Here is a 57671-nt window from a genome sequence, read left to right as displayed (position 1 = left end):
GATGCGTGTGGAAACGTGACGGAGTGGTCGAAGAAGTTGAATTTTATCGCGCCTAAGTAATGAAGAGGAGGGGAGACTTTCAAAATCGGTGTTGTATAGAGGCGGAAATATCCAAAAAATAGTAATTTCGCAGCATGAAATGGATTGGAAGCCGTATAAGCGTTGTTGATACAAAAGATAAAACAACGATTGTTATATATCCTGAACGGAAAGCATTCATTAATGCATTAATGGGGGCGTGGATTTTTATGTGGTACAGCATCGGATTTACAGTTGTCTGGTCGTATTTTATGTTGAAATTGACGCAACAGGAAAAACTGATCCTGGTGATCTTTATGTCGTTCTGGTTGTATTATGCTGTTCGGGTAACGCGTTCTTTTCTTTGGTTGTTCAAAGGAAGCGAAAACCTGAAAATTGATCAGATCGGATTGACGATTAAAAATGCCACGGGACGCATTGGACGTGCAACGCCGTATTACCTGGAGAATATAAAAAAGATTCGTCTGGAAATTCCTAAACAGCGCTCCTTGCAGACGGCATGGGAATCATCTCCCTGGGTTCGCGGAGGAGAACGCATTGAATTTGATTACATGGGGAAAGTTGTTCGACTGGGAAGAAAGCTCAATGAAAAAGATGCTACATTACTGTTTAATCTCATTACAAAACGAATCGAAGAGCACATCCGCCACAAAACAAAACGGGAAAAAACAGGGGAGAAGTAAACGATTGGTTTAATTGATTCGGTACTTCTTAAAAAAGGCATCCCAATTCCAGATGAAACTGGATACCACTTCATCCATTCGTTTTAAAAACAATGGATTCGGCGCTTGCATGCGCTTGAAATATTCATCCTGGAAGTCGTTCAGCCGGTATTTGTGAAAAATTGCTTTAGACATTCCGTAAATCATATTTTTGGAAGGATGATTCACACGTTGAATGAACGATTGATAATCACGGATTAGTTTTTTGAAATCAGCGGTCGGCAGTTCATAAATGGCTGCTAACTTTTCAAAGATGATTTCTTCAACTCTTCCCGCTTGCTCCGGTTCAAATGTGCTTTCCAGAAAGGAAAGATTTCCCACAATCGTGATCAATGCAAATTCGCCATCATTTTTAGCGTCCAGATTAGGTGACCGGACAAAAGCCACATCGTCATTGATGAGCTGTGCGACTTCAGGAAATCCGTTATCAACCGTTTCAAACAACGCGTTGATAAAGATATTTGCTACCTGATTGTCAGTCAATTTCTTTTTTATTAAAGTCCCCAACATGAATATGCAATTTTATAATACAAATTTACGAGGTTGCTCTTCCGTTCTAACAGGTGTAAATGGCTCTTTATTAACGAAGTTATTAACAATAAGGTAGTACAGGGCTAACATCTATTGTTGATAACAACCAGGTAAAACGAAAAAAGCATCCCGTTCAGGATGCTTTTCTATCAGTTGAATTGATTGAATCAATTAATCTTCATCATCTTCCCATTCCTCGTCGTCTTCCCATTCTTCATCTTCATCCCACTCTTCATCATCGTCACTGTTGACAAGGTATTGGCTGTAATCGTCATCGACTTCTTCATCTTCTTCTCTTCCGAACAGATCAAATTCTTCATCCAGATCTTCATCATCAATGTACAGCGCATCTTTCCCGCTTTTTTTGTAAGCGTTCATTTTCTGTTTTTTGTTCTTTCCGTCGGCAGTGTCGTCGTATGGTCTTGGTTTTTCTCCTTCTTTTTTCTTCTTAACGATTGGTGTTTTCCCCGGAATGATTGCGGGAGTATCGTTGTCTTCATCCGGCATCGGAACCTTGAAGTCATCCGTGCGTTTTGGTTTTTCTGAAGTGTTTTTTTGAAACGGTTTCTGTTCCCGTGGCGGAGCGTTGTCAAATTTTGGTTTGTGCCCTCCGCCTCCTTCACGGTTGTCGCGTTGAAAACGTTGTTCTCCTCCCTTGTTGTTCGGACGCTCATCGGCTTCTTTTATAACGCATCTTCTTCCGTTGAAACTATATCCGTCCAATGCCGAAATTGCACTTTTTGCTTGTTCGTCATTGGGCATTTCAACAAATGCAAACCCGCGGGATTTGTTCGTTTCCTTGTCCTTCGCAATTGTAACTTTTGCAACAGTCCCGTATTGTTGAAACAATGTCAACAATTCATTCTCAGTAACGCCAAAATCCAATTTGGCAACAAAAATGGTAATCATTTTATCTGGTACAACACTAATTTAGTAGGTTCGAAGATAGAACAAATCTTTTTTTATTTGCAAAAAATAAAAAAAAAAATAAAAAAGCAGCGTCGAAAACGACACTGCTCCGCTATAAAAATGTGGTTAAATGGCTATTGTTTCTTTAACAAATCGCGAATTTCTGTCAACAATTCCTGGTCTTTTGTAGGTGCAGGTGCTGCTGGTGCTTCAACAGTCTCTTCTTTCTTTCTCATGTTTTGAAGTCGGTTCATCATTTTGACAACAATAAAGAGAACAAAAGCAACAACAAGGAAATTGATCACAGTTGCAATGAATTTTCCATACAATGCGCCATTCCATGCCAATCCGTCCAGTTTTTCTGCTCCTGCTGCTTTCATCGCAGGATTGAGAATCAACGGTGTGATAATGTCTGCTACCAGGGAAGAAACAATTGCGTTGAAAGCTGCTCCGATTACCACAGCCACTGCCAGATCAATTACATTACCGCGCAGGATAAATGCTTTAAATTCTTTTAACATATGTTTAGTTTTTAAAATTTTATACGAATCTATCGAAAGTCATGTGAATAAACAAACATTTTTTTGTCTATTATCCTTGAATTTTAAACGGTTGCCTGTTTAAAATGGATCTGCCAAGTGTCAGTTCATCGGCGTACTGAAGTTCGGAACCAATTGCTACACCTCTCGACAGGGAGGTGATTTGTACCGGAAAGGAATTGATTTTTTTAAACAGGTAATAATTGGTTGTATCCCCCTCCATGGTTGCGCTCAATGCAAAAATAATTTCATTCACATTCCCGGATGCCGCTTTTTCAATCAGCGGATCAATATTCAGATCGTTGGGGCCGATACCGTCCATGGGGGAAATGATCGCTCCGAGTACGTGATACACCCCTTTATAGGATTCTGTCGCTTCAATGGCCAGGATATCCCGGATGTCTTCTACCACGCAGACCGTGGAATGATCCCGTGAGGGATTGGAGCAAATCGAGCAGACAGGAGTGTCTGAAACATTTCCGCATCCCGAGCATTTTTGTACATACTGTTTCATTTCCAGGAATGAATGTGCAAATGTGCTGACCTCCTCTTTTGAACGATTGAGCAGGTTCAAGGCGAGTCGAAGCGCCGTTCTCTTCCCGATTCCCGGAAGGGAGGACAGCTGCTCAACGACGTTTTCAATATGTTTTGACGGGATTTTCACGGGGTAAAAATAGCGATAATTTGTGAGGATAATACGGGAGAACTCATGGACTTATTTCCAGTCTAATACTCTGAAATGGTCTTTCCTTTGTGTATTGTAGTGTCCCTGGATGATACGCAATAGAGCATCGACACTTTCTTTTTTTGACAGTTTTGTGGGAACGATTCCGATGATTTGTCGTGCGGGATATTCTTTGGTGACCGGATCATAAATACGTTTCAAATAAGGTGTGTTCAATTGATAATATTCAGGTACAAGTGTATATCCCCCGTTCAGATCAACCATTTTGATCAGGATGTCCATGTTTCCGCCGCTGTAATTCCATTTATTTTCCAACTCGTCTTTTTCCAATTTGCAGAAATTAACCATTTGCGTGCGCAGGCAATTTCCTTTGCTCAATAACCACGGCTGCTCTTCTTCCAGCTCTTCGGGAGCAATTACCGGATGAGCAGCATTTGGATAATAAATCTTTATTTCTTCCTGAAACAACGGAATTGTTCGCATCCGCCTGCTGGTTTGAGGTCCTGCCATAATGCCGATATCATACTGATTGTCTTCCATCGCTTCAAGTAACTCTTCTGATTTTAATTCGTGAATGGACAGTTGAAGAAAAGGCATCTGCTGTTGCACTGTTTCAAAAATATCGGAGATAAGATAAGCACTGACCGTCGGGATGATAGCCATCCGAATGAGTTCTGTATGATTCCCGTTTAACTTCTGTACAAGGGTGGAAATCCGGCTGTATTCAACCTGTACATCCTTCAGAATTTCAATCAATTGTTCACCTTCTCTGGTTGGCTCCAACGGGATGCGGGAACGTTCAAAAATCACAAACCCCAGCAAATCTTCCACTTTTTTGATTTGCATAGACAAGGTTGGTTGGGTAACGAAGCATTTTTCACTCGCTCGTTGAAAGTTCCGTTCATTGTTCAACTCCAGGATATAATTAATTTGTTGAGGAGTTATGTTATAATAATTATCGATCATTTTATAAAATTAATCAATATAAACTATATGAGCAAACTGATTATTTTTGTATCATTGGTTAAACGATAAAAACAAACAACATGGAAAAGGATATGAATTACGAGAAAGAATTGAACAAATTACTGGCAGACTACCAGTTACATTATCAAAATCTACGGTCCCTGCACTGGAATATAAAAGGAGAGAATTTTTTTGAGTTGCACGTGAAGTATGAAGAATGGTATACACGGGCGTTGGAAATTGTGGATGAATTGGCAGAACGGTTATTGACCTTGGGCTTACAGCCGATCTCTTCTTTTTCCGGGTACCTGGCTGAAAGTGAAATCAAGGAAAATCCGATTATCAATGACGGGAAAACAGGAGTGCAGTACATCCTGGAAGCACAGCAGACGCTGTTGAAACAAGAACGGTTGATTCTTACACTGGCTGCAGATAAAGCGGATGAAGGAACAAGCGCGTTTATGAGTGATCTGATTCGTGAAAAAGAAAAAGAAAACTGGATGCTGCGTGCCTGGTTGAACAAATAGATTACACATACAGACATAAACCGAATGTGCCCACCGTTGCTGGTGGGCATATTTTGTTTCAACTACTTTTGTTCCGTTGATGGGATCAGTTGTAGATTCTCAATTCTGAATTGCCATCAAAAACAGTAACATACATCCGCAGACCAAAGTCTGACCCGGAAAGCGGAGAACCGTCATACAATGAGAATGTCGCGCCGGTGCACAAATCGTCCAGTTGCAGGAAATTATCATCATTGGTTACAAGCGGATCCTCACAGGTGCCGTCATTGGCAGGGGAATGCCGGTCAAATGCAACAAATTCATAAGTACTTCTCCGGTAAACGACAACGCCTTTTGAACCCCCTTGCACATAGGCATATCCGCCAACTCCGGTTAAATTACTATAAGAAGGAAGATTGATGTTAATACTGATGTCGAATGGGATACTTGGTACGGGATGCCGTCTGTTTTTATTGCAGGAGGAGGTGCTTGTCAGAAAAATAAGAACCAGACTAAAAATAATTGATAACTTCATTGCGTTTTTAGTAATTAAAACAAAAGTATGAAATATATGAATCTGCACGTTAGAACGATCATGTTTCCTCTTTTAGTATGTGGAACGCTCTTTTTTATGGATTCATGTGCCAGCTCAAAAGTTGGAAAAACTCCTGAGACCGTTGCGGAATCAGAAGAATTATTGGCTAAAAAACGTAAAAAAGAAGCCAAGGCAGCAAAAAAAGAAAACAAGGCGGCACACAAACGTCATTGGGATATGCAGTCGAAAGCAGCAAAAAAATCGGTGAAAGAAAATAAGAAACGCCTGAAGAAAAATCAGAAGAAAAAAGGACGTATGATTCCGTGAAAAATCTGCTATATATGAAAAACCAGCTCATAAGATTACTCCTTATTCCTGTTCTTACCATTTCTTTTACTGCAAAGGCACAGCCATATCTCGGAGTACAGGTACTGACCGGAACAGAATTGTATACACATTACAAAACACCAGTCTTGCATGAGGCAGGAAAACAAATCCGTTCCGGGACCCCGGTTCTGAATCCGTCAATTGGTCTTTCAGGTATCTGGGCATTTGCTGATGATGAGGATGTTATGCCGTATGTTAAGTTGAATAGTTTTGTTACCTACAGCCCGTTTTCCATCCCATACGGATCAGAGCGGACACAGGGAGCGGCTAATTTTGCTTTTTTGTTCGGTCCTGGAGTTTACCTGGAAAGCGGACTTGTTCAAATCCAGGTGCTGTACGGTTACCAGTTCAACAAGATTGATCTCTACAAGACGAATTCCGGATTGTCGAACGGAGACAGGTGGTTTGAAACACATGTTATTGAAATAGCGGGCGGTTTCGGATTGGCGGATTGGTATACGGTGGCTCCTTTTTTTAAAGTCGGATTTAATAAATACGAAGCACGCACCTTTCATTTTGGTGTAAGGTTTGGAGTTGGTCTCTGGAATGGGGAGGCTGCTTTCTGATTTCATTTTTTATTCCTAAATTTGTGCTTTAAAATCAGAGGATTATGGGCAAGTCAACCTGCATGCTACTTATCAGTTTACTTTCATTTGGAAGTACTTTCTCGCAAACAACCGAATTGTTTGAAACCAGTGGAAACAAAATTATCGATCCATGTGGAAATGAATTCATTATGCGCGGTGTGAATTACTCATTGGCGGATGACTGGAATTTTCCGGGAAATCTGAACAACGGGAAAGAGCTTTCAACACAGATTATCCAGGCAAATCCAAATACAGTGCGCGTTCAGTGGTATGTAGATTACGGACAACCGGCACGGCCACAATTGACATTGACGGGATTAGATAGTGTGATATCCCGTTTTGCGGCTGCAGACATAGCAACCGTTCTCGAAATTCACGATTTTACACACATCCACACGGATACAACCTTGTTCAATGCGCAGGTAGTCGGGTGGTGGACGAGTCAGCCGGTGCTGGAACTGATTGAAAAACATCAATCACACCTGTTTGTCAATGTGGCTAATGAATATGGCCCCGCCATGTACCCTGCGCCAAATTATACGTTGAACCCGAACTACGCAGCAGAAATTACAACATGGGTGACACATTACAAAAACGTCATTATGCGGTTGCGAAATGCAGGAATTGATGTGCCGATCATGATTGACGCACCGAATTATGGAATGGATTACCAAACCGTAATCAACCATGCGGTAGCATTTAACAATCACGATCCCTTGAATCGGATTATCATGAGTTGTCATGCATACTGGAACGAAACAGCAGGGGGAATGGAATCAATTGTCAACCAATTAGCGGGATTAACTGTTCCTGTGGTGTTCGGGGAGGTTGGAAATGTTGATTTTTCCTGCAATGCCATTCAGATGAACAGTTTGCTGGCGAAAGCACAGGAACGACAAATGGGCTGGTTGGCATGGACCTGGAACCGGGATGAATGTGCAGTGCGGAATATGACAGCCAATGAACCGGGGAATCCTGCTTCCGCAACTGACGGACAGTTTTCAACGTTGACAGCATACGGACAAACGATTGTCAATAACCCGACATTCGGATTGACAGCACATGCGCAAAAAGCAGATTTCTCCTGTTTGCTGGGACTTCCGGCAATCGAACATACGATCGCGGTTTATCCGAACCCGGTGCAGGATGGGATAACAATTTCCATTGAACAACCATTTTACAATATCGAAATCACCCTGGTTGACGTGAACGGAAAAATTCGTAAAACGCATACCGGAACATACCTCGAAACGAGTGGTCTGCAACAGGGAATCTATTTTCTGCACATCTCAGTTGATGGAAGCAGTTATGTATTGAAACTGGTAAAATAAGGTTTTAAAACGCAGGAGTCCCGATCGTTTTATACTGTTCCTTTTTCTTCCCGGATTTTCCTTTTGAGGATTTATCTTTCTTCTTTGTTTTTTTCTCTTTGTCCTTTTCCGGTGCGAGTTGGATTGGACTTTGCTCGGTAGCAGGATGCGAATTTTGCCCGTAAACAGGTTTCACATTAAATCCGAGAAACGATAAAAACACAAGGCAATAGAATGCTGCTTGTCTGAATGCGGACATTTTTTGCTGTCCGGTCAATTGATAGCGGTAAAAAATGCCACACGTGTTTTCATCAATAGAAGAACAGATTTCCGCAGTTGTTTTATCGCGGAAGTCAATGATTGTTTTCGAACACGACCGGCAGTAGTAACCATCGTCATTTTTTTTCATTCGCTCCAAAAGAAAGGGGCATGGGTTGTCCACCCGTAATTGTCGGTTTGTTTTCATAACTGTCCTGATAGTTGAGTATCAAATATAAGGAATTTGACGATCGTGTCAATCAAATGATTAAATTTACTTCCTTGCTTTATTTTAATCCAGATAATATGTCATCTAACTCATTATTCCAGGTTGATCTGAACGGTGTTTTAAAAGTCCTTTCCGATAGTTTATACAGCAGTTACCAGGTATTTATGCGGGAATTATTACAGAATGCCGTAGATGCGATCAATGCCAGAAAACACCTCGGAGATACCTTTACACCCGCCGTTACGGTCAATTTTATGGTGTCAGGGGGCATACGGACGATCAGCGTAGAAGATAACGGAGTTGGGTTGACACTGGCGGAAGTAGACGAATTTTTGTCGCGGATTGGTTCCAGTTCAAAGTCAAACCGGCAGGACCGGGAAAGTTTCATCGGCCAGTTCGGAATTGGGTTGTTGTCGTGTTTTATGATCAGCGATGAAGTCATTGTAATCAGTAAATCCGCTAAAAATGAAGAAGCGGTAAAATGGATCGGAAACATCAACGGAACCTATCAGAAAATGAACATCGAAGAGCAAATTCCGGTTGGTACAAGTGTATATTTGCGGGTAAAGGATGCGATCAAACTCGATGAAGATTTATTGCAGTCGCTGCTTGGACGCTATGGAACATATTTGAATCTCCCGATTCGGTGTCTCGTGAATGATGAAGTGAAAAATAATTTTCAGCGTGATTTCCCATGGAAGGTCTCGGCAGAAGAAGTGATTGCTGTCGGACGAAGAACATTCAAAGAAGAATTCCAGCGGTACATTCCCTTGAAGGACCGAAGCGGAAAAACAACCGGAGTTGCATATATCATTCCCCGGACAACACATGCGATTACCAATAATGCACACACGGTCTACATCAAAAATATGTTCATTACGGATCATTGTACCACGATTTTACCGGAATGGGCATTCTTTGTGCGAGCAATGATTAATTCCGGAAATATCAGTCCGACAGCCTCGCGGGAAGAAATTTATAAAAATCAGGTATTGGAGGATGTGCGGGAAGATTTGGGAGAATGTATCAAACAATTTTTGGTGCGGTTGAGTGAAACAGACCCGGTATTCCTGCATCACCTTATCGGAACACACGGAACCGCGCTGAAATCTCTCGCTCTGAATGATGAGAAATTCTTTCACTTCATTTCAAAATGGTTCCGTTTTCCCACTTCCGAAGGACTGCTTACATTGGAAGAAATCAAACAGCAGACAAAAATGATTTTATATGTTCCTGACCTCGATCAGTTCAAACAACTGTTGCCGGTTGCCAGAGGAAACGGGCAGTTAATTATCAACTCCGGTTACATCTACGATACGGAAATTTTTAACCGCCTGAATGAACAGGATAAGACAGCCATTTACCAGGCCATTGACGTCGAATTTTTCGGAAATATATTGAAAGATGTTTCCTTGGAAGAGACCGACCGGTATAGAGACCGTCTGAAACAACTGCAATACCACCTGGATTATTTCAACTGTGAATTGGAAATCAAACAATTTTCGCCGGATTCACTGCCCATGATTTTCTACATGTCGCAACAAAGCTTGATTGAACGGGATGTAGCAAATATTCAGCAGGAGAGTGATGATCTATGGGCAGGTATCACGGGAGCCGTGTTCTCGTTTGAACAAGCCTATCATTCCAAACTGTTTCTCAATCTGAACAATCCGACCATTCAGAAACTATTGAATCAAACAACGGGAGCCAGCGATGAGTTGTTTATGGAAACGATGTACATCAACTCAATGCTGTTGGGACATTATCCGCTCAACAAAAAGGAAATGGACATTATGAACAACAACATGGAGCAATTGCTGAATAAAATTTTGTAAGCATGAAGCAGCTTCCGATTACAACAGCAGAAGAACTGAAACAGGCGATCGTTCATTTTGAAGAGCATGCAGACTATGTTTCCGGATACCAGGAGAAAATAGCAGAAAAATTGCTATGGAAAGCGCAGGAATTGAAAAACATAGATCTTGAGTTTGAAGTAAGAGCGATGCTCATTTCGTATTATAACAACCGGCATAAAGATGATCAGATGCTTGCTACCTTTCCCTGGCTGTTGCAGCGATGTGATGAAGACCGGGAGCGATTCAACTACAAGTATATACTCCGGTTGTATCGTTTGATAATAACGATCGGACAACAATACAGTGCTATTCCGAAAACAAGAGTGATTGAATTATTTGATGACTTTGAACGGCGTTACCGGGAAATGGGAGTCGGTGAAAAAATGATTAGCCATTACAAGTTTTACCTGTATTCTGAAATGGGAGAAATCGAACGGGCTGAAAAAGAATACGCTGTTTGGCAGGCGGCATCGTATGCTGTTTTTTTTCCGTGTAAAAAATGTGATGAAGTATTCCTGGATGCTTACCTTGCAGCGGAAGGAAGATATGAAGAATTACTGGAGCTGCTTCAGCCTGTACTGGATGGAAGGATTACGTGCCATGGGAACGAACTCTTCGGTCTTCATCAGGCCATGCTCGCCTGTATGATGCTCGGACGCTGGGAAGAAGCCACGATGTATGAAGTCAGAAGCCGAAAACACCTGGACCCGGATGTCGGTTATTTATATGCGTTTTCTTCTCACCTATTGTATTATGGAATCACCGGAGCATTCGAAAAAGGAAGAATTCTTTTTGAAAAACAGTTGCCACATGCCCGGGAGTCAGTTCCCGATCTGCCACGCTTGAAATTTTTTACCGCATCACAGGAGTTTTTCAGCCGATTACATAGAAGTGGCCGTACATTCGTTCATTTAAAACTTCCGGGGTTTACAGCAGTACAGGCGGGAGAAAACGGATATGAAGTCGATGCGTTGGTGAGCTACTGCCGGGATGAAATGAACCGGTTGACGGAAGCGCTCGACCGACGCAATGAAAATGATTATTATAGAAAACAAACTGCGTCGTTAGTGGAACGATATGCAACTACTGAAAAATAACAGGTATGGGAATGAATATTGCGCTGAATACACGTGAAGGGCTTTTGGAAGCGATTTCATACATTGAAGATGAAAAGAGGAATTCGACAAACGAATTGGAAAAACTGGCATTTAATTGCCTGAAAAAGACACAGGAATTCAACGATATTGATCTTGAGTACCGGGTTCGGATCGCATTGATTGTGATTCATAATGATCTACATAAAACCGATCTGGTCGTTTCCATGTTTCCCTGGTTGCTCAATACCTGTGATAATAACAAAGGCCGTTATGATTACAAACAGATTTTATGGTATTACCGCTGGATCATTACCGCAGCCAAACATTACAGTTCCATTCCTAAAAGCAAACTATTTGAACTGACGGAAGATTTCGAACGACGTTGCCGTGAAGTCGGAATCGGTGAAAAAACCATTCACGATTATAAGTTTTATTTTTATTCGGAAATGGGAGAGTTGGAGCTGGCAGAAAAAGAATATGTATTGTGGCAATCAACATCATACAACATCTTTCATGAATGTGAAAAATGTGACAAACTTTTTTTAAACTGTTACCTGGCAGACAGAGGAAGGTACGAGGAATTACTGGAAGTGATTCAACCTGTGCTCCGGGGAGAAATTACGTGTCATTCGAACGAACGATATAACTTCCATTTGGGAATGCTGGGGTACATGATGTTGGGAAAATGGGAAGAGGCCGAGTTTTTTGCAGCTAAAAGTATGAAGCAGTTGAATCCGAATGTTGCATTCCTATATCCGTTTTCGTCGCACATGGTCTATTATGGAATCACCGGACAGTTTGAAAAAGGCCGGAAAATTTTTGAAAAACAGTTTCGATACTTGTTGGGTGCATTGCCGGATGTGCCAAGGCTGGAATTTTTAGTAGGTGCGTTGGAGTTTTTTAAACGCTTGTATAAAAGCAACCAGCAGTTAATTCGGTTAAACCTTCCAAAGCAGGAAATTCTGGTGGCAGGAGAAGAGGGGTATGCAGTGGAGGAAGTACTGAATTACATTCAATCCGAAGTTGACCGGTTGGCGCGTGCACTGGATCAGCGAAATGAAAATAATCACTACAAACAGTTCGTGGTGTCGTTGGCAGAACGATACGCACGTGTTGAAGCACCGAAAACAGACAATTGATGTATTCGCTTGAAACACCGGAAGAGCTCGAAAAAGCAGTTGGCTATATTGAACAAGAGCGGCCACATACCAATGAAATTGAACGCCTGGCGTTGCGTTGTTTGCAAAAAACACAGGAACGAAAAGACCTGGATATGGAATACCGTGTCAGACTTGCATTGATTTCTATTCACAATGGACTCCACCGCCCTGACCTGGTTATTTCCATGTTTCCGTGGTTGCTGAAAATAAGTGAAGAAAACAGGAGTCGGTTTGATTACCTGCAAATTCTGTGGTATTACCGCTGGATCATCATCTTTGCAAAACAGTATACTTCCATCCCGAAGTCTAAATTAACAGAACTACTGACCGACTTCGAAAATCGTTGCAGGGAAGAAGGTGTAGGTGCGAAAATTGTCCATCAAAGTAAGTTTGGATTTTATACCGAAACAGGAGAATTGGAACTGGCAGAAAAAGAACTGGAATACTATGAAACAACCGATTTTTTAATATTAACCGGCTGCAGGGACTGCCGCAAATTGTTCACAAAAACACACCTCATCAACCTCGGAAAATATGAAGAAGTATTGGAGCTATTGGATCCTGTACTCCGCCAACAGGTAACCTGTCATCTGAATGAACGCTACGGATATCACATTGCAATGCTGGCTACCATGATGCTGGGAAGGTGGGAAGAAGCAGAAATCTATGCTGTGAAAAGCAGTCGTGAAATAGATCTGACAATCGGAATGTTGTATGTGGCATCCTCTCATTTGATTTACTACGGAATTACAGCGCAATTTTCGATTGGAAGGGAGGTGTTTGAGAAACAATTCCCGTTTGTACTGAAGCCTGTTTCGGATCTGCCGAAGCTGGAGTTTTTGATCGGTGCACAGGTGTACTTCAAACGACTGCAACGATCCGGTCGGACAACCATTCAGCTTTCTGTTCCGGAACATCCGGAGTTACACCCGGAGAATGAAGTCTACCAGGTGGCAGAATTACTGAATTTTATAAAAAAAGAAATCGATCGGATTGCAACAGCATTTGATCACCGGAATGAGAATAACTATTACAAAGAATTTGTTGCAGAAATGGCACGTCGCTATGAGCAGGTGGAACAACCACAGAATTGATGTTGTCTTTTTTGAACCACATAAAATATAGATTAATTCACTTACTGTATCGGGCCATTTTTTACATACAACAGCTGTAATAAATTAGCTCATGTAATGAACTACTATGTGTCACTATAGTTAAAGCACAGATTCACCTATGTATCTATGTGCACTATGTGGTTAATAATTATTTCTTCTTTCAACCATCTGCAGGGACTAAAAATGAAAATCCCCGACCTTGCGACCGGGGATGTATCAAAAAGTATCTTATTACGCTTCGATCTTTACTTTTCTTGGTTGGAAGTTCGGATCTTTCACTTTCTCTCTTGCTTCTGCCAGTTCCTTTGCACGTTGCGCTTCTTTCAATTTGCGCTCCTCAATTTTCGGATCAGGAATCGTCATTGGTTTCTCTCCCTTCTGGAACGGTTGTGTCGGAATCAATCCCAGGATGTCAAACATTTCCTTGTCTTCGTTGAACTCAGGATTCGGAGTCGTCAATAATTTGTCTCCTGCGAAAATAGAACCTGCTCCTGCCATAAAGCACAATGCCTGTGCCTCCATGTTCATTTTAGTTCTTCCTGCGGATAAACGCACTACTGCTTCCGGGAACACGATGCGTGTTGTCGCCACCATGCGAATCAATTCCCACTGTTCAATCGGCTTTTGTTCCGCCATCGGCGTTCCTTCCACGGCAACCAACGCGTTGATCGGAATCGATTCCGGTGGTGTTTCCATTGCCATGTAGCTCAACAGCATCCCCATCCGGTCTTCCACCGCTTCACCCATCCCGATGATTCCTCCTGAACAAACAGAAATACCTGCTTTTCGGGCGTTATCAATCGTATTCAAACGGTCTTCATAATCACGAGTGGAAATAACATCTCCGTAATATTCAGGCGATGTATCCAGGTTGTGGTTGTATGCAAATAAACCTGCGTTTTTCAACCGACGTGCCTGTTCTTCATTCATCATTCCCAATGTACAGCAAACTTCCATGTCCAGGTCGTTTACCGCCTGTACCATTTCAATCACATTGTCAAAATCTTTGTTATCACGTACCTCGCGCCATGCAGCTCCCATACACAAACGGGATGATCCGTTTGCTTTTGCGTTTTTCGCCTGTTCGATTACTGAGTCGACAGTCATCAACTTATGGGCGTCAACATCTGTGTGGTAACGTGCAGCCTGCGGACAGTAACCACAATCTTCGGGGCAACCGCCTGTTTTGATACTCAGCAAAGAAGACATTTGTACTTCTCTCGGGTTGTGGTATTGTCTGTGGATTGTTGCTGCTTCAAAAACCAATTCCAGTAAAGGTTTGTTATAAAGTGCTACCAATTCTTCCCTGGTAGCATATGCCGGATTTACTTTCATAAATGTTGAATTGTTTCAAACAAAGATAATCATTCCTTTGAATTGAGAATATATTAACACCGGTTGGTCTCCAAACATCCTCTCTCCGTTGGCTGTGCGTTCTGTCCTTTTTAATGCTATAAAAGACACTTTATTCTTGCATTCCTATGACGATTTGACTTGTTATAATTTAAGGAATATTTAGCAAAATTTAGCTACACGACCCCATCCGCTAATTCCGAAACGGCTACCTTTGTGCCATGAAAATTTCAACAATTCACCGTCAGCAGACAGGCTTTTTTTCGCAACAGCAACTGGACATGTCGTATAACCAGGCTGTATATGCCGATTTTCTTACAAAACCATTTTCTCCAGAAGCATTTGAAACACAGATTCAGCGTAAAAAAGAAGTGTTTTCCAGTGAGAAAAGAGACCAATTGGTTCAGGTTCTCAAGAAGCAATATGCAGGAGTTGAAACAAATGCCGCAGTTGCCGCAAATATTGAATTGCTGGCAAATCAGAATACATTTACGGTTGTAACAGGACATCAAATGGTGGCAATGACAGGGCCGCTGTATTTTATTTACAAGATAGCGCATGTGATCCGTTCGGCACAAGAACTGAAAAAGAGGTACCCGCAATACAATTTTGTTCCTGTGTTCTGGATGGCATCCGAAGACCACGACTACGACGAGGTTAAATCGTTTCATTTGTTCAACCGCACCATTACCTGGGAAACAGCACAAACGGGACCTGTCGGACGATTTGAAATGAAGGACTGGGAACCGGTCATCGAACAATTGACGGAATTGTTTAAAAATCATCCGGACAGTGAACTGATGGAATTGTTATCTGTTTTTACCGGAAACCAGTACACAGAAGCATTCAGAAAGTTGGTGAACCACCTGGTAGGACGTTATGGTGTTGTGATCATTGACGGCGATGATGCTGTTTTAAAACGTTCGTTCCTGCCGTATATGAAAAAAGACGTACAGGAGCAGTTTTCGTTTAATGCAATTACCCAAACAACAGATCAGTTGATACAGCGGGGAGGAAAGCAGCAAATTGTCCCGCGGGAAATCAATTTATTTTACATTGAAAAGGGTGTTCGCGAGCGATTGGTTGCCGTTGGAGGACACGTGGAAATTGCGGGGAAAGGGACGTATTTAATCCCTGAGATACTGGACTGGATGGAACGTGCTCCGGAGGAATTTTCACCGAATGTTTCATTGCGTCCGCTATACCAGGAGGTCATTCTCCCCAACTTGTGTTACGTTGGTGGTGCAGGTGAAATCAATTATTGGTTGCAGTTAAAATCAGTATTTGACCGGGCTGATGTTTTGTTTCCGTTGTTGCAAACGCGAAATTCCATGGTATGGATCGATAAAAATACTTCCGAGAAAATGGAAAAATTACACCTTGAACCAGCGGATATGTTCAAGGAGTTACACCTTCTCAACAAAGAGTACCTGGAAGCCAATGCATCCGATGAGGTTGATTTCAGCGAACTGGATAAGCAAATGGAAGTACTGAAACGTGTATTGAATGAAACGACATTGAGCATTGATCCGTCTTTGGAAGCCTATGCAGCGGCGGAAAGTGTACGTATGGAAAAACAACTGACACAGGTAAAAGACCGCTTGTACAAAACCGTGAAGGGGAAACATGATAAGGATTTGAAAACGTTGCAGCAAATCAAAGAGAAATTGTTCCCGGGTAATGGATTACAGGAACGTTACACCAATTTTTTTCAGTTGAACCCAACCGGCAATTATTCCATTGTGTTGGACGCAATTGTTGAAAATGCCCAACCGTTTAATGCCGATTTTATCATTCTGGAAGAAGAATAGACGTTACAGAAACGAGGTTGGTACAATGGTATTGATTTAAGGCTGTTGTGCGTGCTTATCCATCTGTTGCTCCATTTGTGAATTTGTGGAAAACGTACTTCGATTTTCAGAACACGCCCATATCTTATTTCCGGATAAATTTCGGAAGTTGCCAGTTGTTCACAACTGCCAGGATTCGGATCAGTATAATGACACCACCTGAAATAGCGAAATTGACATTGAAGTCGACGTTGAGGTGATACAGGCCAACGTAAGTTAAAGCTCCGGTGAAACAGGCAGTGGCGTAGATCTCTTTCCGGAAAATAATCGGAATTTCATTGGTGAGAATGTCCCGAATTACACCTCCGAAAACGGCGGTAAACATTCCCATCGCAGCAGCATTGATGTTCCCGATTCCCAGGGAAATCGCTTTGGAAGTTCCGACTACCGTAAAGAGCGCAATACCAAGTGTGTCGAAGAGGAAAAATGTTTTTCTGAGTTGCAGGAGTGGATTGTAAAATAGCCGTGCAACAATTACCCCGACGAGAATCGCATAGACAAAATTGACATCCTTGATCCACACGATCGGATAGCTGCCAAGCAGGACGTCCCGAAGGCTCCCGCCTCCCAATGCCGTAACAAACGCAATGAAAGTGACACCAAACCAGTCAATGTTTGCTTTTTCTGTTGCCGATAATGCTCCTGAAATGGCAAAAAAAGCCGCTCCGAATAACTCAAACCAGTATTGTATTTGCATGTTTTTATTTAAGTTTTATTATGTATAAATGATACCCACCACCATTCTCTACAGAGCACTTTCCACCGCTGTAATTCCATTTATATCTATCAGCGGGAAAACCAGGGGTTATCCTCTATTTCCCTATCACTTGCAAGTGCTCCATCTGCTTTCCCACCAGTGTTTTCTCTCCAACGACCCTGAATCCAAGTTTTAAATATAACTTTTTTGCTCCTGGATTTTCTTTGTCAACCAGTAATCCTAATATCTGACCATTTTTGTGTACATATTCATCGATCAGAAACTGAAGCATTGCCGACCCGATTCCTTTTCCCTGCTGACCCGGGTCTACTCCAAATGAATCAATATAAAACTCCCCGGACTGTGTTTCATGCTCCGGATTGAACGGCTGTTTGTATTCCTCCCGTACATATTGTGCAACTGGTGCCCGCAATTCCTCCAGTTGTCCGCCATCGTATACTGTTACAGCAGCAACCACGCTACCGTCTTCTTCCACCACCCAACAGTTTTGATAGGAATATTGATTGTTTTCTGCTGTTACCAGAAAATGCATGAATGTTAATGCTTTTTCTGGGTTATTTTCCCCGATAAATTCGAATACGATTTCTTCCATTGCTAATAACAAGTATCGGGCAATGGACGGGCTGTCGGTTTTTGTTGCTTTTCGGATTATCATCCTACAAAACTAAGATTTTAATTTTTTGATCGGTGCTAAAAAGAGGTGAATGAGTCAGCTTATTTTTTTTCCAAAAACAGACAACTACAGATTTTTAAGTATCTTTCCCCTCATGAAAGTACACTACAAACAATCAATGGGAATTATGATGATCATTTCAGGGATCATCATCTTTGGACTCAATATGTACCTGATGACGATCAGTTCCCGTATGCCAATCCAGTTATTTCTGGGTATTTTTTTCATCATCATCGGTGCATTTTACTTCAAACGTCCGATGTTTGAGTTGAGGGAAAACGAAATCGTGTTGTTCAACGCTTTCGGGATGGTTGTCAAACGGTATCCGTTTAATTCTATGGAAGAGCTGATTATTGTTGACAATAAAATATACATTGAAAACGGAAGCTCCCGGAAACGAGTACGATTGAGCAGTTTCTCGGCAAACAAATCCGAATGGGATCAGTTTATTGCACTGATTAAGAAACGGTCATTCCATTCCAGTTCTGATTTGATCGACGACGTTAAATTTTAAGGTCACCAGCCTTTCACTGCATTCCCTTTGAATACTTTTTGAGCAGTCTGTTCGACGGATTCTGATTGGTATGCATTGACAAAATTTTTCACTTTTTGATCCTGCTGATTGTCCTTCCGCGCTACGATGACATTAACGTAAGGGGAATCTTTTTCTTCCTTTAGAATCCCATATTTTTGACTATCCAGTCCGGCCTGTGATGCAAAGTTGGTATTGATCACGGCGATTGTTACCTCTTTGTCGTCCAGCACCCGGGGCAATTGAGGAGCTTCGATTTCCAGCAACCGGATTTGCTTTGGATTGTCGGTAATATCTGTCACTTTTGGCAGTAATCCTACTCCTTTTCGAAGTTGAATAACCCCGTTTTTTTGCAATAGCAGCAAAGCTCTACCTCCGTTGGTCGGATCGTTGGGGATGACAACCGTATGACCGGACCGGAGTTCGGCAATGGTTTTAATTTTTTTAGAATATGCAGCGATCGGATACACGAATGTCGTTCCGACAACTGTCAGGTTGTATCCGCGTTGTCTGATCTGTTCTTCCAGGTAGGGCACATGCTGAAAGACATTCACGTCGACTTCTCCCTGGTTGAGTGCTTCGTTGGGAACCACATAATCATTGAACGTTACCAGTTCTACTTCGAGGTTGTATTTTTCTTTTGCTTCTTTTCGGGCAGCTTCGGCAAGTTCACGTTCCGGACCGGATGTAATACCGACCCGGATGAAATTCGGATCGTTCTTTTTCCCGGAACTTCCACAGGACGTCAGGGAAGTTAATGCGAGTATAATAAAAGGAAATACATATTTTTTCATGAGGTAAATTGTTTATCGGTGATTGAATTTTTTGGAGAGAAAGTCCCCTGAGAATTGAATAATAAAAACCAGTGTGATGAGCAACAGTAACACGGCATTCATCATCACGGCATCGTAACCGATGTACCCGTACTGATAGCCGATCTGCCCCAAACCTCCGGCTCCGACGGCTCCTCCCATGGCAGAATAACCAACAAGTGTAATGAGTGTAATGGTCGCGTTATTGATGAGCGATGGCAGTGCTTCCGGCAATAAGACCCTGGTGACTATTTGAAGAGGGGTTGCTCCCATTGAACGGGCCGTTTCGATCAACCCAGAGGGAACTTCCAGTAAGCTGTTTTCAACCAGCCGCGCAATGAACGGTGCTACTCCGATACTTAAAGGGACCAATGCTGCACGCATTCCAATGGAAGTCCCCACTAAATCACGAGTAAAGGGAATCATCCATACAATCAGTATGATGAACGGGATGGAACGGAATACATTGACAATAAGTGCCAATACCTGGTGAATAAATACCTGTTCGAGCAACTGACCTTTTCGGGTAAGAAACAGTACAGTACCGGTAGGTAATCCGATTAAAAAGCCGAAAAAACCGGCGGTAAAGGTCATGAAAACAGTTTCCCATAATCCCCTGGAAAGCAATGAAATTGTTAGTTCAGGCTGCATAACCACGAATGAAATTAGTAATGTTTGACTGATTGAAATGATGAATTAACCGTTCGTTGATTTCTTTGCTCCCTTTCAGATGAATCAGTACTTTTCCGAAATTAGCTTTTCCGGTATATTCAATGTCTGCCCTGATAATGTTATAAGGGAGTTGATACTCGTACTGAATGGTGTCAAGAAGTTTCTTAAAATGAATGTTTCCGTTCAATTCAATTTCAATCAACGGAAATACACCTTCCGTGTATTCCTGCTGAAGTGTGTCGGTTAACTGTTTTGGTACTGTCATTTGTGTTGTTGTTATAAATGGTGAAAGAGCAGGATGTCCGTTTCCGGCCAGTTCTTCCAGGCTTCCCGTCGCGACCAGTTTCCCGTGATCGAGAACGGCAACCCTGTCACAGATGGTTCTTACGACATCCATTTCATGAGTAATGAGTAAAATGGTAATGTGTAATCGCCGGTTGATATCCTGCAGCAATTGCAGAATGGATTGTGTTGTCACCGGATCAAGTGCACTCGTGGCTTCGTCACACAGTAAAATCTGGGGTGAATTAGCCAATGCACGTGCAATAGCTACCCGTTGTTTTTGCCCTCCGGAAAGGTTGTTCGGGTATTCTTCCGCTTTGTTTTCCAATCCGACAAGGTGTAATAATTCATTTACGCGTTGCCGGATTATCACTTTATCCGTTTTTTCCAGCTTTAAGGGCAGCGCAACATTCTCAAATACTGTTCCGGAGGACAACAGGTTGAAATGTTGAAAAATCATCCCGATGTTTTTTCGTTGTGCGGCCAATGCCTTTCCCTTCAGCAACGTCAGGTTGATTCCGTTGATTACAACACTTCCCGAATCGGGTTGTTCCAACAGGTTGACACAACGGATCAGGGTACTTTTCCCCGCCCCTGAACTGCCGATCACACCTACGATTTCTCCCTTTTCAATGGTTAGGTTAATCGTATCAAGTGCTTTGTGGCTGTTCTTCTTTTGACGGAATGTTTTCGATATGTTCTGTAGTTGAATCATGGATTGTTTGAATTGATTTTTTTGCAGGCAACCGGGATCTGATTGACTAACCAAACCCCGGTATTGTTATGGATTACAGGTTGGGTTGTGGAGTTAAACGCAGATACGACTTCACAACGACATGCCCTTTCGGGAATTTGTCCGGAATTTCTTCATCTTTCACTGCAGGAGCAATAACGACATCCTGTCCGTGTTCCCAGTTGGCAGGAGTTGCTACCTGGTGATTTGCCGTCAGCTGAAGACTGTCGATTACGCGCAGGATTTCATTGAAATTACGTCCCGTTGAAGCCGGATAAGTGATCGTCAGTTTTATCTTTTTATCCGGGCCGATCACGAAGACAGAGCGAACGGTAAAAGTTTCACTGGCATTCGGATGAATCAGATCGTACAATTCCGCTATTTTTCTGTCAGGATCTGCAATGATCGGAAAATTAACCGTTGTATGCTGCGTCTCATTAATGTCTTTGATCCAGCTGTGGTGCTGCTCAATCGGGTCAACGCTGATCGCAATTGCTTTGACGTTTCGTCGTTCAAATTCGTCTTTCAGTTTCGCTGTCGCGCCTAATTCAGTTGTACAAACCGGAGTAAAATCTGCCGGATGGGAAAAGAACACTCCCCATTGATCTCCCAGGAAGTCATAAAAATCAACAGTTCCTACTGTTGTTTCTGCTTTAAAATTCGGGGCGATATCACCCAATCGTAATGTAGCCATTTGATCTGATTTTTAAAAATTAAACAATAGAGGTGCTGACCGGAATCGAACCGGTGTACCAGCTTTTGCAGAGCTGTGCCTCAGCCACTCGGCCACAGCACCCGATAAATAAGCGGATTGGTTACCTGGAAAGCAGTAATTCCTGTTCCCCGGAAATGGCGAGGATACCTCCTTTCAGGTTGTATAAATTTGTAAAGCCGAATGCGGATTCCAGTTCCCGGATCGCCGTTGCGCTTCGTTTTCCCGAACGGCAATGAACGATCACTTTCTTATCGGAATGAATTTCATTGGCGCGTTGCTGCACAGTTGCCAGCGGAATGAGCAATGCACCGATATTTCGCTCTTCGTATTCGTTTGGCTCGCGGACATCAATTACCTGAATGTCTTCCCGGTTGGTTATCCATGTTGAAAATTCTTCTACCGAAATTTCTTTGATCGGCTTTTCCACAGCGGGAACACCACAGAATTGTTCATAATCAATGAGTTCAGAAATGACAGGCGTAGTTGGATTGGTAGAAATTTTCAATGTGCGCGTTTCAAATGAAAGGGCATCGAATACAAAGAAACGTCCGGAAAGTGGCTCACCGATTCCCGTGATGACTTTGATGACTTCATTGGCCTGTAATGTACCGATGATTCCGGGTAATACTCCCAGTACACCACCTTCCGCACAATTAGGAATCAATCCCGGATCGGGTGGGGTGGGATAGAGGTCTCTGTAATTGGGCCCGGTGACCCCGTTTTTATCGGTGTAGTTGAACACGGCAACCTGCCCTTCGAACTGGAAAATGGAAGCATATACATTCGGTTTTCCTGCGATCACACTCGCATCATTGACCAGGTACCTGGTGGGGAAATTGTCTGTCCCGTCGGCAATCACATCGTATTGGGAAATGATTTCCAACGCGTTTCCAGCTGTTAACTGCGTGTTATAAGTCCGAATTGTTATGTAGGGATTGAGTTGCTGCAGACGCTTCTTTGCCGCTTCTACTTTCAATTCCCCGATGTTTTCGACTCCGAATAATACCTGTCGTTGCAGGTTGCTGTCATCCACTACATCAAAATCAACAATACCGATGGTTCCGACTCCGGCAGCTGCTAAATAGAGTAACAAGGGGCTTCCGAGTCCTCCTGAACCGACGACCAGTACTTTTGCTCCTTTCAGCTTTTTTTGTGCTTCCAGTCCAAAATCCGGAATAATGATGTGGCGGTTGTAACGTGCCAGTTCTTCTTTGGAGAACGGTTGTTCTTCCTGTCCGCTTCCTCCCGCGATTGCCGGAATAATACTCAGAACGGAATTGGTTGCAAGAACTGTATTTTCCTGTTGCAGATTGCGGATGTCTTCGTCGCCGACAAACAGGTTGACAAAGCCCCGGATCTTACCGTTGTCATCCAACAGGTTTTTTTTCAGTTCGGGAAAATTGACTGACAAGGCATTGATTGCTTCTTTTACTGTTGTTGCTTGTACGTCTACACGTGGCTCGTGATTGATAAATTTACGCAAGGGGGTGGGAATGATGATTGTTGCCATAACTATGCTTGTATTGATTTTAAAATTAAAACTTTTTCTTCTTCAAATTGAAATTCCTCATTCAATTTCCAGGATTGTACCGATACCAGTTCATTTTCTTTGATCGCCAGAATGAGATAAGAAAAATAGGGTTGAGCTGCAATTCTGTCCTGTTCACTGGGAACAGATGGATGGTTCGGATGGGAGTGATAGACTCCGAGTAATTGCAGGTGATTTTCATCCGCATAGCGCTCGGCATTCAGATAATCCGCAGGTGAAATTTCAAATCGTCTGCGTTTATCTCCTTCTTTGCAATTGTTTACAACAATGATGTGTTCGATCGCTCGTTCTTCCCCGCTTTCCGTTCCCAGCATGAAACCACAGCATTCGTCAGGAAAGGAATGGAACGCGTCGTTTTTTAGTACTTCCAGTACGTGTTTGTTTAAGTGGATCATTTGTTTCGTATTAATTGTAAGACTTCGCTGTATTTATCTGCATTATCAGGGAGAATGGTGACAATGACTCCTGATTTAATCGTGTCCGCCACGTGCAGTGCCCCGGCAATATTTGCAGCAGAGGAAGGACTTAAGCGTATTCCGTCATTGCGATACACTTCGGCGATGATCTGGTAAGCATGTTCAGTACTCACTTCGATGATTCTGTCAGCTGCTTCCGGTTGAAAAATCGCAGGAACAATTGCCGTTTCTAAGTGTTTCCATCCTTCCAGTCCGTGCAGCGCATTGTCCGGTTGAAAAGCAACAGTTGTAATGGCAGGATTGAGCTCTTTCAGCTTCAAAGAAGTGCCGGTGAATGTTCCGGTTGTTCCGAGACCTGCCACAAAATAATCGATTTCAGGAACTTCACTGAAAATTTCCTCCGCAGTTGTATGGTAATGCGCTTTCCAATTATTTTCATTGGCATACTGATTGGCATAAAAATACTTCTCGGGGTGTTTTTTTGCCAGTTCAGCTGCCAGTTCCTGAGCCTCGTCTGTCCCTCCGAATTTGGAGGTGAGTATCAGTTCAGTCCCCAGTGATTGCAATAATTCCTTGCGTTCTTTTGATGCGTTTTCCGGAAGTAGCAAGGTTACATGGATACCCAGTTTTTTCCCGATGGTCGCATAGGCGATTCCGGTGTTTCCGCTTGTGGCGTCGAGCAATACCTTGTCGGTTGTCAACTGGCCGGATCGAATGGCTTGTTGGATGATGTTGAATGCTGCTCTTGCTTTCACGCTTCCTGATAATTGTTCCCATTCTGCTTTTGCAAAAATTGTTACGTCCGGATTGTGGTGCAACCCCCTGATCGGAATAAGCGGTGTATTCCCGATGTGGGCTTCGACGCGCAGCAATTGTTCTTCGATTGTATGAATATGAATGGTTTCCATGTCTATTTAAAATTGAGTACGCGTTTGTATACGAATGAATTTGTAAAAATCCGGGTGGTTTTTCTGATATGGACCTGTGTGCGCTTGGGAAGTTTGTATTGAACGATATTGGTCAGGATGACCCCTGCAATAATGGTTGCAACACCTGTTAACTGTCCTGAAGAGATTGTTTCGTGTGCAATAACTGCCCCCGCAACGACCGCTACAATCGGGTTGATGAACGTATGCGTACTTACCAATGCCGGTGGTTTTACAGACAATAACCAAATGAATGACAAGTAAGCAATGATGGATCCGAAAACAATCAGGTAAATCAATCCGATCCATGCTTCTGCAGGGATTTCAGCCGGGTTGAATGCGCTCCATTCGCCGGATATACTTGCGATAATCAAACTGGAAATACCTCCGATAATCAATTGCTGGGAAACATTCATGAAGAGCGATTCTCCGGTTGATTTTTTAGAATACAGTGATCCCAGTACCCACACAAGTGCGGTGAAAACAAGCAAAATAAATGCAATGATTCTGATTCCTGCAAATTCTCCTGCACCCGAATGTAACAGGCTGTCTTTGAAGAAAAGCAACAAACCGATAAATCCGAGCAATAGTCCCGAAATAGCAACTTTGTTACTGAAATAGAACGAGCGGTTCTTTTTGTCGACCACTATAAACCAGAACGGTTCTGAGGCAATGATAATTGCGGCTTCCGTAGAAGAAATGTATTGTTCCGCCCAGGTAACAGAACCGACGCCAATAGTAAGAATCAGGAAACCAGAGATGCTGTTGCGTTTCCACGCTTTCAGGGAGAATGGTCGTTCGCCTTTCAGGTACAGCCATCCCAGTAAAAGTATTCCTGCAATGAAAAAACGGAATCCGGAAAGCAGGAACGGAGGAAATCCTTTTAACCCGTAATGAATGGCTAAAAATGTTGTTCCCCATACGATGTAAATACTGATAAAAGCAAGGAAAATTAAAATGGTATGATTGTTTGTCTGCTTCATTTTTAAACGTGATTTGACTGAAATAAAAAAGGGCTTTACGCTGTGTTCGTAAAGCCCTTTTTAAACTATAACTATTACACTATACACAGCATTATTCGTTGTTAATCATACAACAACACCACATCATCATCGCACGCATGCGACGATAATTGAATTGATTTGTTGAAAGTGGTGCGATGACAACTACTGTTTTCATGATGTTAACTGTTAAAATTTCATTCAAAAAAAAAACTCCTCCGATGGTGTATCGGAGGAGTTTTAAACCATTTTATTGGTCAATTATCTTAGTACCCGATACAAGATTAAAACACAGACCAACAACACATCATCATGCGTGTTGCACCTGTTGAATTATTCTTGTATGTGGTATATAATTTCATTTTTTGTTAAATCGCCATTGGCTTTTGCAAAGGTATTTTCTTTTTTTTGAATTCTGCAAGAAAAAAATACAATTTTAACGTTTTTAATCGGTTGTAAATTTTTTAACTGGTTCTTTTTTAGGTTTTTGATTGGATTTCTCCAGGGAATAAATTAACAAAATAAAAAGTAAAATGACTCCGTTGTGAACAAAAAACTGGAGCATTCCATCGCTCATTGAGATGCTTTTCAACAGGAAAAAGATAAGCAGGGCCAACCCCAGGTAAAGTCCGAATTTTCGCAAATTGTATTTGATTGGGTAATATTTCTGTCCCAACAGGTAGGAAGCAATCATCTGAGCGGCATAAACAATCATCGTTGCCCAGGCACTGGCGGTATACCCGTATTTCGGAATGAAAATAACGTTCAGCAAGATGGTGAGACAGGCACCTCCGACAGCGATATATGCCCCGAATCGCGTTTGTCCGGATAATTTATACCAGATACTTTGGTTGAAATAGATTCCCAGGAAAATATTTGCCAGTAAGAGCAGTGGGACAACTTTTAATCCTTCCCAGTATGCCTCGTTGGGGATGAAATATTTGAATAGTTGCATGTTGAGTGTAACTCCCAGAAATACGACGCACAATGCACCGATGAGGTAGTTCATTACTTTTGTGTACAACTTATTTCTGTCCGTATTTTGGGCATTTGAAAAGAAAAACGGTTCTGCCGCATAGCGGTATGCTTGCAGAAAAATGGTCACCAACATCGCCAGTTTGTAGCAGGCACTATAAATTCCGACTTGTCCTTCCGCATAATCCAGTGCTTGCTCCTGAGCAAAATCGGAAGGGGGAACCGCTGCTAAATGTGTTTCATACAGTATGTTTTGCAAGAGAATCCGGTCGATGGTTTCGTTAATGATTCCGGCAAACCCGGCGACCACCAACGGGAGGGAATAGAGCAACATTTTTTTTGCCAGTTCTCCGTTGTAGACCAGTTTGATGTTAAGCAGATCTTTGTAAACCATTAGTGGTTTGGTCAGGGATGACAACAGGTTTGCAAACAGGATGTACATGATTCCCTGATGCGGATCACTGTTGTCGAAAAAGAAGAGTAGCGGGACAACGTTGAAGATTACATTCACCAGGATGGATGAAAGTTGGATCATTGCAAACCGCTTGGCCTGGTTTTCTGAACGGAGCTTAGCCAGTGGTAATGCTGCTGTTGCGTCAATACAGACGATTAATGCGAGCAAAATGATGTATTCCGGATGATCGGGAAGGAGCATCCAGGCAGCGATTTTGTTGCTGAACAGCAAGGCGATGACCAGGAACAGGCTGTTGAATCCTGCAACTGTGAGGAAACTGTTCTGAAAAACGGTTTCTTTTTTCTCTTTGTTGTCACTGATGAACTTGAAAAACGCGGTTTCCATTCCCAGCGGAAGCAGTACAATCAGAAAAGCTACCCATGCATACAGGATGGAAATGACTCCGTAATCTTTCGGTTCTGCAAAGACGTATACATAGAGTGGGAGCAATAAAAAATTGAGTGCTCTGCCAAGGATTACGCTCATTCCGTAAACAGCAGTCTGCCCCAATAGTTGCTTTATCGGACTTCCCATTTTACTTGTTTTTTGTTTCCAGCAGGAATGCCCTTTATTCGGCTTCCCGCGGGTGTAACGTTAGCGATTATTAGCCTCTGAAATTTGGTTTTCTCTTTTCGATGAACGCAGTTGTTCCTTCTTTGAAATCTGCAGTTCCGAAGCATTTTCCAAATTCCAGAATTTCTGTTTCATACCCGTTGACACCGTCTTTGAACCCGGCATTGATGGAGCGGATTGCAGATGCGATGGCAGCACCGGAATTGGCAAGAATTTTTTCCGCGATTTCTGTCGCTTTGGCCATTAATTCTTCCGGTTCTACAACGTGGTTAACCAGCCCCCATGTCAATGCTTCATCCGCTTTGATCATGCCTGCAGTGAAGACCAGTTCGTTGGCTTTTCCTTTTCCAACCAATTGCGCCAGTCGCTGTGTTCCTCCATATCCCGGAATGACACCAAGAGAGACTTCCGGCAGTCCGACACGCGCATTGGACGAAGCTACGCGGATGTGTGCCGACATGGCCAGTTCCAATCCTCCTCCGAGTGCAAAGCCATTGACTGCGGCAATAACCGGTTTTGACAGGTTTTCAACCAGGTCGAACAGGGTCTGTTGACCTTTTTGTGCCAATTCTCCTCCTTCAGCAATGGTAAAATGCGCAAATTCCTTGATGTCTGCTCCGGCTACAAACGATTTCTCTCCGGATCCTGTCAAAATGATTACCCCGACAGTTGTATCTTGTTCAGCAGCTTGTATGGCCTGGCTTAGCTCTTCAATCGTCTCTTTGTTCAACGCATTCAATTGCGCAGGGCGGTTAATCGTAATCAGTTGAATCTGCCCGTTTTTTTCTGCTAAAATGTTGTTGTACATACTTGTTTTATTTATTTTGTGTAAATATACTGAAAGGGTTTTATTGAACAAGAAGAGTTCTAAAAGTTTATATTTGCCCGATGAACATTATGAACTTGATCAGAAACAATCAGTATTTGTTGCTATTTGTATCTATTGCATTGCTAATCATATATCTGCAATCTCCTTACATGGAGATGTATCCGAGGGCGATACATGCATGGGCACAATCGGATTTGTATGCTTTATCGAAGGGATTTCTTAACAATGGATTTGATTTGTTTTACCCGGAAACATATACATATAACAAACAATTTCCGGATAGCTGGAATACGGCTTATGATGCTACAATTACAGGAGGGAACCTGCCTCTTCATCAATTTTTAATCGCATTGCTGATGAAGCTTCTTGGCTCCGATTCTCCGTTGATCTATCGCACATACGTGTTGTATTTCAGTTTGCTAGGGGTCGGTTACCTGATAAAACTGACAGAGTTATTCAAGTTGAATATCTGGTACTCGCTGCTGGTTGTCACGTTTGCAGTCTTTTCACCTGTTTATTTTTATTACGAAGCCAATTTCCTGACGACAATACCTTCATTGGCACTGGTAACAGGTGGTCTTTATTATTATTTTCTATTCCTGAAAACGGAGAAGTTGAGACATTGGCATCTTTCTATTTGTTTGTTGGGAATTGCCGTTATTACCCGAACAACTTTTGCAATTCCATTGATTGCCGTTTTGTGTCATCAGGTGTTGATCCTTTTTCAAACGAGAACGTATCGTCCGAAACAACTGATTTCTCTTGCAATCGTAGTTATTGCCTGGTGGGTACAGATGGTTCATTTTAGAAATGTAAGTGAGGAATATGGTTCTGTGTTTTTGATGGGGTTGCGCCCTGTGGACAGTGCCGGGGAACTGTGGAACCTGATTTTCGAAGCTGCGGAAAGGTGGAAATGGGACTACTTTTCAATGAACCAGTGGATTGTATACGGATTGATTGCGTTTGTCGGGTGTATTTTTATCCGCAGGAAAAATATCATGTTTCTTAAAGGATTGGGGTATTTTCTGCTTATTTTATTCATCGGGAATGCTTTATTTTTGATTTTTATGATCAAGCAGTTTCCCTACCACGATTACTACTTTTTAGATACGATGTACTTAATTGTCATTTTATCGATTATTGCTTTCCTTTCGATTGTACCGAAGTTTCATTTGAAACTGATGTTTCCGTTGGCGGCAGGTGTTCTTTACTTTTTTGTTTCTTCAAAAAAAGATACGACCGAGGTCACCTGGAACAGATATCATTATTTGCCGGAGTACGATTATACGACCCGAAACGGGATTGCCTATATGGGATCAAAAGAGTTTATCGACTCAGTCGGGATTGATCACTCCGCTAAAATAGCCGTTTTGGGGAATATGGGAGCTAACATTCCTTTCCTTCTGATGGATCGAAAAGGGTATGCGATTGACTACACCAATCAGGATGTTTATCATTTGATAACAGGGTGGGGGATGGACTACATTATTGTACCTGATTACCTGCTGGAAGAAGACATTGTCAAGTATCCGTATGTACTGAAAAATTACACGCCAATCGCAACCAATTCAAAGATTTCGGTGTTTAAAAGAGACCTCGCGGATATCGAATAGCGTGTGTGTTATTCCTTGTACACACTCAGTCCGATATCCAGGACATCATTTAGTTTTTTCTCCGTTACCGCTTGTTCAATGGTAAAAATGTATTCTCCCGGAACTGTAATTTTGCGTCCTGCGAAAGTCAGCTGATTTTCCACAATCGTTCCGGAACTCTTCCCGATCCAGCTTCCGTCCGGGTTGGCAATTTTTAACTCAAACGGTTCCCGCACTTTTTCGTTTAACGGTGTTTCCGATGTCCAGAACAACCAGGTGTTGCTGTAATCGTAATCCGTTGTCGTTCTCAAGGTCAGTACGAAGCGATAAACGGACGTTGTATCGTCGATGTTGACTTTAAAAACCGATTTCTGATCCTGTTTCCATTCGTTGTTATCGAAACTATACACCTGTTCATAGTAAGGTGCTTCAGAACAACTGGTCAGGATGAATATCAGCACGGAAAAGAATAGGAAGTGCTTCATGTTCACCATTTTTATTGATTTTCCCCTTTTGGATTTTCTTTGTTTTCTTTATTCCTGTTCGGATTTCTCCTTCTGTTCTTGTTATTGTTTCGTTTTGGTTGTTGCTCACCCCCTTCCTGCTGTTGCTGGTTTTTCGGTTGGTTTGCCTGTGCCGGGTTTGCTGGCTTTTGCTGTGGTCGCTGCTGTTGATTCCGCTGCGGTTTTTGCGGTTGCTGCTGTTGACCTTTGGGCTGATTCCCTTGTGGTTTCGGAGCCTTTACAGCGGTTGCCGTGGCATCGGTTTTCGGGTTACCTTGTCCGCCTCCCGGTTTTCTTTTTTTCTTTTTCTTCGATTTAAAGGCGTGTTCAAAACGGTTCAGGCTGTCTTGTCCGACAACATTTTCATAATCCGTTACCGCTTCCACCTCTACTTTTTCTGCAAATTCAGACAAGTCTTTCGGTTTCACACCTTCTTTGTTGAGTGCAATGATTTCTTTCACTCTATCCGGAGATAAAGCGATCAACCCGGATCCGATAGCTGCTTCACCGGAATAAGCAAACCACATCTGGCGTTTGAAAACATCTGTTTTGATATGAAAAGCACTTCCCTTTTCGGTGTGTATTTTGACATCCGATTTCGGGAATGACTTCAATTCTTCCAGGTACATGTCCAACTCGTAGTTGAGACAGCATTTCAATTTTCCACATTGCCCTGCCAGTTTCTGCGGGTTGAGTGACAATTGCTGGTAACGTGCCGCCGATGTTGAAACCGACCGGAAATCCGTTAACCATGTGGAGCAGCACAATTCACGTCCGCAGGATCCGATTGCTCCCAAACGGGATGCTTCCTGACGGGCTCCGATCTGGCGCATTTCGATCCGGATTTTAAAGGCCTCCGCCATGTCTTTGATCAACTGACGGAAATCAACACGTCCTTCTGCGGTGTAATAAAATGTCGCTTTGGACAAATCTCCCTGGTATTCCACATCGGAGATTTTCATTTCCAGTCCCAGGTTAACAGCAAGTGTCCGGGAAGAGTACATCACGTCTTTTTCCAGATCGCGCGCTTTCACCCAGTTATCGATATCTTCCTGATTCGCAATGCGTGTGATTTTTCTGGCTTCACTTTCTTTAAAGCCAGGTTCTTTTTTACTGACCTGTATTCTGGCAAGTTCGCCAACAACAGAAACTACTCCAACATCAAAACCAGGGCTGGCTTCTACTACAACTACATCTCCGACCTGGAGACTTAAACTTTTTGTATTGCGGTAAAAAGCCTTTCGACTGTTTTTAAAACGTATTTCTACTATATCGTATGGTTTCTGACCTCCCGGCAACGCGATGTTTGCCAGCCAGTCATACACTTCCAACTTGTTGCAACCTCCAGAGCTACAGGTGCCGTTATTCTTACATCCGCGTGGTGTTCCACCTCCGCTTCCACAACTTGAGCATCCCATAATTCCAATTTAGTGATTGTAAAATTACAAATAATTATGAATTACGGATGATGAATGTGGAATGAATCCGGCTTTTACTTTTTTACGTACTGTGTCAGAATGATGATACTTTGTCCGTTTATTTTTCCTTCGATTTGTTCCGGATTGTCATGTACCAGCCGGATGTTACGAACGGCGGTTCCTCTTTTTGCGGTAAATGTGGCTCCTTTTACATTCAGGTCTTTGATGAGTACCACACTGTCTCCGTGTTGCAACTCAACTCCGTTTGAATCCCTGTGTTTGGGTGCGTTTTCGTCAATGATGCCCGCTTTTGCCCAGTCCAGTGTTTCATCATCGAGGTACATCATTTCCAACAGGTCGTTTGGCCATCCTTCGGCTTTCAGTTGATGCAGCATCCGGTATGCGATAACTTTCACTGCGTCTGTTTCACTCCACATAGCATCGTTCAGGCACCGCCAATGATTGACATCTGTTTCCTGTGTTCCCTCCAGTTGATCTTTACATACGGAGCAGGTGTAAACATATTCGTTTGCGTTGGTTCCCGGACGCGGAGCTACTAAATAAGGGGAGAGGTTAGCTGTTGCTCCGCAAAGTTCACATGCATTGTTGCTTCTTTCTTTTAATTGGTTGTCAAAACTCATTGCTTGTATTGGTTTTTGGTTTGTTTTTTCTGTGCTGCAAAGGTACGATTTTAAGCGGAATCAAAAATCAGGGTATTTTCCGGTGAAAAATGGAGCTTGAAAATCAGTGTGTTTTCATTTTTTTTATTCTTTTTCGTTATTTTTTTTCGAAAATGTTTGTTTCATTCGAAATTAAATACATATCTTTGCCCACGCTTTTAACGAAAAGCACGACACAATTCGAAAGTCAGCTGTAGCTGACACCTGTTAAAGGTAAAGAAATTGGTTTGGTAGTTCAGTTGGTTAGAATACGTGCCTGTCACGCACGGGGTCGCGGGTTCGAGTCCCGTCCAGACCGCAACTGTTAAAAGCAAATGAAACCCTCGGAGCAATCTGGGGGTTTTTTATTTAGATCAATTTACATAGTCCCACCCCTATACATTTATATGAAACGCATCAACGAATACAAAAAGTTGTTCCAGGTAGAAAATGAAATCAACCTGGCAGAATTGAAAACCATGTACAGAAAGCTGGTGAAGCAATGGCACCCGGATAAATTCCAGGACGGAGATCCGATGAAGGAAGAGGCGGAAGTGATGGGACAACACGTTGTGGACGGGTATCATTTTTTGGTCAGCATTGCTCCGGAAACGAAGGAAGCCAATTTGGAAGAATATACACGAACCATTACGGAATGCGGTATCTACGATTTCAAACACAAAAGCCTTTTGCTGGAAATTACGTTCACGGATGGTTCTGTTTATGAGTATTTCGGCGTGAATGCAACCATTTATAAAAAGTTGATGAATGCGGATTCTCCTGTTCGTTTTGCAAAACGTTCGATTTACAATAGTTATTTGTACAGAAAATCGAAAAAAGCAACGGAGGGAGAGGAGTGAGAATCGTTGAAATCCTTGAGAACTAGATAAAGTACTTTTTTGAGGGAAGATACTACGAAAAGAACGTTTGTGTGAGTGTGATTTTATTTAATAGATCTACAATGAGATCACGCAGGATTGGGGTTTTTTAGTTGATGTTAACAGATGCCAATTTTCTTTTTTCTCCGATCTTAATCAATCTTTGATAACGTACTTTGCTTTTGAAATTTTCAGGTGCATGAAAAAACCAATTATTTTCAGCAAATATCCTATAATTGTTTTTATCTGTCATACAATAGGATTGGGATAAATTATGGTTTGTAATAATTTCCTCTGAAAACTGATACTCAGTAATGTCATACCATTTATTGTATTCTAAGTAGTACAATTTTCCTTGATCTAAAATAAATATTGGATTTTTAAGCATCAATCTCCCTATTGGATATTGTATTTCATATAGGAAAAGTAATAAAGCTAAAAAACCTAATAATGTAATCGCATTATTGTCAATACGCATTATTATTAAAAAAACTGAAGAGATAATCAGAACAAAGCTAAATATTAGGCTAATTACACTTTTGTAAACACTATAATATAATCTATGCCCTTTAATTTCTTTAAGGTCAATTTTATTTAAAGTTGATATTTCTTTCAAATAATTACTTGGCATCTTCAGTTTTGTTTACTTGTAACTAATCAGTAAGTAAGGATGTTTATTTAGCTCCAATTCTATCTTGTCTTTAACTATTTTTGCTTCGTCGATCAGCTCCTCAATTAATTTCTCTTTTTGCTTATTTCTGGACAAATTATTGTAATAAAGAAGCATACTGCCATCTTCAAAATCTTGTAATTCTCCATACCATATATACATTTTTCCCAATCCAAGTTCCTGACCTACATATTGAGTTTTCGATATAGCCAATTCACTTGCCCAATCAACTTGTTTCATGATTTCGTTATCAATTTTTATCATAAAATCATATGTACAAATAGGATTATCAATCATTTTATTTAGGTAATAGATCAATAAGATTTGGGCTGACAAATATATACTTGGTAATGAAACATTCACTTCTCGAAGACTTGCATCAAAATATTGTTGAAGTTCAAATACATTTTCCCGATCAGACATACTGGCTAACATTAGTATTGAATCTGATTCAAATCCTTCTTCTATGGCAGTTTGAGCAATACTTGGGAAATGGCTGCGACTATAATTACCCAAACAATAAGAGGCTATTTTTTCCCTGAAATTCATCTTGCTTTATAGATTGGTAGATTGTAAAAATACAGACTCTAATCTACCCTAACAAATTTTCTAATTTGAATGTATGAGTCCAATAAGAGAATACTAAGGATTTCACGATTTCAAAAGACTATCAGTGGCTTTTTAAAAATTAGAATCCTATAAATACTTAAATACTGATGTATCTCAAAAAATAAGATGTATTTATCAACATTTTTTCACATTCACTCATTGCCCTTTCGTTCATACCATCGATCTTAGTTCTGAAAATACAGCGCAATGAGAAAGAACATAGAAAACGAATTACCAAAAATACGAGTACTTCTAAGAGCAGACAAGCCAAAAAATACAGAAGGGAACTACACATTGAACTATATTGTCAGGTTTATGGGGAAATCCATGAAGAAGCCAACAGGAGTGTATATTTCTTCCAATTGACATCACTACTCCGCCAAAACTACCCGGAAGCCTGCGCTGGACCAGGGTGAAGACGTAAGTGCAAAAGTGCGAATCGTTACATAACATTTCGAAGCAGGGTAGCCCCAACTGGCACCTCGCTGTACTTTATAAGTCGCAGATGCAGGACCGGTAGGGTTATGAGAAGGGCTGTTGGCATAGTAATCATGACCAAACCAGTCCGAACACCATTCCCACACATTGCCGGTCATGTCATAAATGCCCAATTCATTCGGATGTTTACTCCCCACACGGTGAGGTTGATTGCCAGAGTTCTCACCAAACCAGCCGACATTATTTAAGTCGTTATCGCCCGAATAGATATAGCCCTTGCTTTGATCTCCCCCACGAGCAGCGTATTCCCATTCTGCCTCGGTGGGTAAACGCCAATTGCCGCCGTACTCCTCTTTCAGCCAATTGCAGTAGGCCACAGCATCGTCGTATTTAACATTTACAATTGGGTGATTGTTATCCCAACCCCACTGGGGAATGTAAGGCATCTTTCGTTTAGTGACGTCACAAAATCGTCTGTATTGCCCTACTGTTACTTCGTATTTACCAATGCTGAAATCATCGAGTGTGACACTGTGTACCGGTTGTTCTTCTTCCTCTCCGTTGGCGTTTCCCATTTGAAAGGTGCCGCCCTTTACAAAAACCACTTCGGGTTTATAGTAACTGGCTGGTATTTGAGCGAAGCTTACCGTATGTATAAAAACAAGAAGTACTGTCAGATAGTTCATGTATACCGTTTATCAATACTACAAATGGTCTTACAAAATACTTATTTCGTTTCGAATATACCATTTTCTTCAATCGTTTCATGCGTATTTTACGATTCGTTCAATCAACCTGAAAAACACATTTCTTCATTTCCCTTTTATTTCATGCGCCAAAAAGAATTGCTTCCATTCGATAGAGTGGAAGCAATTCATGCATGTAAGGGGTAGTTATTATCCGTGAAAAGTCCGCTTTTCCGTTGCAACAAACCAACATTTTTACTTGACGTTCCACAATTGATTCCGGACCACCCGGTAACCGTTTTGATCGTGAACAATGTGAAAGCGGCTGAATCCGGTTCCGGATGGAGCGGATGAAATGTAGGGTGTTGCTCTGACTGTTGACCCGTCCTTAAGTGTGAGAACGGCGGTGATAGCTGTTAGTAGCGACAATTCCCGATTAGGAGCTTCCCATGTTTGATTGGAAGTAACGGCGTATGTGTTTTTTATTGATGAAGTCAGCATGATGATGCCAACAGCTTCATGTGGTGTCTCGTTGGTGATTTTGATTCGGGAATAGCCCGTGATGCCTGTTTGTGACACATTGTTTAAAGTGGGGGTAGTGCAAGTATTTTCCATTTTTGTATGTTTATAATGACACAAGTACAAAGTTCAGCAGTACGATTGTTTCAGATGTGGTTATTTTTAACTGTTTTTTTTATTTTATACAGGTATTTATACTTGCTTTTGGGGCAAAAAACCGAAACACCCGATAAATCCATATACATTTGAAGGAATTCCTGCCAACAGGAAGACACGAATCTATAACTTAAAATTATCGCTATGAAAAAATCTTTTTTAATCGGATCACTACTATTGAATGCTTTACTTGTTGTCCTGTTATTAACCGTGGACAGAACAAAAGGTTCCTGCCATCGGATCAATTTTCAGGGAGAAAGCTTCACCTCGCGGCAAGAGAATTTTAAAACGGCACATACGGATGTAAAACGTTTTTATGATTCCATTGTCAAACAAGATGCCAGTCAGCGAGATTTTGTCCGTGCGTTTACCATTTCAGCGATGGACATGCTGGAAGTGATGGGGCTGGATTCAACCACGAAATGTACCTATGAACAATGCCGGGCTTACCTGGGCTTAACAGCAGATGATCAGTTCAAACTTTACCTCACCCCGATCAAAGACAATAAGGATGTGTTTCTGAATTTTAAACCTGCTACGGGTGCAACAATCGATACAAATGAATACAGTTATGTACTGGATCTGATTGCTCCTTGTCCCAATACATGTGATAAGAAAAGTCCGTTGTATAATTTTTCAAAACCTGAGGCCTCCAGGTAATTAATTAGTTTATTCGTCTTCGCATATGAGTGTAACCAAATTCATACTGGTATTTAGCCATTTCCCCATCTTATTTGTTACGATCTATTCAATGGTTATTTATACCCGTTTGCGAAAGGAAATAAAACCACTTGCATGGTATCTGATGGCTACCGGAATACTCTATGCGTTGTCACTACTGCTATGGTTTCTTCGTACCAATAACCTGCCCTTGCTGCACGTGCTCGTCCCCTTGCGATTTGTCTTATTGCTGGTTGTCTACAAGGAAATTTTAAGAGGCTATATCCCTTCGTGGATTTTGTACGTACTGGCAGGAGGTTTTTGCTTGTATTCATTTATAAATACACTCTTCATTGAGCGCTGGTATACATTTAATGCGAAGGCGATGACCGTTGAAAGTGTATTGTTGATCATCCTATCGATGTCCACGTATATTTTTTTAATGGATAAACGAATGACGAAGCACCTGAATGGTTACATCAAGTCAGTTGAATGGATCAATTCAGGGGTTTTTTTATATTTCACCTCTTCACTTACCCTGATGTATTTCGGTGACTATATGATCCAATTAATTTCTTCCGAATTGAGTCGTTATACCTGGGTAGTGCATTCTTTTTTGCTGGTTATTATGTATTATTGTTTCTGGAGAGCATTATGGAAACAGGACACCATATCACATTTGTAGGAACACTTTTACCATTTGTCGGTATTGTGTTTCTGATCGCATTGGGGGTCATCATCCTCACACAACAGTTCAGGAGAAACCTGTACCGGGAGCAACTGGAACAGGAAGAACTAAAGAGACAACACCAGTCGGAGCTTACAAAATCAACGATCCTGGTGCAGGAACAGGAACGGAAACGGATTTCGCAGGACTTACACGATGATCTGGGAGCTGTGTTGTCAATTATCCGTATGCATTTGCTGCAGACAGAGCGAAAACACCAGGACGTAAATGACCAGTTGCCCGGCGAATTGCAAAATATTCGCAGTCTGACAGAGAATGCCATCGAAAGCATGCGCCGGATCAGTCACGAGTTAATGCCGCCTCAATTGGAACGGTTTGGAGTATTGGAAACACTGGAACAAGCCTGTGAACAATTGACAGCAGCCGGAAAAATCAATTGTGTGTTCACTGCGGAAGAACAGGTTGATTCGTACATTACTGACGAGCTGATGAGCCTGACTTTGTATAGAGTCTGCATGGAATTGATTAATAACACGATCAAACATGCCGGAGCGACAGAATTACAATTAAATTTTTCCGTATCGGATACTGAAATAATTGTACATTACCGGGACAATGGAAAAGGAATGATTCCGGATCATTCAAGGAAGGGATCCGGATTGAGAAATATGCACAACCGGATTCATTTCCTGGGAGGAAGTGCGGTTATACAGAAAGAGCAACCGGGCTTTTTTATGACAATTTTATTTCCGGTGACTTCATGATAGAGTTGAAATAGGAGTGAGCGTTATGAAAAAAAAGATTACAATCGGATTAGTAGAAGATCAGCTGTTGTTCAGGAACGGCATTCACGCCATTTTGAGCGGTTGGGAAGATCTGGAAGTTATTTATGAATCGGGTGACGGGTATTCCGTGATTGAATCCCTGCAAAAATCAGCGCGGATTCCGGATGTGATGCTCGTAGATTTATCCCTTCCGCCGAATGGAGATAAACCCTATTCGGGTGAGCAGTTGACAATTGATCTGGCGGACTGTTTTCCGGAAGTAAAGGTACTTATTTTATCGGCACACCAGGATGAGAAATTCATTGCACGCCTGATCGAAATCGGAGCGCATGGATACCTGGTAAAAGATAGCGACCCGGTTGAGGTATACCAGGCCATTACTACCGTATACGAAAAAGGAGCCTACATCAATCATATGACATTAATGGCAATCCAGCGGAACATTGGAAAGCGCACGCAATCCATCCTTCAGCCGACTTCTGATCTGACTTCCCGTGAACTGGAAGTGCTGGGGTTGGTTTGTCAGCAATACACGGCCGAAGAAATAGGGGAAAAGCTGTTCATTAGTGTCAAAACTGTAAATGGTCATCGTGCCAACCTGTTGTTGAAAACCGGTTCCCGTAATGTTGCCGGGTTGGTTATGTATGCACTCAGAAATGAACTTGTCAAATTTTGATTGAAGACTTATGTGTGTACTAGTTCAGTGAATTACAGGAAAAAGTTTTTCAACAATTATCAGTACCTGTCAAAAAATAATTTTACTTTCGTTCCCAGGTTTAAATAACTATATAAATAACTAACTATGAGAATTAAAATCGTATTTTTTGTTGCGCTGACCATTGGAGCGTTGACAAGTTTGTCATTCCGTACGAGTACGACGGGAGGATTGAAAGTGCAAATCGAATTACCGGCAGGAGTGAAAGCGGATCTTTCGGATACACCGGTTGATTTGTACAAGACAATGGAAGATGTGGAAAATGAAAAATCTGTCAAATCCATCTGGACAAATGCATCGGGTGCCGGAGATTTCGGACAAGTAGCGGCAGGTAGCTACTACATCGACGGAATGGTGGAAAACGGTGACCACGTATACTACGCAGTGATGAAGGTAGATGTAGTTGCAGGGAAAGCAGGTTCAGTGGTACTGAAACTGGTTCGCAATACAGATATGGAAGGAGATATGGAATAACATGTGATCTGCATATTGATTAGAATACATTGTGAAAAGTCCCGGTGAACAACCGGGACTTTTCAATAAAGGGGCTTGGGATGGATAATTGATAAGGGAATTTGTTTTTTTACAAGTTGTGAATATTTTTCCACCCCGGTATACACTTGGCATTTAAATCGTATGGCGAAAAAGCAGAGAATATTTTTTTGAAAAAAAAACAACAAATTACTTGTGAAATGAAAAATAACTTTTAGCTTAGCCAAACATTACCGAAACGAGAACTTGAAATAGCTACAACTTATAATTACTGCTCTAAAAATGATCTTTAACACTGTTTACAACATTAGAACTACTGCTCTTCTAACAATCATTTGTTTCTTCTTTTTAGTACCGGATGGATTTGCTTCAAAACCGGTTAGTGACAAGGATCGTTTATTTCCCTCCATTCGTTCTGTTGATCATGATGGAAATGCAGGGAGCGGTAAATGTAATCCCGGGGATTTTTATTCCAGTAACGGAACGACCAACCCGGTTGAATATAGCCGGTGTAATAACCCACAGATTGGATATACAAACACAGGATTAATTTATTTCTGGTCCCCGCAGATAGGATTATCCTGCTACGACTGTCCCAACCCGACATTGTTGCAATCAGCGATTAACGATGGTACAATTCCGGGAAGCTATGATGTTATGGTTTATGCGTCAGTAGAAGATCAGCAAAATGGTAATTACTGTAGCCGCTCTACAATTTATACGCAGCAACGTGATTGTAAAGAAGGAGAAACTCCTTGCAATCCGGGGGCGTTTACATCCAGTAACGGAACAAACCCGGTTGAATACAGTCCGTGCGATAATCCCCAGATGAGCTTCCAAAATGCAGGGTTAATTTATTCCTGGTCTCCGCAGGTCGGTTTGTCCTGTTACGATTGCCCGAATCCGACATTGTTACAATCGGCCATTAACAATAGTACAATTCCGGAGAGATATACAATTACTATTTATGAATCACTGGAGGATCAGAAAAAAGATAATCCATGTGGACGTTATCGCATTGAGATGAGTAAACAGGATTGCAAAGAGGGGGAAACTCCGTGTGATCCGGGCAAATTTATTTCGGGTAATGGAACCAGTGATCCGGTTGAATATAGTTCCTGCAGCAATCCACAGATCGGATATGAAAATGCGGGATTATTCTATTCCTGGTCTCCGCAGGTAGGGTTGTCTTGTTACGACTGCCGGAACCCGACACTGTTGCAATCGGCAATTGATAATGGTCTCATCCCTGACAGCTATGAGGTGCGCGTTTATATGTCAGAATCCGATATGGTAAAAGGCGGAGAGCCGTGTAAAGCGTATAAAGTAACCATGAAAGAAGTTCCCTGTGAGAACGGAGGAGATCCCACGTGTAATCCCGGAGATTTGGTTTCCAGCAATGGAACGTATCCTGTGCAGTACAGTACGTGCGACATTCCGCAGTTAAGCTACGGAAATTCTTCTTTACTGTATTCCTGGTCTCCACAAGTAGGTTTATCTTGTTATGATTGTCCGAACCCGACTTTTCTGTTGGCAGATATCGAAAATAATAACATTCCTCCGGTGTATACAGTTGTGGTGTATGCCTCCGCTTTGGATAGAGAGCAAAACCGACCATGTTATACGGAAGACATTCAGACACGAAAAAGATTTTGCGGTAAGGAATGTCGCTTTGATATCGGAATATCCGGTAACAACGGACCTGATGTCTGTGCCGGAGATGTTGTTGTACTGACAGGAATAGGATCCGGGCTCAGTTTCGTATGGTCTTCTTCACTTGGAGGATTAAGCTGTGATAGTTGTCAGCAAACCTTTTATACCGTACAAGATGGAACGAGTGTACTTTCTGTAGCTGTTTTTAATAGTGAAGGGCAACAGTGTGGTGAACGAACCAGAGAAGTTACTTCACTTAGCAATTGCTTTACCACAACAGGGATGAGTTATAACAATTATGGAGTCAATACGTATGTAAAGAAAAGCCCGACCAGCCCTACGTATCTGAACATTTACGGAAACGTTATCAATGAGGTGGTTACCGACCAGGCAAATGTGTTGATAAAAGGAACGTTCACAAACGAAAGTAATATCTGGGTAAGTAAGGATTGGGTCAACAACGGACTGAATGGAATGTTTACGAATTCCCAAACGGAAGGAGTGAGTGTGTTGATGGGAAGTTACCAGCGGATCAGAGGGAATTCCCCGACGAAGTTTTATATTCTGGAACTGATAGGCCAGGGGAAGAAAGAACAGTTTGTCGACGCATATGTAAACAAATTGTTGAACTTGTCAGTCAATGAGCTTGCAACACGCGATAACACGATGTTTGTAGAAAATACGGAATTGACAGCAATTGCCCGGACAACAGGATTCGTAAGCAGTAACCTGCCCGGAGGAGGCTTGTCCCGGAAAATGAATACGACACAACCATACCTGTTCCCGGTAGGTTCTTCTTTGGGAACATTGCGGTACCGTCCGGTAGATGTGAGAATGCCTTCAATGTCAAACCGGAAAATGAAAGTCAGAATGGTAAACTATAACCCCGTTTACGATAATTTGACAGACCTTGCACCGGATGTTGCTTCGATTAATAATAACTATTATCACCAGTTAACACCTGCTACTAACGGAGAAACATATGATCTCACATTCCACTACAATGAAAGTCAGGATGGAAGTTACCAGCACATTGCACAGTATGAATCACAAATTGTACCTGAGTACTGGCAAAAAACTGGAGCAATTACATTGGGAACGTCAACGTATACTCCGAATACAAAATTTGTTACAACCACATGGAATCATTTTCTAAGTGAGAATTACAGCCTGGCGAATGCGGGATTTGTAATTGATTGGGGGGATTTTGGAAACAGCGGTGGCGGAACACAGGGCGGAGGCTCAGGAGGTACAGGAGTTGTTGTAACGGTTACAGGACCTCCGGGATCAAGTGGAGGAAACATTGGTGATACATTTCCGGTAGGAGGTGGTGGCGATTCCACAGGCGTGTTTACCCCGTCACCAATAGAAGGAACCTATACGATTGATATTGACGGAGGAGGATGTGTAACCAGCGGATCGATCTTGTTTGATGTGGATGCCGGAGGTAATATTGTTGAAGGTTCAATTTATTTTGTCGCAAATAATGTGCAGCAACCGCTTGCAGAGAGTTTGTACAATTTGAATTCGACTTCCCAATTCGGGAACAATGGAATTTTTGACCTGAATTCAGTACCCGATCCGTCATTCCCCGATTGTACGGACGATGTTAAAATTCAACTGTCAAGTGGCATTGCCCTGACACCCGGAGCACCGTTTGTAGTAAACGTTTCAACAGGATCCGAATTGCAGGTAGAAGAAATTATCATCTCCAACAGTACAGGTGTCGTTGCCAACGTGCTGGGAAATAATATGTGGCAGTCACAAGTGACAGATATTCCCGGATTATACAAGTATGAATTGCATTTACTGAACACAACAACAAGCTCAACTATTATTTTAAAAGGACAATTTATCTTAACGAATTAAAATTCATGAAAAAAACGCATTATTTCCTGATCGGAGCCGTGATCATTTCTACTTCTATTGCTGTTTACTCTTTCTTTGCTACACCTAAAATCGCTGTTGTTGATTTTAAGCGGTTGGTCAATGACTACCAGGGAATGAAAGATGCAACACTTGAATATGAAAAGAAAATGACGGGTTGGAATACCACCTCCGACAGTTTGACTGATGCAATCAAAAATGAACTTTCTGATTATTATGCCGATTCTGCGTTTCTTTCAAAGCAGGAGCGTGTCAATAGAGAAACGAAGATCATCAGCATGCGAAATAAGTTCATGGAATTCTCCAAAGGATTGGAAGAGAATGCAATGGCAGAGGATCAAAAAATGACCATTGAAGTGGTGAACCAGGTTCTTTCGTTTGTTGAAAAATACGGGAATGACAAGGGATATGATGTCATTTTGGGAAAAAATGAAGGAGATGAGGTGCTGTACAGAAAAGCGAGCATGGACATTACAAATGAATTACTACAGGCACTGAACCGCAACTATGAAGGATTTTAAACGATATACGATTATACTACTATTTTTTTCACTGGCCTGCTCTAAAAGTGAAGTTTCACTGCAAGATTACTACGAATGGCAGGAAGACGAATCGAATGGTGTCCATAAGACAAAAACAGTAGGCGAAATAGCATTTGATATGAAATTATTGTCACCGGATTATTTGACCTATTTGGAGCTAAAAGGCGAAAAAGGTGCTGTAACGCCGCAACTGAAAGACAGTATTATGAAATTCTACGAAAATAATTTAACGTTCGTGTTAACCATTGGCCCTGCGGAGGAGTCTCATTTTGATATTACTTCCGTAGGAGTAAAAAACTATGAAGAATATGCGGAACGCATGAAACAATTGAATTTTGGACTTACAGAATTACTGGAATTACGTGCGGGAGGTAAAAAATGGAAACCGGTAATTGTGGAAATGGAAAATATTTATGGTCTGGAATTTCACCGAAAGTTTAACATTGTTTTTTCTCCTGAAGAAAAAGCAGATGAATTGGTGAAACTGGACAAGTTTACAGTCATGTTTGATGATGAGATTTTCGGTACCGGAACATCATCTTTCGGATTCTTAAAATCATCATTAGATAAAACACCTGCAATCAAATTTTAACTATGTCAATTTTTAGAAAAAATCCCATAGCAACGAAAGGTACAGCCTTGTTCTTAGCGTTTACAATCTTCGGGGAAATCTTTTTTCCTACGATGGTATTTGCGTTGACTTCAGGACCATCCTCCCCCGAGTTCAGCAGTTTTGAACCTGTTGCAACAACAGATATGGTCGACCCGTTTTCCGGTGATTTTACCTACAACCTGCCGGTATTGAACATTCCTGGAGCTGATGGAGGTGGTTATGCGATGTCCTTATCCTACCACAGCGGTACTTCTGCTGAAGAAGAGGCTTCGTGGGTAGGACATGGTTGGACACTGAATGCAGGAGCGATCAACAGAGGAAAAGTAGGTTATCCGGATGAATTTAAAGGAGTATCCGTAAGACAATTCAACAAGGTTGTCCCCAATTGGACAGTATCAGCAGTAGCGAGTCTTGGAATCGAGTTTTTCAGTGATGATTCACAAAAGAAAAAGCAGGAAAATAAAGATGCACTTGATAAATTGGGAAAAGTAACCAAGCCACAAATGGATTCAGAATGGGGCGGAAATGGACCATTGAATGATTTACATGGTGTGAGCTCAGATTTCACGGTCACGGTATCTCAGAGTATTCGATATAACAACTATTCCGGGATCATGAAATCAACAGGATTCTCTGCTTCATTTAAAGGAATGGCATCGTTGAATATGAACTTTGCCGGAGGAAACTCTACAATGGGATTTTCTGTCAGCCCACAAGAATTGATCAAGTTTATAAAAACGAGAAAAGCGATTAAGAGTGCAGAAAAGGCAAAAGAGACTGCTGGTGATGATGAGAAAAAGGAATTAGATAAAAAAATAAGAAAGCTAAAAGGATTTAACGATGGAGGGGGACAAAAGCAAAATTTCTTTAAATACATGTTCAGAGGGCTTTCAGCACCGAATATTTCAGGTTCTGCAAACACGATGTATCCGGGACTATCCGTTCAAAAAACACATGGAAAATCATTCAACTTTTCAGGTTCTATTGAAATTAACCCAATCGGACCTGTAGGTTTTGAACCCGGATATCAAGGGAATTTTAATGTCTATATTCCGGAAAAAGAAACAACCATAGAGGCATATGGATACCTGCATCGTAAAACATGGAATGAAGATTGGGATGATGAAAAAGACGTATTTGAGGCACAAGACTTTTTTATTGAGGGAGAAACGACTTTGTCCAAAACAGATAAAACACTTGGAATTCCATTCAGTGGTGCGGATGTTTTTTCTGCAACCGGTGAAGGAATCATGGGAGGGTTTCGTTTGAAAAACTCACGAGTGGATCATTACTACCCATCTAAAATTACCAATAACGAAGTGATTCAGAACATCGGAATTGAATTCGGAGTCGGGCAAACGATTCAGGTAGGTTTGGATGTTGGATTCGGATTTCATCGTACGGTTGTCAGTAACTGGGAAAAAGGTAAAAGAGGTTCCACTGGAGATGACATGTATCAGGCAAACTCAAGTGATGCAGCATTTTTCGAATTCATGAACGATCCGGGAAAGGTATTCCGTTATACAACAACGGATGATGTGATGTCAATGGTATTGGATGGAAAGGATATCGATGATAACGACGCTGCTAATTACATCTCAGGATTGTCTTCTACAAACGTGGATCTTGGGAAAGAACGGAGTTCAACAATTGAATATACAACATTTGCTACAGCGCAAAATGCAGCAAGTAGATTGGATAAAATGCAGGAAACACAAGATTTTTATAATGGTGTTTCTGGTATTTCAGAATTGGATAATTTTATCCGGGAGTTAAAGATTACAAAAACGGACGGTTCTAAATACATTTATGGTGCTGCGCTTTTAGCAAAAAATGAATTAAACCTGACAGTCGGATTGCAGGCTTCTGCTACTTCAATGCATAAAGATTATACCGGATTCACTGGCAACAATCCACATACGATTCAAACCAATTATCTGAAAGCAAATGATATCAACCAAATTGAAAATAACCTGAGTGCACAGGGTGATTTTACAGCCCAGCCGTATTCAAATAGCTTTCTGATTACCCAGATTCTGACGGCTGATTACATCGACGTAAATGACAATGGGCCAGATGCCCGTGATTATGGAGGGTGGACAAAATTCACCTATCGTAAACGCTACGGAGGAAACAATGAATGGTACCGACACAGGGCTCCATACAACAAAATGTATTATGGCAAAGGACGTTTGAATAATCCATACGATCAGACGGCTTCTCTTTCTTCCGGAGAAAAAGAGGTGGCCTATCTGAAGACCATTGAAACGAAAACACACATTGCTTGTTTTGTAACGAGTGGTACTACACGGGACGATTTTCAGGATATTGCTACAGCGTTGGGACTAACCGGAGCAGAATTGACAAAATTCATGAGTTATTTCCCTGCAAACGGAAGTAATCAACCACGAAAAGATGGTCTTGATGCAGCGAAAGATGAAGAAGCTGCTAACGGAGCGAAAGGAACACATACAATTGAGCAATTAAATAAAATTATATTGTTCTCCAAATCACGGTTAGACAAACCGGTTTCTGTAACAAATTTTGAATATTCGAATGAAATCTGGAAAGGAATTCCAAATACAACGGAAACACCTGGTTCTGCTAATTCAGGGAAATTGACACTGAAAAAAGTATGGACAGATACAGAAGGTTTGGTAAAAGCACGTATATCACCATATAAGTTTGAATACGAGTATTTTAAAAAGAGTGATTACCCGTCATTCAATAACTATGCTCAAAATGGAATTTTTGATGGATATGGTGATGGTACATTGAACGAACATCCGATCTATCGATCAGGGTTATTGGATAACTGGGGATTCAATCAACACCATGATATTGAAAGCCAACAACGTGAATACCTCCGTGAATGGAGTTATCAGGGAGATTTACCTGCCGACTTTGATCCTGCTGCATGGCAATTAAAGCGAATTATTCTTCCTTCTGGAGGTGAAATTCATGTACAATATGAACAGAAGGATTATTGCTATGTGCAGGATAAAGAAGCAATGACGATGGTGAGTATCAATCCGTCTTCGAGTATTGGAAACGAAAACGGATATAAGTACGATGAGAATAAATACTATTTAAATCTGGATGATGTAGGGTTGCATACCGAAGCGGAGAAAAAAGCATACTTCCTTAAAATTGCCAGACAATATTTTGATGGAAATATGGCTTTTGACGGATCTAATGCAAGTTACTATGAGATCAAAGATGGAGATGATAACAGTCAAAAAAGTAACATGCTTTATTTCCGGTTTCTGTACAATTTGAGTGAAGACGCTGCCAACCTTCAGGGATCAAGAAAACCTGATTTTGTAGAAGGATATTGCCCGGTAAACCGTATTGTTTATGATAATGGAAATATTTTCATAAGTCTCGGTGCAAAGAAAGGGGTTCAAAAATTTCTTACTCCGAGAAGAATTGCTTATGAGCAGTTTATTACTTCGGGGAACCTCGGAATGGATAATCAGCAATACCTGCTCGATAATGAGAACATTGATGGAAATTTACTTCAGAAGGCATACAATAACACGGCAAATGGCAATGCAGAAGGAATAAAAGAGGTGAAAAAATACCTCATGAAATCGAGTGAATTGGGATTAAGAGCCAAAATTGCAGGAGCAATTTTCGCTGTCAATAAGCCAGCCAAATCAAATGTAGCCAAAGCGTACGATCCGGCAATGTCTGCGTTCAAGTTAGTTGTTCCAAAAGCAAAAAGAGGAGGTGGAGTTCGTGTAAAACGATTACTGATGTACAATCCCGGAATTGAAGGGGGAGAAGCGTCTATCTATGGATCAGAATACATTTATAAAACGAAAGACGGGCAGTCGAGTGGTGTCGCAACGAATGAACCAGGTTCATCCCGTCTGGAAAATGCATTGGTGGATATCCTTCCACGTTATAAGCAGGGGGTGTTAAATAAACTCATGGCAGGACGCGACAAAAGCTGGGCTGAAGGACCGTTGGGAGGGCACTTGTACCCGGGAGCTTCCATCGGACACTCCAGAGTCGTGATAAAAAATATTCACAGTGGAAAAAGTTCCCCTGGATTTGTCATCAATGAATACATTACCTGTAAAGATGAACCGTCCGTAAAAGTAAAACATACGGAAATAAAAGATCCCGGGAAATTATTTGAAGGACGTATCAAAGACCATTATAAGAAAACGAAGTTTTCACTTCCGATGGGGATGTTCAATTACTCCCAGGACAAAGCGTGGATAACTCAGGGATTTGTATTTGAAATAAGCGACCTTCATGGAAAATTGAAGCGATCATATACCTACAATGGTACGTACGAAAAATTCCTGGTAGATCCATTGAGTACATCGGTGTACGCATCGGTAGAAAATGAGTATACCAATGAAGCAAAGACAGTCGTAAGTGGAGAATTAGATGGTTCAGGTAACCTGAAATTGAAGAAATCAGCAATGAATCTTGGACAAGAAGAAGACATTGCAATGTATGCAGGAAGGGTGGAAGATCGTACGTTTGACTTCTCTGTCGAGCTTGACCTCAATTTCCTCATTCAGTTCCCGATTGTTTTTACGTTTGGATTTGGACTATCACTAAGCTATGATGAAACAGAGTTGAGTCAGCACATTACTAGTAGAGTGATTAAGCATTCTTCCTGGTTGAAAAAAACAACGACTTTCCAGGATGGAATCCGAACAATCAATGAAACATTGGCATTTAATGACCTAGATGGATCACCAATCATTACACGTGTTTCCTCAGCATATGATGCGCCGGATCAAATCGGAGACTTCCGGGAACATGTGCCAATTGACACAGATGTAGAAGATCCGACTAACCAAAATAAAGACAATGTCTATTATACAATGAACTTGCCGGCAGCATGGATTTATGCGGAAATGGGTAAAAAATCGAAAAATTCGAATAATTTCAATCTGCTCTCAGCAGCAGCGGGAAGTTTCACGACACATTCCGAAAATCCGCTGTGGAAGTTTACCAATGATGAATGGTATCCGCACCAGACCAATATGGATCGGGTAATCTCTGCAACTGCTACGGAATTTAGAAAGAATAGATTCGATGATAATATTCAATATACCATTGGAGGGGTATCGAAAACTGCGTCCATGGAACGTATAAAAGAAGAATTTGCTGCACAAAACGGTGTCAATGGATTCGATCAGTCTGATCTGGATCAATTAAATGCATTCTATTATCCGGTTCGTTCCTTCACGTTTATCGGAGACCGAACTTCTGCGAATGCTGCTTCAGGAAGAGTATATAAGGACGGAACAATTACGAATTTTGAATTCTTCAAGTGGAAAGACGGAGGTACAACAGATGTAGAAGCACTGAATCCACATTGGCAAAGTCCTTCGTATGTGACGAAATATTCACCGAACGGACAGCCGTTGGAAGAAGTGAACCTATTGGGAATTTATAGTACTGTTAAATTGGGATATGGCAATTTGTTGCCAATCATGTCAGCTGCAAATGCAGAGTATGAAAGTGTATTGTTTGAAGACTATGAAAACGGTTCTGCGCTTGGACAAACCATCGCTAAAGCACATACAGGAACCCGTTCATTGAATTATGCAACCATCAACAATGGAGTCATTGCTGCACAGCCATTGAAATTGACAACAAATCTGCACGATAAAGGTGCGCGATTCAAAGTGTGGGTACGTCTTACCAATGAAGGAAGTCCGGACCCGTTACTGACAGAAGTAATGCAGGGTAATCCGCGATTGAAACTCGGAAATACGACGTATCCGATGAACAGAATTGCTACAGTCGGAGAGTGGCACCTGTTGAGCGTTGATGTGAAAACATGGTCCGGATTAAATGTGGGAGATGCATTTACAATTCAATACTTGTATGACCTTCCTACGGCAGCTCATCAATTATTATTGGATGATGTGTGTTTCCATCCGTTGGAAGCGGGAGTTTCCATGACCGTTTATAATCCAAGCGATTTCAAAGTAGTTGCCCAGTTAGATGACCAGCATTTTGCGGTAATTTATGAATACAATACGGAAGGAGCATTGGTTCGTACAATTATTGAAACAGAAAGAGGTAGAAAAACAGTGAAAGAGCAACAGGCGAATAGCCCTAAGGCGAATAGAAATGAGTAAAAGAATGCCTAAAATAATGAGTGTAATCATTGTGCTGTTGTCTGTCCTTGTTGTGCGGGGACAGACAGATGCTCAGTGCATTGACATGGTAAAAAAATACAATGAACAAATCCGGAAATTAGGAAAACCGGCAGCAGGGAAAGTGTATTATGTTGATTTTGAACAAGAGTTGAGTTATTGGGATTCGGATGTTAGTTCACCAAAGCAACGCGTGAAATACTACGTTTCTGCGGATCAGGTACATCTGATCAGCAGCGAAATTTCGACATACACCAATAAAGAGTACGTATTTACAGTGATGCACAAACAAAAAAAGATTTTGGTAAGTCGAAATCCGGAATCAGATCCGGAATTTGACGGTGCGGGGATTTTCGGCACATTTCTCAACAACCAGGAACACATTATCAGCAAAGCGACAGTATCAGAGTGTTCTGAAGTGAGCGAGAAAGGGCTCTACAAGGTAGTTTTGGATGTGTCTCAATTAAAAATCAATGGGTTTTATGCAGATAAGTTGACCTATTATTTTGATTCAAAAACAAAAAAGTTGAAAAAAACAATTACTTCCTACGGAAAAGGATACCAACTCCGAAGGATGAGCATAACATACTACGATTTTCAAACAGATTATAAATACACATTTCCAAAAGACCTTGTCGGAATGTTCTTGGACTCAAAAGGAAAATTAAAGCCTAAATACAATGGATATGAGCTTATTGCGAATTAATATGAAGCTATTTTGTACACTGGTACTTACTTCGATATGGATAACAACCACAGTCGTTGCGCAGGTGGATACTCAAACTTATTCAGATGAACGGAAAGGAAGTACAGTTGCGTCGTCAAATACATTTGATGTCAATATTACAGCTTCCCCGGTAATTTCTCCGTTAAATCATAAGGTAACATCATCTAAGTTGACAGTTGCCTGGACCGTTGATGACATTTTCTTATTGGGAGATGCAAATAACGGAGCTGTTATAGGCGATCATGAAATCACATTTACCTGCCACTTTTATGAAGTAGGTAATCCGACACCGGTTGAAAGTGAAACGGCTCAATTGGCGATCAATTCAGAACATGCAGTAGCTGTATTTCATAAGGACATCACCAGCCTATGCGATTTGTATGATCTGGAAAAGGTGGAAATTGAAATGACCAATGTTTCCGATCCCCTGTCGTTGATCATCGGTCCGGCTTATAGCGCCCAACAAAACGAAATTCGGGGGTATGTAGCCAATCATCAGAAGTTGAGTGCGAGCGTAACGACAAAGTACGGTGTAGATGTGCGATTGGAAACGAACCAAAACCAGGCAGCAGCACCTGTTGTTACTGCATTTTCAGGAAATACACAAACTTCGAGAGTGTTGGTGTTCGACTGGGCAGCTACCGCACACAATTTCCCGAATTATGAAATTCAAATTCTGAAATTAGAAAACACGAATCCGGCGAATACACAAGACAATGCAATCGAAGCAACAGTTGACTGGAACAATGCATTGAAAATTGAAACAACCAACGGAGCAAAAGCAGTTCGTCTTACCGTCGCCGAAGGAACCGGATTTTATATCTGGCGAGTCAGAGGTGTCGGGAATTTCTACCCGGGAGGTTTCTCGAATGCAAAGAATTTAGGAACCTGGTCCAATTCATACCAGCAAGGATTAACAGTGAATTTGACAATACCAGGCATTCCTTCTACACCATTTGCTTTCTTCCTGGAAGATCCGGATGATACGAAAAACTGGATGTATTCCAGGGTTATTTCGGAAGGAAACAAAATTGGTGAAGGAATGATCTATGCCAATAACTTATTACAAACGGTACAAACGCAGGCATATGCAGCTTCTTCAGGGAAATCAGTAATCTCACAAACGGTGATGGATTACCTGGGGCGTCCTACATTGAATACACTTCCTGTGCCAATGAGTACTTCAGGATTGAATGGGTATAAAGATGAATTTCTATTGAATGCGAACGGGCAATTATACACGGCTGATGATTTTGATGCGGATGCAAATATTCAGGCTCCGGGAACAGCAAAAGACGACGGTTCTTCCGCATTCAGCTATTATTCAGAAAACAATACTTCAGATTACACCATTCCGGATGCGGAAGGATACCCGTTTTCAAGGACAATTTATTTGACAGATGGTTCAGGAAGAGTTGCAGAATCCTCCGGAATAGGAAAAGTTCATGCAATCGGGCAAGGGAGAACTTCCCGTATTTTTTACGGGACCCCTTCAGATGATGAATTAATAGCTGTTTTTGGGGATGAGGCTCCACCAGCAGTGAATATTCTGAAAACGGTTACACTCGACCCGAACGGTACAGGGACCATCGCCTATACAACTATCGAAGGGTTAACGATTGCAACGGCTATGAGCAGTGTTGTGCCGGATAATTTACTGGCAATTGATAATCCCGGAAATGCAGGGAAATTAGGAATGGAAGTTGCGGATGAAATTGTTGTAAACACCCTTTCTGACAGCAAATTCATCAGCTCGAAAGTATTGACATTGGATCAGCAAACAACAATAACAGTAGATTATTTCCCGTGTACGCAAAGTATCACAGCAGCAGAAGGGGGGTGTCCGGGTGGAAACTGTAATTTTGAAGTACGTTTTATTGTATCAAATATCGTGACAGGTGAAAAATTTGGTACGCAATATATGGATGTCAGCCTTGGAGATTGTTCGAATGCAATTCCTGGATCAAATTTTACATGGTATACCATCGAAGCGGGAGCAGGACTATATACGACAAACGGAAATCAGGTAACATTACCCGCAGGTAACTGGAAAATCCAGAAGATTGTGACTTCCATGACAGATCCTGCAACAGCATATGAAATTCCGGCAGCGCAACAATACCTGGCACCATTGGTTGACTTGGTTGCAACGTGGATGAATAGTACTACTTCCCAGGAAGATCTGGACATATTTAATGAGATGTTGGATACATTAATTACGAATTTGGCGGCAGGGCATGCAGCGGCAGGGCCGTCATGTATCGGGCAACCTGCTGATTGCTTTGAAGGTTCAGGATACCAGAATCATTTCTGGACAGGAACATTGGGAACGTATTTCAACAGGATGGTTTCTGACTTTGGTTTCCCTGCAAACTTTGTTTTTAATCCGGACTATACATTACAATATGGATTTGTATTGGACGGACAGGGGCAGCCTACTTCGGAAGTCAATACCTCTCAGTTGGTCATGACGACTTCTTGTTGCGGAGACCTCGGGGCCGATATTCCTCAGGTGGAGAAGTATGAAGTTTGTAAGCGGATTGAAACCATTCTTGAAGACCCTCTGCAAACATTGACCCCTGATGATGTGTTGTTTTCAGATATATTCCGGACACTGTATGAAGAAATTGTGCAAGATGGAAATCCGACCGCATACCTCACAGAATGGGGAATCGGGAATGCAACAGGTGGAATGAATGGATTCGGTGGTACTATTCCTGCATCTTCTAATGACCCGTTTCGTTCTCATTTTGACAACATGATTTTCCACATGCTCACGGACCAGTATTTTACAGGAAATGCATACAAAAGCGGAAGTGATTGGGTGTGGGATAGCCCTACTGGATCTGTACCTGTTTACAATTCGACAGGTGATTTAGTTCCGGCGGGAGCGCCACAAGAATTTTACGGACCGTATTATACCTGTGATGCCTTGTATGAATGCTGGTACAGTACAATCCGTGCCTATTTCGAAATGTTGAAAACACCAAGCGGATTTAACATTTATGATGGTGTGAATAGTGATGAAGACAATGATGCTTCTTCAGGTGGAGATGATGGTACCGTAGCAGGAGGACACAGTGATGATCCGGACAGTGCTGATGGAAATCAGGGGTTATTACAACAATTGGTAAGTTTTATCATTTCCAAAAAAATGAAAAAACTATCGGATGATCTTGCTGGAGAAGGAGACGGAAGTTCAGGTGCTTCTCCAATGGCGATTCAATACGATATTCCGAACACATTCATGTCGTGTGCAGGATACAAATTTGCTGCAATTATTGACCTCCCCCAACAAGATTCGTCTCCATTAACGAGTGGAGATATACAATCTTATTTAGGAGAAGTAAACACCCCGATTCTGATGAATGATTTCTCTGATTATGAGAGTAACAGAGAGGCAATCTATGCGAAAAAAGTAGAAGAAGACAACAGTAATCCTCCAAATTACACGACAACATTGCTTACGGATAAATTACGTTATGACAATATCAAGTCGCCGGCGTGGATGTTTAAGTATTTTGAATACGATCCGGACATCGACCTTGCTGCTGGCGCTCCTTTTATGAATTCACCCGGAAATGTTGAAAGTGCTTATCCACTGGCTTCCTCAGCAGCATTGGAGTTGACGACTTGCTACCATGATTTTTCCGGGATGGCATTGTGTTATGCTCCGCCGTGTATTGATACAGATCACCATAACTGGAATGCCATGGAACGCTATATGTTTTATGTACAGGCTTCAAAAACAGTTCCTGCAGGTGACCTGGATGATGACCCGAACAATACCTTGTGTGGCAGTCTTCCACCCCTTCAACCAATCGATTGTGATTCTTTACAAGAGATGATCAATAGTGATTTTAACAATGCACGCAGCAGTTGTAGTGAACGCCAGGATTATTTCCGAAGCCAGATTGTGCAAATGCTCAATTTCAATTGTTACGAAATTGTTGAATGTGTGGACGGGTCAACGACCGGGCAGGTATCGATGGCTCAGGTAGATGCAATGGTTTCACAGGCTGTTTTGGCATGTGAGAATTATGTGGATGAACTCCGGCAAGCATGTGTAGATCCCTTGACGTGTATGAGCCAATTCCCTACCTATTCTGAATCGAATTGTGGAATGCTTATTCCAAAAGTCGGAGGAGGAGTAGAGGTTTGCCCTTCTGTCCCGCAACGTCTCATTACCTTGTATGACCCTACGTATAAAATACCGGAAAAATTGTTACGTGTTCGCAGCGGAGAATTTATTCCGTTTATGGACAATCTGCAAACAAATTGTAGAGATGGAGCTCCATATGTAATCGAATCCGAAGAAGAGGATTGTAGAGATATGAATATCCAGTACAGTGAAATCATTAATGTTGAATAAAATAATAAAATAGACTATGAAAATTGTTAATACCATTGCACTTTCAATCACACTTGTTTCGTTGATGAGCAGTGCATTCGCACAAAATACGCCTCAGGGAGTGTCCATTGCAAATGATCAGGTACCCCCATCTAAAAACGCAATGCTGGATGTTGTTTCTAATGAAAAAGGGGTATTGATTCCTCGTGTTACGTACGCGGCAATTTCATCTGGTGGAGTATTGGCACCAGGGAATATTGTTCCGGGAGAAGACGGATTGATTGTATTTGTGACAAACTCAGGACCTAACTATGGGTTTTGGTATTTTGATGCTATTGCAACACAGTGGAAACAATTGGCAAATACAACAGTTGTGTCAAGTTCTTCTTTGTGGGTGGATAACACAGCTTATCCCGGGAATATCTATTATAGCCCAACAGGAACCAACCAGGGATTTGTAATGATTAATGGTAACCCATCACCGACTTCTACGCAAGAGCAGGCCAATCTTACTACGTACCCACTTCAGGTTTTCACAGATTATGGAACTTCTGGTATGTCAAGTCCGCTTAAATTTGGAGGCACCGGGACTGCTTATCCTGGGAATCCTTCAATTGTATCAGGGCATAGTAATGAAATCAATTACGATGAAGGATCATTGGATTTACAATTTTGGAATGGACAGTCTGTGAATATAGGGAGTGGAGTGGAAGGTGCTGATTTACATGTACACGGAGATATCTATCAACATGCAGGGTACATTATTTCGGATTCAACATTGAAAGCAAATATCAGGACACTAAGCGGACAGCAAAGTGGGAATGAATTAAAAGAAAATTTGAAGAACGTTAAATTCTATTCCTATGAATTAAAATCCCAACCAGGAGAGATCCACTATGGTGTGATCTCACAGGAATTAGAAAAATTGTTTCCAACACTTGTTCGCCAATATAATTATCCGGTGCGTAAAGATGAAATGGGGCGAAATATAACAACTCCGATTAAAGTGGTCAATTACAATGCATTGTCTGTTTTGTCAACAGAAGCAGTAAAGACATTGATTACTGAAAATGAGAACCAACAAAAGCAAATTGATGCAATGAGAGCAGAATTAGACAAGTTGGTAAAACGTATAGAAGTACTGGAAAAAAGATAACACACACGTTTAAATACTGAAAACTGATGCTACGCCATACACTCATTTTATTTTTTACAATTATTATTTCCTTTGGATCACTACATTCCCAGTGCGATGTTACGGATTATCATTTCACGCGTGTTGAGGATGTGAATGGCGACTATCAGTTTTATTTTGGATTGAATTCGGGTGTTACAGCCCGTCGAGTTACGTTAAAATCCGGGACGTTGCATTTATACTGGAGCAATGGACTTACTCAGAGTTACAGTTACGGTAATTTGGTCGTCACGGATTTTCCGTTCGGGGGACTGGGCTTATTGGACACCTTATTGAGTTTACCCACTGAAGGCTGTGGTTTTGTAGAAGCAGTTTTTGAGTTCAGCATTTCGGATTGTACCCCCTCTTCCTTCACGTTGAGCGAGACGGTCTTTTACGGCACCCCGGTTACGGGTTCGATTACAGCCGGGTCAGGGAGCTGCGGGAGTTACAGTTTCAGTGCGAACTTAGCGAGTTTAGGCATTACGAGTCCTTTGTGGGGCTTTGGGGACGGAGTCCATTCGACCCAGGCGTCCCCCTTTCACACCTACAGTAGCAACGGCACGTACATTGTGACCTTACAGGATGCGGAAGACCCGACGGTCTGTCCTTCGTACATTGAGGT

55 protein-coding genes and 2 tRNA genes (1 of these 57 running past the window's edge) are annotated in these 57671 nt (G+C 41.7%); 29 read left to right on the top strand and 28 right to left on the bottom strand.

The window, feature by feature from the left end:
• Together H9Y05_RS10045 and H9Y05_RS10040 are read left to right on the top strand one after the other, a co-directional pair.
• Positions 1–60 carry the final stretch of a M23 family metallopeptidase gene (locus H9Y05_RS10045; RefSeq protein WP_216714202.1) on the top strand. It extends 1620 nt beyond the left edge of the window, so only the last 60 of its 1680 coding nucleotides appear in the window; its start codon lies beyond the left edge, outside the window; it ends in the stop codon at positions 58–60.
• A gap of 74 nt (positions 61–134) precedes the next feature.
• Positions 135–722 carry a hypothetical protein gene (locus tag H9Y05_RS10040; RefSeq protein WP_216714201.1) on the top strand — a complete coding sequence of 196 codons (588 nt, stop codon included), beginning with the start codon at positions 135–137 and terminating at the stop codon, positions 720–722.
• Positions 723–731: 9 nt separating this feature from the next.
• Here H9Y05_RS10040 and H9Y05_RS10035 read toward each other — a convergent pair whose 3' ends face one another.
• From H9Y05_RS10035 to H9Y05_RS10015, 5 genes are all read right to left on the bottom strand, one after another.
• Positions 732–1271 carry a hypothetical protein gene (locus H9Y05_RS10035; RefSeq protein ID WP_216714200.1) on the bottom strand — a complete coding sequence of 180 codons (540 nt, stop codon included), beginning with the start codon at positions 1269–1271 and terminating at the stop codon, positions 732–734.
• 192 nt (positions 1272–1463) lie between these two features.
• Positions 1464–2201 (bottom strand): RNA recognition motif domain-containing protein, encoded by a 738-nt coding sequence (locus tag H9Y05_RS10030; protein WP_163491709.1) that lies wholly within the window; start codon positions 2199–2201, stop codon positions 1464–1466.
• Positions 2202–2335: 134 nt separating this feature from the next.
• Positions 2336–2722: a large conductance mechanosensitive channel protein MscL gene (gene mscL, locus H9Y05_RS10025; RefSeq protein ID WP_163491710.1), complete on the bottom strand. Its 387-nt coding sequence runs from the start codon at positions 2720–2722 to the stop codon at positions 2336–2338.
• A 70-nt stretch (positions 2723–2792) separates the two neighbouring features.
• A complete protein-coding gene (gene recR / locus H9Y05_RS10020) occupies positions 2793–3404 on the bottom strand; it encodes a recombination mediator RecR (protein ID WP_163491711.1) in 612 nt (203 codons plus the stop codon).
• Between the two features lie 51 nt (positions 3405–3455).
• Positions 3456–4391: a LysR substrate-binding domain-containing protein gene (locus H9Y05_RS10015; protein ID WP_163491712.1), complete on the bottom strand. Its 936-nt coding sequence runs from the start codon at positions 4389–4391 to the stop codon at positions 3456–3458.
• Between the two features lie 80 nt (positions 4392–4471).
• On the opposite strand from H9Y05_RS10015, the gene H9Y05_RS10010 reads away from it, so the two are divergent.
• Positions 4472–4918: a Dps family protein gene (locus H9Y05_RS10010; protein ID WP_163491713.1), complete on the top strand. Its 447-nt coding sequence runs from the start codon at positions 4472–4474 to the stop codon at positions 4916–4918.
• An 85-nt stretch (positions 4919–5003) separates the two neighbouring features.
• Here the strand turns inward: H9Y05_RS10010 and H9Y05_RS10005 are convergent, their stop codons facing one another.
• Positions 5004–5432, bottom strand: a complete 429-nt coding sequence (locus tag H9Y05_RS10005; protein ID WP_216714199.1) for a Rieske (2Fe-2S) protein — start codon at positions 5430–5432, stop codon at positions 5004–5006.
• A gap of 60 nt (positions 5433–5492) precedes the next feature.
• On the opposite strand from H9Y05_RS10005, the gene H9Y05_RS10000 reads away from it, so the two are divergent.
• Genes H9Y05_RS10000 through H9Y05_RS09990 form a run of 3 tightly spaced genes read left to right on the top strand, consistent with a single transcriptional unit; the run spans position 5493 to position 7737 of the window.
• On the top strand, positions 5493–5759 hold the full coding sequence (locus H9Y05_RS10000; RefSeq protein WP_216714198.1) for a hypothetical protein: 267 nt from the start codon (positions 5493–5495) through the stop codon (positions 5757–5759).
• A gap of 14 nt (positions 5760–5773) precedes the next feature.
• Positions 5774–6385, top strand: coding sequence for a hypothetical protein (locus H9Y05_RS09995; RefSeq protein ID WP_163491716.1), 612 nt, complete (start codon positions 5774–5776; stop codon positions 6383–6385).
• A gap of 44 nt (positions 6386–6429) precedes the next feature.
• Complete coding sequence (locus H9Y05_RS09990) at positions 6430–7737, top strand: cellulase family glycosylhydrolase (protein ID WP_216714197.1); 1308 nt, start codon at positions 6430–6432, stop codon at positions 7735–7737.
• Positions 7738–7741: 4 nt separating this feature from the next.
• Here the strand turns inward: H9Y05_RS09990 and H9Y05_RS09985 are convergent, their stop codons facing one another.
• Positions 7742–8182 (bottom strand): hypothetical protein, encoded by a 441-nt coding sequence (locus tag H9Y05_RS09985; RefSeq protein WP_163491718.1) that lies wholly within the window; start codon positions 8180–8182, stop codon positions 7742–7744.
• Between the two features lie 98 nt (positions 8183–8280).
• On the opposite strand from H9Y05_RS09985, the gene H9Y05_RS09980 reads away from it, so the two are divergent.
• Genes H9Y05_RS09980 through H9Y05_RS09965 form a run of 4 tightly spaced genes read left to right on the top strand, consistent with a single transcriptional unit; the run spans position 8281 to position 13410 of the window.
• Positions 8281–10038, top strand: coding sequence for an HSP90 family protein (locus H9Y05_RS09980; RefSeq protein ID WP_163491719.1), 1758 nt, complete (start codon positions 8281–8283; stop codon positions 10036–10038).
• Between the two features lie 2 nt (positions 10039–10040).
• On the top strand, positions 10041–11156 hold the full coding sequence (locus tag H9Y05_RS09975; protein ID WP_216714196.1) for a hypothetical protein: 1116 nt from the start codon (positions 10041–10043) through the stop codon (positions 11154–11156).
• Between the two features lie 5 nt (positions 11157–11161).
• Entirely contained in the window at positions 11162–12295 is a 1134-nt protein-coding gene (locus H9Y05_RS09970; protein ID WP_216714195.1) for a hypothetical protein, read from the top strand.
• Positions 12295–13410 (top strand): hypothetical protein, encoded by a 1116-nt coding sequence (locus H9Y05_RS09965; RefSeq protein ID WP_216714194.1) that lies wholly within the window; start codon positions 12295–12297, stop codon positions 13408–13410. Before H9Y05_RS09970 ends, H9Y05_RS09965 begins: the two co-directional genes overlap by 1 nt.
• A 252-nt stretch (positions 13411–13662) precedes the next feature.
• Here the strand turns inward: H9Y05_RS09965 and bioB are convergent, their stop codons facing one another.
• Entirely contained in the window at positions 13663–14766 is a 1104-nt protein-coding gene (bioB, locus tag H9Y05_RS09960; protein ID WP_163491723.1) for a biotin synthase BioB, read from the bottom strand.
• A gap of 239 nt (positions 14767–15005) precedes the next feature.
• Here bioB and bshC point away from each other — a divergent pair, with 239 nt between their 5' ends.
• Positions 15006–16595, top strand: a complete 1590-nt coding sequence (gene bshC / locus H9Y05_RS09955; protein ID WP_216714193.1) for a bacillithiol biosynthesis cysteine-adding enzyme BshC — start codon at positions 15006–15008, stop codon at positions 16593–16595.
• A gap of 124 nt (positions 16596–16719) precedes the next feature.
• Here bshC and H9Y05_RS09950 read toward each other — a convergent pair whose 3' ends face one another.
• Together H9Y05_RS09950 and H9Y05_RS09945 are read right to left on the bottom strand one after the other, a co-directional pair.
• Positions 16720–17331 carry a trimeric intracellular cation channel family protein gene (locus H9Y05_RS09950; RefSeq protein ID WP_163491725.1) on the bottom strand — a complete coding sequence of 204 codons (612 nt, stop codon included), beginning with the start codon at positions 17329–17331 and terminating at the stop codon, positions 16720–16722.
• Positions 17332–17446: 115 nt separating this feature from the next.
• A complete protein-coding gene (locus H9Y05_RS09945; protein WP_216714192.1) occupies positions 17447–18007 on the bottom strand; it encodes a GNAT family N-acetyltransferase in 561 nt (186 codons plus the stop codon).
• Positions 18008–18056: 49 nt separating this feature from the next.
• Between H9Y05_RS09945 and H9Y05_RS09940 the strand changes: the two genes are divergently transcribed.
• Positions 18057–18539, top strand: coding sequence for a hypothetical protein (locus H9Y05_RS09940; protein ID WP_216714191.1), 483 nt, complete (start codon positions 18057–18059; stop codon positions 18537–18539).
• A 2-nt stretch (positions 18540–18541) separates the two neighbouring features.
• Here H9Y05_RS09940 and metQ read toward each other — a convergent pair whose 3' ends face one another.
• The 11 genes from metQ to H9Y05_RS09885 form a co-directional block, all read right to left on the bottom strand.
• Entirely contained in the window at positions 18542–19351 is an 810-nt protein-coding gene (metQ, locus tag H9Y05_RS09935) for a methionine ABC transporter substrate-binding lipoprotein MetQ (protein ID WP_216714190.1), read from the bottom strand.
• Positions 19352–19363: 12 nt separating this feature from the next.
• The gene (gene metI, locus H9Y05_RS09930; RefSeq protein WP_163491729.1) at positions 19364–20020 is read right to left on the bottom strand and encodes a methionine ABC transporter permease MetI; all 657 of its coding nucleotides are present in this window, start codon (positions 20018–20020) and stop codon (positions 19364–19366) included.
• Positions 20010–21038, bottom strand: a complete 1029-nt coding sequence (locus tag H9Y05_RS09925; RefSeq protein ID WP_216714189.1) for a methionine ABC transporter ATP-binding protein — start codon at positions 21036–21038, stop codon at positions 20010–20012. The genes metI and H9Y05_RS09925 overlap by 11 nt, the downstream gene beginning before the upstream one ends.
• A 73-nt stretch (positions 21039–21111) precedes the next feature.
• Positions 21112–21750: a peroxiredoxin gene (locus H9Y05_RS09920; protein WP_216714188.1), complete on the bottom strand. Its 639-nt coding sequence runs from the start codon at positions 21748–21750 to the stop codon at positions 21112–21114.
• A gap of 30 nt (positions 21751–21780) precedes the next feature.
• Positions 21781–21852: transfer RNA gene (locus tag H9Y05_RS09915), tRNA-Cys, on the bottom strand.
• 19 nt (positions 21853–21871) lie between these two features.
• Complete coding sequence (gene moeB, locus H9Y05_RS09910; RefSeq protein ID WP_216714187.1) at positions 21872–23281, bottom strand: molybdopterin-synthase adenylyltransferase MoeB; 1410 nt, start codon at positions 23279–23281, stop codon at positions 21872–21874.
• A 2-nt stretch (positions 23282–23283) separates the two neighbouring features.
• A complete protein-coding gene (locus tag H9Y05_RS09905; RefSeq protein ID WP_163491733.1) occupies positions 23284–23715 on the bottom strand; it encodes a Mov34/MPN/PAD-1 family protein in 432 nt (143 codons plus the stop codon).
• Positions 23712–24644, bottom strand: coding sequence for a PLP-dependent cysteine synthase family protein (locus H9Y05_RS09900; protein WP_163491734.1), 933 nt, complete (start codon positions 24642–24644; stop codon positions 23712–23714). The genes H9Y05_RS09905 and H9Y05_RS09900 overlap by 4 nt, the downstream gene beginning before the upstream one ends.
• Before the next feature lie 2 nt (positions 24645–24646).
• Entirely contained in the window at positions 24647–25645 is a 999-nt protein-coding gene (locus H9Y05_RS09895; RefSeq protein ID WP_216714186.1) for an EamA family transporter, read from the bottom strand.
• A gap of 463 nt (positions 25646–26108) precedes the next feature.
• Entirely contained in the window at positions 26109–27626 is a 1518-nt protein-coding gene (locus H9Y05_RS09890; protein ID WP_216714185.1) for an oligosaccharide flippase family protein, read from the bottom strand.
• A 70-nt stretch (positions 27627–27696) separates the two neighbouring features.
• Entirely contained in the window at positions 27697–28473 is a 777-nt protein-coding gene (locus H9Y05_RS09885) for an enoyl-CoA hydratase/isomerase family protein (protein WP_216714184.1), read from the bottom strand.
• 89 nt (positions 28474–28562) lie between these two features.
• Between H9Y05_RS09885 and H9Y05_RS09880 the strand changes: the two genes are divergently transcribed.
• On the top strand, positions 28563–30107 hold the full coding sequence (locus tag H9Y05_RS09880; RefSeq protein WP_216714183.1) for an ArnT family glycosyltransferase: 1545 nt from the start codon (positions 28563–28565) through the stop codon (positions 30105–30107).
• Positions 30108–30115: 8 nt separating this feature from the next.
• On the opposite strand, the gene H9Y05_RS09875 is transcribed toward H9Y05_RS09880, so the two are convergent.
• From H9Y05_RS09875 to H9Y05_RS09865, 3 genes are all read right to left on the bottom strand, one after another.
• Positions 30116–30571 carry a gliding motility lipoprotein GldH gene (locus H9Y05_RS09875; RefSeq protein ID WP_163491739.1) on the bottom strand — a complete coding sequence of 152 codons (456 nt, stop codon included), beginning with the start codon at positions 30569–30571 and terminating at the stop codon, positions 30116–30118.
• Between the two features lie 11 nt (positions 30572–30582).
• Positions 30583–32007 carry a PSP1 domain-containing protein gene (locus H9Y05_RS09870; protein ID WP_216714182.1) on the bottom strand — a complete coding sequence of 475 codons (1425 nt, stop codon included), beginning with the start codon at positions 32005–32007 and terminating at the stop codon, positions 30583–30585.
• A 74-nt stretch (positions 32008–32081) separates the two neighbouring features.
• Positions 32082–32648, bottom strand: a complete 567-nt coding sequence (locus H9Y05_RS09865; RefSeq protein WP_163491741.1) for a PhnA domain-containing protein — start codon at positions 32646–32648, stop codon at positions 32082–32084.
• Positions 32649–32911: 263 nt separating this feature from the next.
• Here H9Y05_RS09865 and H9Y05_RS09860 point away from each other — a divergent pair.
• Positions 32912–32985, top strand: a tRNA-Asp gene (locus H9Y05_RS09860).
• 88 nt (positions 32986–33073) lie between these two features.
• Complete coding sequence (locus tag H9Y05_RS09855; RefSeq protein WP_216714181.1) at positions 33074–33526, top strand: KTSC domain-containing protein; 453 nt, start codon at positions 33074–33076, stop codon at positions 33524–33526.
• Positions 33527–33653: 127 nt separating this feature from the next.
• Here the strand turns inward: H9Y05_RS09855 and H9Y05_RS09850 are convergent, their stop codons facing one another.
• Both H9Y05_RS09850 and H9Y05_RS09845 read right to left on the bottom strand, forming a co-directional pair.
• The gene (locus H9Y05_RS09850; RefSeq protein WP_216714180.1) at positions 33654–34175 is read right to left on the bottom strand and encodes a hypothetical protein; all 522 of its coding nucleotides are present in this window, start codon (positions 34173–34175) and stop codon (positions 33654–33656) included.
• Between the two features lie 12 nt (positions 34176–34187).
• A complete protein-coding gene (locus tag H9Y05_RS09845; RefSeq protein ID WP_216714179.1) occupies positions 34188–34763 on the bottom strand; it encodes a hypothetical protein in 576 nt (191 codons plus the stop codon).
• A gap of 267 nt (positions 34764–35030) precedes the next feature.
• On the opposite strand from H9Y05_RS09845, the gene H9Y05_RS09840 reads away from it, so the two are divergent.
• Positions 35031–35189 carry a hypothetical protein gene (locus tag H9Y05_RS09840; protein WP_216714178.1) on the top strand — a complete coding sequence of 53 codons (159 nt, stop codon included), beginning with the start codon at positions 35031–35033 and terminating at the stop codon, positions 35187–35189.
• 5 nt (positions 35190–35194) lie between these two features.
• Here the strand turns inward: H9Y05_RS09840 and H9Y05_RS09835 are convergent, their stop codons facing one another.
• Both H9Y05_RS09835 and H9Y05_RS09830 read right to left on the bottom strand, forming a co-directional pair.
• A complete protein-coding gene (locus H9Y05_RS09835; RefSeq protein WP_216714177.1) occupies positions 35195–35947 on the bottom strand; it encodes a formylglycine-generating enzyme family protein in 753 nt (250 codons plus the stop codon).
• A gap of 255 nt (positions 35948–36202) precedes the next feature.
• The gene (locus H9Y05_RS09830) at positions 36203–36562 is read right to left on the bottom strand and encodes a hypothetical protein (protein ID WP_163491748.1); all 360 of its coding nucleotides are present in this window, start codon (positions 36560–36562) and stop codon (positions 36203–36205) included.
• Positions 36563–36766: 204 nt separating this feature from the next.
• Here H9Y05_RS09830 and H9Y05_RS09825 point away from each other — a divergent pair, with 204 nt between their 5' ends.
• From H9Y05_RS09825 to H9Y05_RS09765, 13 genes are all read left to right on the top strand, one after another.
• The gene (locus tag H9Y05_RS09825) at positions 36767–37282 is read left to right on the top strand and encodes a hypothetical protein (protein WP_216714176.1); all 516 of its coding nucleotides are present in this window, start codon (positions 36767–36769) and stop codon (positions 37280–37282) included.
• 25 nt (positions 37283–37307) lie between these two features.
• On the top strand, positions 37308–37967 hold the full coding sequence (locus H9Y05_RS09820; protein WP_163491750.1) for a hypothetical protein: 660 nt from the start codon (positions 37308–37310) through the stop codon (positions 37965–37967).
• Complete coding sequence (locus H9Y05_RS09815) at positions 37937–38734, top strand: sensor histidine kinase (protein ID WP_163491751.1); 798 nt, start codon at positions 37937–37939, stop codon at positions 38732–38734. The genes H9Y05_RS09820 and H9Y05_RS09815 overlap by 31 nt, the downstream gene beginning before the upstream one ends.
• Positions 38735–38759: 25 nt before the next feature.
• Positions 38760–39431, top strand: a complete 672-nt coding sequence (locus H9Y05_RS09810) for a response regulator transcription factor (protein ID WP_163491752.1) — start codon at positions 38760–38762, stop codon at positions 39429–39431.
• A 126-nt stretch (positions 39432–39557) separates the two neighbouring features.
• Positions 39558–39944 (top strand): hypothetical protein, encoded by a 387-nt coding sequence (locus H9Y05_RS09805; protein ID WP_216714175.1) that lies wholly within the window; start codon positions 39558–39560, stop codon positions 39942–39944.
• A gap of 300 nt (positions 39945–40244) precedes the next feature.
• Complete coding sequence (locus tag H9Y05_RS09800; RefSeq protein WP_216714174.1) at positions 40245–43484, top strand: hypothetical protein; 3240 nt, start codon at positions 40245–40247, stop codon at positions 43482–43484.
• 5 nt (positions 43485–43489) lie between these two features.
• Positions 43490–44023 (top strand): OmpH family outer membrane protein, encoded by a 534-nt coding sequence (locus H9Y05_RS09795; RefSeq protein ID WP_163491755.1) that lies wholly within the window; start codon positions 43490–43492, stop codon positions 44021–44023.
• Positions 44010–44636, top strand: coding sequence for a hypothetical protein (locus H9Y05_RS09790; RefSeq protein WP_163491756.1), 627 nt, complete (start codon positions 44010–44012; stop codon positions 44634–44636). The genes H9Y05_RS09795 and H9Y05_RS09790 overlap by 14 nt, the downstream gene beginning before the upstream one ends.
• A gap of 2 nt (positions 44637–44638) precedes the next feature.
• Positions 44639–50776, top strand: coding sequence for a hypothetical protein (locus tag H9Y05_RS09785; protein WP_216714173.1), 6138 nt, complete (start codon positions 44639–44641; stop codon positions 50774–50776).
• A gap of 16 nt (positions 50777–50792) precedes the next feature.
• Positions 50793–51500 (top strand): hypothetical protein, encoded by a 708-nt coding sequence (locus tag H9Y05_RS09780; RefSeq protein ID WP_163491758.1) that lies wholly within the window; start codon positions 50793–50795, stop codon positions 51498–51500.
• Complete coding sequence (locus tag H9Y05_RS09775; RefSeq protein WP_216714172.1) at positions 51481–55893, top strand: hypothetical protein; 4413 nt, start codon at positions 51481–51483, stop codon at positions 55891–55893. Before H9Y05_RS09780 ends, H9Y05_RS09775 begins: the two co-directional genes overlap by 20 nt.
• A 16-nt stretch (positions 55894–55909) precedes the next feature.
• Positions 55910–57028, top strand: coding sequence for a tail fiber domain-containing protein (locus H9Y05_RS09770; RefSeq protein ID WP_163491760.1), 1119 nt, complete (start codon positions 55910–55912; stop codon positions 57026–57028).
• Positions 57029–57054: 26 nt separating this feature from the next.
• Positions 57055–57671 (top strand): PKD domain-containing protein (locus tag H9Y05_RS09765; protein ID WP_216714171.1); only part of this gene is annotated, 617 nt, incomplete at its 3' end.

The organism is Taishania pollutisoli (genome assembly GCF_014518315.1).
GTDB lineage: Bacteria > Bacteroidota > Bacteroidia > Flavobacteriales_D > Crocinitomicaceae > Taishania > Taishania pollutisoli.
Note: the sequence above shows the minus strand (reverse complement) of the source record. Positions and strands in the feature narration are given on the sequence as shown.

Bases quoted from the DNA above. Each gene is read 5' to 3' on its own strand.
- H9Y05_RS10040 (WP_216714201.1), top strand. From the start codon at position 135: ATGAAATGGATTGGAAGCCGTATAAGCGTTGTTGATACAAAAGATAAA.
- H9Y05_RS10035 (WP_216714200.1), bottom strand. From the start codon at position 1,271: ATGTTGGGGACTTTAATAAAAAAGAAATTGACTGACAATCAGGTAGCA.
- H9Y05_RS10030 (WP_163491709.1), bottom strand. From the start codon at position 2,201: ATGATTACCATTTTTGTTGCCAAATTGGATTTTGGCGTTACTGAGAAT.
- mscL (WP_163491710.1), bottom strand. From the start codon at position 2,722: ATGTTAAAAGAATTTAAAGCATTTATCCTGCGCGGTAATGTAATTGAT.
- H9Y05_RS10015 (WP_163491712.1), bottom strand. From the start codon at position 4,391: ATGATCGATAATTATTATAACATAACTCCTCAACAAATTAATTATATC.
- H9Y05_RS10010 (WP_163491713.1), top strand. From the start codon at position 4,472: ATGGAAAAGGATATGAATTACGAGAAAGAATTGAACAAATTACTGGCA.
- H9Y05_RS10005 (WP_216714199.1), bottom strand. From the start codon at position 5,432: ATGAAGTTATCAATTATTTTTAGTCTGGTTCTTATTTTTCTGACAAGC.
- H9Y05_RS10000 (WP_216714198.1), top strand. From the start codon at position 5,493: ATGTTTCCTCTTTTAGTATGTGGAACGCTCTTTTTTATGGATTCATGT.
- H9Y05_RS09995 (WP_163491716.1), top strand. From the start codon at position 5,774: ATGAAAAACCAGCTCATAAGATTACTCCTTATTCCTGTTCTTACCATT.
- H9Y05_RS09990 (WP_216714197.1), top strand. From the start codon at position 6,430: ATGGGCAAGTCAACCTGCATGCTACTTATCAGTTTACTTTCATTTGGA.
- H9Y05_RS09985 (WP_163491718.1), bottom strand. From the start codon at position 8,182: ATGAAAACAAACCGACAATTACGGGTGGACAACCCATGCCCCTTTCTT.
- H9Y05_RS09980 (WP_163491719.1), top strand. From the start codon at position 8,281: ATGTCATCTAACTCATTATTCCAGGTTGATCTGAACGGTGTTTTAAAA.
- H9Y05_RS09975 (WP_216714196.1), top strand. From the start codon at position 10,041: ATGAAGCAGCTTCCGATTACAACAGCAGAAGAACTGAAACAGGCGATC.
- H9Y05_RS09970 (WP_216714195.1), top strand. From the start codon at position 11,162: ATGGGAATGAATATTGCGCTGAATACACGTGAAGGGCTTTTGGAAGCG.
- H9Y05_RS09965 (WP_216714194.1), top strand. From the start codon at position 12,295: ATGTATTCGCTTGAAACACCGGAAGAGCTCGAAAAAGCAGTTGGCTAT.
- bioB (WP_163491723.1), bottom strand. From the start codon at position 14,766: ATGAAAGTAAATCCGGCATATGCTACCAGGGAAGAATTGGTAGCACTT.
- bshC (WP_216714193.1), top strand. From the start codon at position 15,006: ATGAAAATTTCAACAATTCACCGTCAGCAGACAGGCTTTTTTTCGCAA.
- H9Y05_RS09950 (WP_163491725.1), bottom strand. From the start codon at position 17,331: ATGCAAATACAATACTGGTTTGAGTTATTCGGAGCGGCTTTTTTTGCC.
- H9Y05_RS09945 (WP_216714192.1), bottom strand. From the start codon at position 18,007: ATGATAATCCGAAAAGCAACAAAAACCGACAGCCCGTCCATTGCCCGA.
- H9Y05_RS09940 (WP_216714191.1), top strand. From the start codon at position 18,057: ATGAGTCAGCTTATTTTTTTTCCAAAAACAGACAACTACAGATTTTTA.
- metQ (WP_216714190.1), bottom strand. From the start codon at position 19,351: ATGAAAAAATATGTATTTCCTTTTATTATACTCGCATTAACTTCCCTG.
- metI (WP_163491729.1), bottom strand. From the start codon at position 20,020: ATGCAGCCTGAACTAACAATTTCATTGCTTTCCAGGGGATTATGGGAA.
- H9Y05_RS09925 (WP_216714189.1), bottom strand. From the start codon at position 21,038: ATGATTCAACTACAGAACATATCGAAAACATTCCGTCAAAAGAAGAAC.
- H9Y05_RS09920 (WP_216714188.1), bottom strand. From the start codon at position 21,750: ATGGCTACATTACGATTGGGTGATATCGCCCCGAATTTTAAAGCAGAA.
- moeB (WP_216714187.1), bottom strand. From the start codon at position 23,281: ATGGCAACAATCATCATTCCCACCCCCTTGCGTAAATTTATCAATCAC.
- H9Y05_RS09905 (WP_163491733.1), bottom strand. From the start codon at position 23,715: ATGATCCACTTAAACAAACACGTACTGGAAGTACTAAAAAACGACGCG.
- H9Y05_RS09900 (WP_163491734.1), bottom strand. From the start codon at position 24,644: ATGGAAACCATTCATATTCATACAATCGAAGAACAATTGCTGCGCGTC.
- H9Y05_RS09895 (WP_216714186.1), bottom strand. From the start codon at position 25,645: ATGAAGCAGACAAACAATCATACCATTTTAATTTTCCTTGCTTTTATC.
- H9Y05_RS09890 (WP_216714185.1), bottom strand. From the start codon at position 27,626: ATGGGAAGTCCGATAAAGCAACTATTGGGGCAGACTGCTGTTTACGGA.
- H9Y05_RS09885 (WP_216714184.1), bottom strand. From the start codon at position 28,473: ATGTACAACAACATTTTAGCAGAAAAAAACGGGCAGATTCAACTGATT.
- H9Y05_RS09880 (WP_216714183.1), top strand. From the start codon at position 28,563: ATGAACTTGATCAGAAACAATCAGTATTTGTTGCTATTTGTATCTATT.
- H9Y05_RS09875 (WP_163491739.1), bottom strand. From the start codon at position 30,571: ATGAAGCACTTCCTATTCTTTTCCGTGCTGATATTCATCCTGACCAGT.
- H9Y05_RS09870 (WP_216714182.1), bottom strand. From the start codon at position 32,007: ATGGGATGCTCAAGTTGTGGAAGCGGAGGTGGAACACCACGCGGATGT.
- H9Y05_RS09865 (WP_163491741.1), bottom strand. From the start codon at position 32,648: ATGAGTTTTGACAACCAATTAAAAGAAAGAAGCAACAATGCATGTGAA.
- H9Y05_RS09855 (WP_216714181.1), top strand. From the start codon at position 33,074: ATGAAACGCATCAACGAATACAAAAAGTTGTTCCAGGTAGAAAATGAA.
- H9Y05_RS09850 (WP_216714180.1), bottom strand. From the start codon at position 34,175: ATGCCAAGTAATTATTTGAAAGAAATATCAACTTTAAATAAAATTGAC.
- H9Y05_RS09845 (WP_216714179.1), bottom strand. From the start codon at position 34,763: ATGAATTTCAGGGAAAAAATAGCCTCTTATTGTTTGGGTAATTATAGT.
- H9Y05_RS09840 (WP_216714178.1), top strand. From the start codon at position 35,031: ATGAGAAAGAACATAGAAAACGAATTACCAAAAATACGAGTACTTCTA.
- H9Y05_RS09835 (WP_216714177.1), bottom strand. From the start codon at position 35,947: ATGAACTATCTGACAGTACTTCTTGTTTTTATACATACGGTAAGCTTC.
- H9Y05_RS09830 (WP_163491748.1), bottom strand. From the start codon at position 36,562: ATGGAAAATACTTGCACTACCCCCACTTTAAACAATGTGTCACAAACA.
- H9Y05_RS09825 (WP_216714176.1), top strand. From the start codon at position 36,767: ATGAAAAAATCTTTTTTAATCGGATCACTACTATTGAATGCTTTACTT.
- H9Y05_RS09820 (WP_163491750.1), top strand. From the start codon at position 37,308: ATGAGTGTAACCAAATTCATACTGGTATTTAGCCATTTCCCCATCTTA.
- H9Y05_RS09815 (WP_163491751.1), top strand. From the start codon at position 37,937: ATGGAAACAGGACACCATATCACATTTGTAGGAACACTTTTACCATTT.
- H9Y05_RS09810 (WP_163491752.1), top strand. From the start codon at position 38,760: ATGAAAAAAAAGATTACAATCGGATTAGTAGAAGATCAGCTGTTGTTC.
- H9Y05_RS09805 (WP_216714175.1), top strand. From the start codon at position 39,558: ATGAGAATTAAAATCGTATTTTTTGTTGCGCTGACCATTGGAGCGTTG.
- H9Y05_RS09800 (WP_216714174.1), top strand. From the start codon at position 40,245: ATGATCTTTAACACTGTTTACAACATTAGAACTACTGCTCTTCTAACA.
- H9Y05_RS09795 (WP_163491755.1), top strand. From the start codon at position 43,490: ATGAAAAAAACGCATTATTTCCTGATCGGAGCCGTGATCATTTCTACT.
- H9Y05_RS09790 (WP_163491756.1), top strand. From the start codon at position 44,010: ATGAAGGATTTTAAACGATATACGATTATACTACTATTTTTTTCACTG.
- H9Y05_RS09785 (WP_216714173.1), top strand. From the start codon at position 44,639: ATGTCAATTTTTAGAAAAAATCCCATAGCAACGAAAGGTACAGCCTTG.
- H9Y05_RS09780 (WP_163491758.1), top strand. From the start codon at position 50,793: ATGAGTGTAATCATTGTGCTGTTGTCTGTCCTTGTTGTGCGGGGACAG.
- H9Y05_RS09775 (WP_216714172.1), top strand. From the start codon at position 51,481: ATGAGCTTATTGCGAATTAATATGAAGCTATTTTGTACACTGGTACTT.
- H9Y05_RS09770 (WP_163491760.1), top strand. From the start codon at position 55,910: ATGAAAATTGTTAATACCATTGCACTTTCAATCACACTTGTTTCGTTG.